53 protein-coding genes, 1 tRNA gene and 9 pseudogenes (2 of these 63 cut by a window edge) are annotated in these 56315 nt (G+C 55.4%); 33 read left to right on the top strand and 30 right to left on the bottom strand.

Going from position 1 to position 56315, the window contains the following annotated elements; translation table 11 throughout:
- From ACRZ94_RS13700 to ACRZ94_RS13685, 4 genes are all read right to left on the bottom strand, one after another.
- Positions 1-1335, bottom strand: the 5' portion of a protein-coding gene (locus tag ACRZ94_RS13700; protein WP_480797567.1) for a sulfatase-like hydrolase/transferase. It extends 351 nt beyond the left edge of the window; only the first 1335 of its 1686 coding nucleotides appear in the window; its start codon is at positions 1333-1335; its stop codon lies off the left edge, out of view.
- Between the two features lie 64 nt (positions 1336-1399).
- Complete coding sequence (nqrM, locus tag ACRZ94_RS13695) at positions 1400-1642, bottom strand: (Na+)-NQR maturation NqrM (protein ID WP_480654228.1); 243 nt, start codon at positions 1640-1642, stop codon at positions 1400-1402.
- Positions 1643-1657: 15 nt separating this feature from the next.
- On the bottom strand, positions 1658-2683 hold the full coding sequence (locus ACRZ94_RS13690) for an FAD:protein FMN transferase (protein WP_480654226.1): 1026 nt from the start codon (positions 2681-2683) through the stop codon (positions 1658-1660).
- A gap of 64 nt (positions 2684-2747) precedes the next feature.
- Positions 2748-2933, bottom strand: coding sequence for a hypothetical protein (locus tag ACRZ94_RS13685; RefSeq protein WP_480654224.1), 186 nt, complete (start codon positions 2931-2933; stop codon positions 2748-2750).
- A gap of 123 nt (positions 2934-3056) precedes the next feature.
- Between ACRZ94_RS13685 and ACRZ94_RS13680 the strand changes: the two genes are divergently transcribed.
- The 3 genes from ACRZ94_RS13680 (at position 3057) to tviB (ending at position 5969) form a co-directional block, all read left to right on the top strand.
- Positions 3057-3581, top strand: coding sequence for a CBS domain-containing protein (locus ACRZ94_RS13680; protein ID WP_480654222.1), 525 nt, complete (start codon positions 3057-3059; stop codon positions 3579-3581).
- 85 nt (positions 3582-3666) lie between these two features.
- A complete protein-coding gene (locus ACRZ94_RS13675; RefSeq protein WP_480654220.1) occupies positions 3667-4680 on the top strand; it encodes an NAD-dependent epimerase/dehydratase family protein in 1014 nt (337 codons plus the stop codon).
- Positions 4681-4685: 5 nt separating this feature from the next.
- A complete protein-coding gene (gene tviB, locus ACRZ94_RS13670) occupies positions 4686-5969 on the top strand; it encodes a Vi polysaccharide biosynthesis UDP-N-acetylglucosamine C-6 dehydrogenase TviB (RefSeq protein ID WP_480654218.1) in 1284 nt (427 codons plus the stop codon).
- Between the two features lie 35 nt (positions 5970-6004).
- Here tviB and nqrF read toward each other — a convergent pair whose 3' ends face one another.
- Genes nqrF through ACRZ94_RS13640 form a run of 6 tightly spaced genes read right to left on the bottom strand, consistent with a single transcriptional unit; the run spans position 6005 to position 11865 of the window.
- Positions 6005-7228 (bottom strand): NADH:ubiquinone reductase (Na(+)-transporting) subunit F, encoded by a 1224-nt coding sequence (gene nqrF / locus ACRZ94_RS13665; protein ID WP_480654216.1) that lies wholly within the window; start codon positions 7226-7228, stop codon positions 6005-6007.
- A gap of 10 nt (positions 7229-7238) precedes the next feature.
- A complete protein-coding gene (gene nqrE / locus ACRZ94_RS13660; RefSeq protein ID WP_050603817.1) occupies positions 7239-7847 on the bottom strand; it encodes an NADH:ubiquinone reductase (Na(+)-transporting) subunit E in 609 nt (202 codons plus the stop codon).
- On the bottom strand, positions 7847-8500 hold the full coding sequence (locus ACRZ94_RS13655; protein ID WP_480576543.1) for an NADH:ubiquinone reductase (Na(+)-transporting) subunit D: 654 nt from the start codon (positions 8498-8500) through the stop codon (positions 7847-7849). Before ACRZ94_RS13655 ends, nqrE begins: the two co-directional genes overlap by 1 nt.
- Positions 8500-9315 (bottom strand): Na(+)-translocating NADH-quinone reductase subunit C, encoded by an 816-nt coding sequence (locus ACRZ94_RS13650; protein ID WP_480654213.1) that lies wholly within the window; start codon positions 9313-9315, stop codon positions 8500-8502. Before ACRZ94_RS13650 ends, ACRZ94_RS13655 begins: the two co-directional genes overlap by 1 nt.
- Positions 9308-10516, bottom strand: coding sequence for an NADH:ubiquinone reductase (Na(+)-transporting) subunit B (locus tag ACRZ94_RS13645; protein ID WP_480654211.1), 1209 nt, complete (start codon positions 10514-10516; stop codon positions 9308-9310). The genes ACRZ94_RS13650 and ACRZ94_RS13645 overlap by 8 nt, the downstream gene beginning before the upstream one ends.
- A 5-nt stretch (positions 10517-10521) precedes the next feature.
- On the bottom strand, positions 10522-11865 hold the full coding sequence (locus ACRZ94_RS13640; RefSeq protein WP_480654209.1) for a Na(+)-translocating NADH-quinone reductase subunit A: 1344 nt from the start codon (positions 11863-11865) through the stop codon (positions 10522-10524).
- 286 nt (positions 11866-12151) lie between these two features.
- Here ACRZ94_RS13640 and ACRZ94_RS13635 point away from each other — a divergent pair, with 286 nt between their 5' ends.
- The gene (locus ACRZ94_RS13635) at positions 12152-13267 is read left to right on the top strand and encodes a THUMP domain-containing class I SAM-dependent RNA methyltransferase (RefSeq protein WP_480654207.1); all 1116 of its coding nucleotides are present in this window, start codon (positions 12152-12154) and stop codon (positions 13265-13267) included.
- 75 nt (positions 13268-13342) lie between these two features.
- Positions 13343-13419, top strand: a tRNA-Pro gene (locus ACRZ94_RS13630).
- Positions 13420-13550: 131 nt separating this feature from the next.
- On the opposite strand, the gene ACRZ94_RS13625 is transcribed toward ACRZ94_RS13630, so the two are convergent.
- The 3 genes and pseudogenes from ACRZ94_RS13625 to ACRZ94_RS13615 form a co-directional block, all read right to left on the bottom strand.
- Positions 13551-14570, bottom strand: coding sequence for a tyrosine-type recombinase/integrase (locus ACRZ94_RS13625; protein WP_170619325.1), 1020 nt, complete (start codon positions 14568-14570; stop codon positions 13551-13553).
- A 14-nt stretch (positions 14571-14584) separates the two neighbouring features.
- Positions 14585-14740, bottom strand: a pseudogene (locus ACRZ94_RS13620) (helix-turn-helix domain-containing protein); the annotation flags it as partial.
- 416 nt (positions 14741-15156) lie between these two features.
- On the bottom strand, positions 15157-15348 hold the full coding sequence (locus ACRZ94_RS13615; protein ID WP_480553203.1) for a DUF3644 domain-containing protein: 192 nt from the start codon (positions 15346-15348) through the stop codon (positions 15157-15159).
- Positions 15349-15570: 222 nt separating this feature from the next.
- On the opposite strand from ACRZ94_RS13615, the gene ACRZ94_RS13610 reads away from it, so the two are divergent.
- Positions 15571-16149: a hypothetical protein gene (locus ACRZ94_RS13610; RefSeq protein WP_170614100.1), complete on the top strand. Its 579-nt coding sequence runs from the start codon at positions 15571-15573 to the stop codon at positions 16147-16149.
- 306 nt (positions 16150-16455) lie between these two features.
- Positions 16456-16989, top strand: coding sequence for an ATP-binding domain-containing protein (locus tag ACRZ94_RS13605; protein WP_480654175.1), 534 nt, complete (start codon positions 16456-16458; stop codon positions 16987-16989).
- Between the two features lie 431 nt (positions 16990-17420).
- Here ACRZ94_RS13605 and ACRZ94_RS13600 read toward each other — a convergent pair whose 3' ends face one another.
- Complete coding sequence (locus ACRZ94_RS13600) at positions 17421-17837, bottom strand: MerR family transcriptional regulator (RefSeq protein WP_170459097.1); 417 nt, start codon at positions 17835-17837, stop codon at positions 17421-17423.
- A 72-nt stretch (positions 17838-17909) separates the two neighbouring features.
- On the opposite strand from ACRZ94_RS13600, the gene ACRZ94_RS13595 reads away from it, so the two are divergent.
- From ACRZ94_RS13595 to ACRZ94_RS13585, 3 genes are all read left to right on the top strand, one after another.
- Entirely contained in the window at positions 17910-18545 is a 636-nt protein-coding gene (locus tag ACRZ94_RS13595) for a cation efflux transmembrane domain-containing protein (RefSeq protein ID WP_170459099.1), read from the top strand.
- A 390-nt stretch (positions 18546-18935) separates the two neighbouring features.
- Complete coding sequence (gene rsgA, locus ACRZ94_RS13590; protein WP_171181864.1) at positions 18936-20018, top strand: ribosome small subunit-dependent GTPase A; 1083 nt, start codon at positions 18936-18938, stop codon at positions 20016-20018.
- The gene (locus ACRZ94_RS13585; RefSeq protein WP_170556607.1) at positions 20005-20793 is read left to right on the top strand and encodes a VOC family protein; all 789 of its coding nucleotides are present in this window, start codon (positions 20005-20007) and stop codon (positions 20791-20793) included. Before rsgA ends, ACRZ94_RS13585 begins: the two co-directional genes overlap by 14 nt.
- Positions 20794-21072: 279 nt before the next feature.
- Here the strand turns inward: ACRZ94_RS13585 and ACRZ94_RS13580 are convergent, their stop codons facing one another.
- From ACRZ94_RS13580 to ACRZ94_RS13565, 4 genes are read right to left on the bottom strand one after another with little or no spacing between them, the layout of a single operon-like run.
- Entirely contained in the window at positions 21073-21537 is a 465-nt protein-coding gene (locus tag ACRZ94_RS13580; protein ID WP_480797566.1) for a phosphate-starvation-inducible PsiE family protein, read from the bottom strand.
- Between the two features lie 49 nt (positions 21538-21586).
- Positions 21587-22375, bottom strand: a complete 789-nt coding sequence (locus tag ACRZ94_RS13575) for a transporter (protein ID WP_480797565.1) — start codon at positions 22373-22375, stop codon at positions 21587-21589.
- Positions 22376-22415: 40 nt separating this feature from the next.
- Positions 22416-23426, bottom strand: a complete 1011-nt coding sequence (locus ACRZ94_RS13570; protein WP_480797564.1) for a DUF1254 domain-containing protein — start codon at positions 23424-23426, stop codon at positions 22416-22418.
- A gap of 17 nt (positions 23427-23443) precedes the next feature.
- Positions 23444-24499: a DUF1214 domain-containing protein gene (locus ACRZ94_RS13565; protein WP_480797563.1), complete on the bottom strand. Its 1056-nt coding sequence runs from the start codon at positions 24497-24499 to the stop codon at positions 23444-23446.
- Positions 24500-25046: 547 nt separating this feature from the next.
- On the opposite strand from ACRZ94_RS13565, the gene ACRZ94_RS13560 reads away from it, so the two are divergent.
- From ACRZ94_RS13560 to ACRZ94_RS13550, 3 genes are read left to right on the top strand one after another with little or no spacing between them, the layout of a single operon-like run.
- Positions 25047-26057, top strand: a complete 1011-nt coding sequence (locus ACRZ94_RS13560; RefSeq protein WP_480797562.1) for an AraC family transcriptional regulator — start codon at positions 25047-25049, stop codon at positions 26055-26057.
- The gene (locus ACRZ94_RS13555; protein ID WP_480785667.1) at positions 26047-26871 is read left to right on the top strand and encodes a porin family protein; all 825 of its coding nucleotides are present in this window, start codon (positions 26047-26049) and stop codon (positions 26869-26871) included. The genes ACRZ94_RS13560 and ACRZ94_RS13555 overlap by 11 nt, the downstream gene beginning before the upstream one ends.
- A gap of 26 nt (positions 26872-26897) precedes the next feature.
- A complete protein-coding gene (locus tag ACRZ94_RS13550; RefSeq protein WP_480797561.1) occupies positions 26898-28301 on the top strand; it encodes an alpha/beta hydrolase in 1404 nt (467 codons plus the stop codon).
- A gap of 416 nt (positions 28302-28717) precedes the next feature.
- On the opposite strand, the gene ACRZ94_RS13545 is transcribed toward ACRZ94_RS13550, so the two are convergent.
- From ACRZ94_RS13545 to ACRZ94_RS13535, 3 genes are all read right to left on the bottom strand, one after another.
- Entirely contained in the window at positions 28718-29092 is a 375-nt protein-coding gene (locus ACRZ94_RS13545; protein ID WP_480797560.1) for a helix-turn-helix transcriptional regulator, read from the bottom strand.
- Between the two features lie 120 nt (positions 29093-29212).
- On the bottom strand, positions 29213-30133 hold the full coding sequence (locus tag ACRZ94_RS13540; RefSeq protein WP_480797559.1) for a DMT family transporter: 921 nt from the start codon (positions 30131-30133) through the stop codon (positions 29213-29215).
- A gap of 231 nt (positions 30134-30364) precedes the next feature.
- Entirely contained in the window at positions 30365-31267 is a 903-nt protein-coding gene (locus ACRZ94_RS13535; protein ID WP_480654152.1) for a LysR family transcriptional regulator, read from the bottom strand.
- Positions 31268-31375: 108 nt separating this feature from the next.
- Here ACRZ94_RS13535 and ACRZ94_RS13530 point away from each other — a divergent pair, with 108 nt between their 5' ends.
- From ACRZ94_RS13530 to ACRZ94_RS13520, 3 genes are read left to right on the top strand one after another with little or no spacing between them, the layout of a single operon-like run.
- Positions 31376-31999, top strand: coding sequence for a glutathione S-transferase family protein (locus ACRZ94_RS13530; RefSeq protein WP_480654150.1), 624 nt, complete (start codon positions 31376-31378; stop codon positions 31997-31999).
- Positions 32000-32011: 12 nt separating this feature from the next.
- Entirely contained in the window at positions 32012-32488 is a 477-nt protein-coding gene (locus ACRZ94_RS13525; RefSeq protein WP_480797558.1) for a nuclear transport factor 2 family protein, read from the top strand.
- Positions 32489-32514: 26 nt separating this feature from the next.
- Positions 32515-34470 (top strand): pyridoxamine 5'-phosphate oxidase family protein, encoded by a 1956-nt coding sequence (locus ACRZ94_RS13520; protein WP_480654146.1) that lies wholly within the window; start codon positions 32515-32517, stop codon positions 34468-34470.
- Between the two features lie 61 nt (positions 34471-34531).
- On the opposite strand, the pseudogene ACRZ94_RS13515 reads toward ACRZ94_RS13520, so the two are convergent.
- Positions 34532-34855 (bottom strand): annotated as a pseudogene (locus ACRZ94_RS13515) (transposase domain-containing protein); the annotation flags it as partial.
- 166 nt (positions 34856-35021) lie between these two features.
- On the opposite strand from ACRZ94_RS13515, the pseudogene ACRZ94_RS13510 reads away from it, so the two are divergent.
- From ACRZ94_RS13510 to ACRZ94_RS13450, 13 genes and pseudogenes are all read left to right on the top strand, one after another.
- A pseudogene (locus ACRZ94_RS13510) lies at positions 35022-35339 on the top strand (integrase core domain-containing protein); the annotation flags it as partial.
- 227 nt (positions 35340-35566) lie between these two features.
- Positions 35567-35755, top strand: a pseudogene (locus tag ACRZ94_RS13505) (hypothetical protein); the annotation flags it as partial.
- 30 nt (positions 35756-35785) lie between these two features.
- Positions 35786-35995: a hypothetical protein gene (locus ACRZ94_RS13500; protein ID WP_480654716.1), complete on the top strand. Its 210-nt coding sequence runs from the start codon at positions 35786-35788 to the stop codon at positions 35993-35995.
- A 125-nt stretch (positions 35996-36120) separates the two neighbouring features.
- Positions 36121-36585, top strand: a complete 465-nt coding sequence (locus tag ACRZ94_RS13495) for a hypothetical protein (protein WP_480797557.1) — start codon at positions 36121-36123, stop codon at positions 36583-36585.
- Positions 36539-37198: a hypothetical protein gene (locus ACRZ94_RS13490; RefSeq protein ID WP_480797556.1), complete on the top strand. Its 660-nt coding sequence runs from the start codon at positions 36539-36541 to the stop codon at positions 37196-37198. The genes ACRZ94_RS13495 and ACRZ94_RS13490 overlap by 47 nt, the downstream gene beginning before the upstream one ends.
- Complete coding sequence (locus ACRZ94_RS13485; RefSeq protein WP_480797555.1) at positions 37126-38724, top strand: ABC transporter transmembrane domain-containing protein; 1599 nt, start codon at positions 37126-37128, stop codon at positions 38722-38724. The genes ACRZ94_RS13490 and ACRZ94_RS13485 overlap by 73 nt, the downstream gene beginning before the upstream one ends.
- A 1-nt stretch (position 38725) precedes the next feature.
- Positions 38726-40309 carry a sensor histidine kinase gene (locus ACRZ94_RS13480; protein WP_480797554.1) on the top strand — a complete coding sequence of 528 codons (1584 nt, stop codon included), beginning with the start codon at positions 38726-38728 and terminating at the stop codon, positions 40307-40309.
- A gap of 69 nt (positions 40310-40378) precedes the next feature.
- Complete coding sequence (locus ACRZ94_RS13475; protein WP_480654139.1) at positions 40379-41050, top strand: response regulator transcription factor; 672 nt, start codon at positions 40379-40381, stop codon at positions 41048-41050.
- Positions 41051-41656: 606 nt separating this feature from the next.
- The gene (locus tag ACRZ94_RS13470; protein WP_480797553.1) at positions 41657-42016 is read left to right on the top strand and encodes a hypothetical protein; all 360 of its coding nucleotides are present in this window, start codon (positions 41657-41659) and stop codon (positions 42014-42016) included.
- A 226-nt stretch (positions 42017-42242) separates the two neighbouring features.
- Entirely contained in the window at positions 42243-42596 is a 354-nt protein-coding gene (locus ACRZ94_RS13465) for a roadblock/LC7 domain-containing protein (RefSeq protein WP_480797552.1), read from the top strand.
- A gap of 109 nt (positions 42597-42705) precedes the next feature.
- On the top strand, positions 42706-43383 hold the full coding sequence (locus tag ACRZ94_RS13460) for a response regulator (protein WP_480797551.1): 678 nt from the start codon (positions 42706-42708) through the stop codon (positions 43381-43383).
- A complete protein-coding gene (locus ACRZ94_RS13455) occupies positions 43370-44770 on the top strand; it encodes a HAMP domain-containing sensor histidine kinase (protein WP_480654132.1) in 1401 nt (466 codons plus the stop codon). Before ACRZ94_RS13460 ends, ACRZ94_RS13455 begins: the two co-directional genes overlap by 14 nt.
- Before the next feature lie 27 nt (positions 44771-44797).
- Entirely contained in the window at positions 44798-45127 is a 330-nt protein-coding gene (locus ACRZ94_RS13450; RefSeq protein ID WP_480654130.1) for a hypothetical protein, read from the top strand.
- Between the two features lie 127 nt (positions 45128-45254).
- Here the strand turns inward: ACRZ94_RS13450 and ACRZ94_RS13445 are convergent.
- From ACRZ94_RS13445 to ACRZ94_RS13435, 3 genes and pseudogenes are all read right to left on the bottom strand, one after another.
- A pseudogene (locus ACRZ94_RS13445) lies at positions 45255-45545 on the bottom strand (transposase); the annotation flags it as partial.
- A gap of 131 nt (positions 45546-45676) precedes the next feature.
- Complete coding sequence (locus ACRZ94_RS13440; RefSeq protein WP_480797550.1) at positions 45677-47479, bottom strand: sensor histidine kinase; 1803 nt, start codon at positions 47477-47479, stop codon at positions 45677-45679.
- Between the two features lie 113 nt (positions 47480-47592).
- Positions 47593-48543, bottom strand: a complete 951-nt coding sequence (locus tag ACRZ94_RS13435; RefSeq protein ID WP_480654124.1) for a response regulator — start codon at positions 48541-48543, stop codon at positions 47593-47595.
- 334 nt (positions 48544-48877) lie between these two features.
- Between ACRZ94_RS13435 and ACRZ94_RS13430 the strand changes: the two genes are divergently transcribed.
- The 3 genes from ACRZ94_RS13430 (at position 48878) to ACRZ94_RS13420 (ending at position 51920) form a co-directional block, all read left to right on the top strand.
- Positions 48878-49858: a Bug family tripartite tricarboxylate transporter substrate binding protein gene (locus ACRZ94_RS13430; RefSeq protein WP_480797549.1), complete on the top strand. Its 981-nt coding sequence runs from the start codon at positions 48878-48880 to the stop codon at positions 49856-49858.
- 66 nt (positions 49859-49924) lie between these two features.
- Complete coding sequence (locus tag ACRZ94_RS13425; protein WP_480797548.1) at positions 49925-50407, top strand: tripartite tricarboxylate transporter TctB family protein; 483 nt, start codon at positions 49925-49927, stop codon at positions 50405-50407.
- Between the two features lies 1 nt (position 50408).
- Complete coding sequence (locus ACRZ94_RS13420) at positions 50409-51920, top strand: tripartite tricarboxylate transporter permease (RefSeq protein WP_480797547.1); 1512 nt, start codon at positions 50409-50411, stop codon at positions 51918-51920.
- A gap of 144 nt (positions 51921-52064) precedes the next feature.
- On the opposite strand, the pseudogene ACRZ94_RS13415 reads toward ACRZ94_RS13420, so the two are convergent.
- The 3 pseudogenes from ACRZ94_RS13415 to ACRZ94_RS13405 all read right to left on the bottom strand — a co-directional run.
- Positions 52065-52217, bottom strand: a pseudogene (locus ACRZ94_RS13415) (IS6 family transposase); the annotation flags it as partial.
- A 5-nt stretch (positions 52218-52222) separates the two neighbouring features.
- Positions 52223-52475 (bottom strand): annotated as a pseudogene (locus tag ACRZ94_RS13410) (ATP-binding protein); the annotation flags it as partial.
- A gap of 15 nt (positions 52476-52490) precedes the next feature.
- Positions 52491-52586, bottom strand: a pseudogene (locus ACRZ94_RS13405) (IS6 family transposase); the annotation flags it as partial.
- Positions 52587-52903: 317 nt separating this feature from the next.
- On the opposite strand from ACRZ94_RS13405, the gene ACRZ94_RS13400 reads away from it, so the two are divergent.
- Entirely contained in the window at positions 52904-55231 is a 2328-nt protein-coding gene (locus ACRZ94_RS13400) for a glycosyltransferase (RefSeq protein ID WP_480797546.1), read from the top strand.
- Positions 55232-55292: 61 nt separating this feature from the next.
- On the opposite strand, the pseudogene ACRZ94_RS13395 reads toward ACRZ94_RS13400, so the two are convergent.
- A pseudogene (locus ACRZ94_RS13395) lies at positions 55293-55616 on the bottom strand (IS3 family transposase); the annotation flags it as partial.
- An 86-nt stretch (positions 55617-55702) separates the two neighbouring features.
- On the bottom strand, positions 55703-56315 hold the 3' portion of the coding sequence (locus tag ACRZ94_RS13390) for an alpha/beta hydrolase (RefSeq protein WP_480654112.1). It continues 47 nt past the right edge of the window; 613 of the gene's 660 nt are visible here — the last part of the coding sequence; its start codon lies off the right edge, out of view; it ends in the stop codon at positions 55703-55705.

Raw genomic sequence — 56315 nt, 5'->3', positions numbered from 1 at the left:
CATAAACATCACCGCATCCCGCACCGACGCGTTCAGAATGTCGGCAATGGGTGAGGCCGAGTAGTCATATTCGCAAATCACCACGTCGCGGGGTGTTTCAGCCCGCTGTCCGTGCAGGATGGGCAGCAGTGAATGCCCCTCAAGAATGTGCGGCGCGGCCTGACCACCAGCAACCTCGACAAAGGTCGGGGCAAGGTCGATGGATTCCACCAGCGCGTCGCTGACCGTGCCACGTGTCGCGTCGGCCTCGGGGGACGGGTCATAGATGATCAGCGGCATTTTGGTCGAGGCGTCGTGGAAGAACGTCTTCTCTCCCATCCAGTGGTCGCCCAGAAAGTCGCCGTGGTCCGAAGTCAGCACGATCATCGTGTCCTCCATCCGGCCGGTTTGGTCCATCCAATCGAACAGACGCCCCATCTGGTCATCTGCCTGCTTGATCAGCCCCATATAGGCCGGGATCACCGCATCGCGCACGTCTTTGCGCGAAAACGTCTGGCCGATCAAAGTATCCATGAAGGCCCGAAGCACCGGATGGGCATTTTCGCGTTCCGCCTCGGACCGCACCACCGGCAGCACATGTTCGGGCCCGTACATTGAGGCATAGGGCTCCGGCACGATATAGGGCCAATGCGGCTTGATAAAACTCAGGTGGCAGCACCACGGACCATCGTGGGTTTCCATGAACTCAATGCCGCGTCCGGTCAGATAAGGCGTTTCACTGTCCTCTTCGGCAATATTGGCCGCCTCGGACGCGTTTTTCAGGAACCAGCCTGACAGCACGTTGCCATCCGCATCCAGACCGGAATTGGCAAAGTCATGCCACGGATTATCGCTGTCGTACCCTTTTTCATTGAGGTATTTGTTGTATTCCTTCGCCCCATCCGGGTCGTAAAACCCATCCGGGCCCTCGGGGCGCATGCCGTCGTCACGCTCGAACACATCAAATCCGCATTCGGCGACACGGGCACCGATCAGGCTGTCAGGTTCCAGCCCAAGCCGCGCCATGCCTTCGGCATCCGCGCGCATATGGGTTTTGCCGACCAGCCAGCAATCCATCCCTGCCCTGCGCAGATGGCCGCCCATGGTGATTTCGCCCACCTTCAGCGGGATGCCGTTCCACGACGCCCCGTGCGAATGCACGTACCGGCCCGTATAAGTGGACATGCGCGAGCTGCCGCAGATGGGGGACTGAATATAGGCGCGATCGAACCGCACACCCCGCGCGGCCAAACGGTCAATATTTGGGGTATGCAAATGCGGATGGCCGTAACAGCTCAGGTAATCCCAGCGCAGCTGGTCGAACATGATGAACAGAATGTTTTTGGCTTTGGCCAAGGCAGCGCCCCCCTTTTAGTCAGGGGGCAAGCTAACCAATTCTCGGTCTGCGGCGAAGCGTAAACTACGCCTGCGCTTCACGCTCCATCTGCTCTAGCATTTTCTCGGCGCGTTTGCATTGAAGCTGATCGCGAAGAGGCGAGTCTGGATCTACATCCTTCTGGCAGACAACACACTTGTCTGCGCCCGAAATCGCATTCAGGCCGCCACAGCTGCCCTTGATGGTCTTACCCATCAGCATCACACCCAACGACATCCCCACCATCACGAGGGCAAGCAGAATGAAAGCCAGAATAAAGGTGCTCATTTTGGGTCCTACCGGTCAGTTGGTGCCAAGCGCGTCTTTGAACGCAGTGCTGTGTACCGTGATATAGGCATCTTCGCCACCTGTCACATCCCGCGAGATGAAATACACGGCAAGTTTATGCTTTTCGGCCAGTTCCAGGCCCTTTTCCTGACCCAATGCCAGCATCGCCGTGGCCCAGGCATCGGCCATCATGGCGTTTTCGGCCAGAACCGTGACCGAGGTGGTCCTATGCGTGATCGGGCGGCCTGTTGTCGGGTCGATGATATGCGAATAGCGCACGCCGTCCTGCTCAAAGAAATTCTTGTAGTCACCCGAACTGGCCATCCCCAGATCACCGACCGAGACGATCAGCTGAGGGGTTTGCGCGCCGGTCTGCGGCTTTTCGATACCGATCCGCCAGGCTTCGCCCTTGTCGTTTTCACCCTTGGTGACCAGATCGCCGCCGATCTCGACCAGATAATCCTCAATCCCGGCGTCGCGCAGGGTCTTGGCCACCGCGTCAATGCCATAGCCCTTGGCAATCGCGGAGAGGTTGATCCCGACCGCAGGGTCGGATTTCACCAGCGTTCCCGCGTCAGTGTCCAGCGACAACAGGCGCGATTGGCCCACACCGCTGAGCGCTGCGGCGATCTCGGCGTCCGAGGGCACCGGGTCTTCCGGTGTGCGCGGCCCAAAGCCCCACAGTTCGATCAGAGGGCCAAGTGTGACGTCAAACGCCCCGTCGGTTTTGGCGTGCACGTCATTTGCGGCCGCCAGGACCAGTGCAAACTCATCCGACACCGCAACAGCATCGGTGCTGGTTGACGCGGAAAATACCGAAACCTCGGAATTGGGATCCCAGTTCGACATCTTGGCGTTCACGTCCGCCAGCGTTTCCTGAACCGCAGTCGCAAGGGCGTTTTCGTCCAGATCCTCACCAATCGCTGTGATGTTGAACGTTGTACCCATGGTTTCGCCCGACAGGCGCACCACTTCGGGCTCGCTGTCAAACAGGCAGCCGGACAAAAATGTAAGGACGGCCAGCACAGGCACAAGACGCATCTGAGGTCTCCTGAATACAAGTGCCCGGCATATGCCAGCCACCTTTGTCAGAGTCAAACCAGCCCTACAATTTCAGCGGCAAAAAGCCCAGGACCAGCAGACCAACCCCCGCAGGCACCCCAAACAGCCAGGCGCGTTTTTTCCAACCCGGAGGCTGTCGTTTCCAGGCCATGCGGAAATTATGGCCGCAGACCACCACCACAAAGAAAATCAACACGGCTACAGGCGGGGTAAGATACAGATCGCTCAAAGGCTTACGTGTCCTTTTTTGGCCAGGGTTTCTGCCGATCAGCAAAAATGCACCCTATACAGGTCGTTTAGCTGCGCTAAGGTGAAAGGGAAAGACTTTGCAAGAACCATAAGGAGATTGCCCATGGCCCCAACCTCTTACCAGTCCCCATCGCGTGGCGACAAGGCTGACAAGTCCACATATAGCCAATCGACAGAGTCAAACCTGTCGACGTCGCAAACCACCGTGGCCAAGCTGCTTGAAGGTAAAGGGGATGCGGTATTCTCGGTCCGGCCCGCCGACACGATCCATTCGGTGGTCAATACGTTGCGGGACAAGCGGATCGGTGCCGTCCTTGTGACGGATCAGAACGGGGCGTTGCAGGGTATTTTGTCCGAACGCGACATTGTGCGGCGGATGGCTGATACGCCGGGTCAGACCCTGCCGCAATCCGTCGAGGATCTGATGACGCAGGACGTTAAGACCTGCACGCCGGATGACCGGCTGAACGATGTTCTGAAAACCATGACCGAAGGCCGTTTCCGCCACATGCCTGTCTTGCGCGACGGCAACCTGTGCGGGGTCATCACCATCGGAGACGTGGTGCATTTCCGCCTGAAAGAGCTGGAATATGAGGCACTTCGGATGAAGCAGATGATCGTCGGCTAACCTGCCGCGCTGATATTTCCCTTGACCTCGGCACGGCAACAGTATCCCTGATGCGTCAATAAAGGATGTTGAGGTCAAGGATTCAATGAAGCGGGTTCTGGTCACGGGTACGGCGGGTTTTATCGGGTTTCACCTGGCGAAATTGTTATTGTCCGAAGGATTTGTCGTACACGGCTTTGACGGCATGACGGATTATTACGACGTCGCCCTCAAACAACGTCGCCACCAGATGCTGCTGCAATCACCCGGCTTTTCCGCGACCGAAGCGATGCTGGAAGATCATGAGCGCCTGATGCAGGTCGCCGACACCTTCCAGCCGGATGTGATTGTGCACCTCGCGGGTCAAGCCGGGGTGCGTTACAGCTTGGAAGACCCTCGCAGCTATATCGACTCGAACATCGTGGGCACCTTCAACGTCATGGAGGTCGCCCGCGTGCATGAGGTCGACCACCTGCTCATGGCCTCAACCTCATCCGTGTATGGCGCAAATGAGGTGATGCCCTTCACCGAAACGGAGAAGGCTGACACGCCGCTGACCATCTACGCCGCCACCAAAAAGGCAAACGAGGCGATGGGCCATTCTTATGCGCATCTGTGGAACCTGCCGACCACGATGTTCCGGTTTTTCACCGTATATGGAACCTGGGGCCGCCCCGATCTGGCGCTGTACAAATTCGTCGACGCAATCCTCGAAGATCGTCCGATCGACATTTACAATCACGGCGACATGCACCGCGATTTTACCTATGTCGATGATCTTGTGCGGGGCATCCGTCTGCTGATTGACGTGCCCCCGGTCCGGCCCGCCAGCGCCGAGGATATTGAGCCCGGAGACAGCCTTTCGCCCGCCGCGCCGTGGCGCGTGGTCAATATCGGCAATGGTGACAAAGTGCGGCTGATGGATTTTGTCGAAGCCATTGAAGAGGCGCTGGGAAAGAAAGCCATTCGCAATTACATGCCCATGCAAATGGGAGACGTTCCGGCCACATGGGCCAATAGTGATCTGTTGCAAAACCTGACGGGCTATCGTCCTCAGACGGATTTCAAGGACGGAATCGCGCGCTTTGTGGCGTGGTTCCGTGACTATCATGGTAAGTGACGCCAATGTTTGAAACAGACGCAAACGCCCGCAAGATCGCCGTGATCGGACTGGGCTATGTTGGCCTGCCGCTGGCGGTTGCTTTTGGCAAGATCGGCCCGGTTGTGGGGTTTGACATCAACGCGGACCGGATCGCCGACCTGCGCGCCGGTCATGACGCCACGCTTGAGGTTGAGCCCGAAGACCTGACCGCCGCCAAGGGCCTGTCCTTTGCCACGGACCCGGCAGAGTTGGAGGGGTGCGACACCTATATCGTGACCGTTCCCACCCCGATCACCAAGGGCAAACAGCCGGACCTGTCGCCCTTGCTGCGCGCGTCGGAAATGGTGGGCGGGTTGCTGAAACCGGGTGATCTGGTGATCTATGAATCCACCGTTTACCCCGGCGCGACCGAAGAGGATTGCGTGCCCGTTCTGGAACGCGCCTCGGGTCTGGTGTTCAACCGCGACTTTTTCGCCGGCTACAGCCCCGAGCGGATCAATCCCGGCGACAAAACGCACCGGATTGCGGATATATGCAAGGTCACCTCGGGCTCGACCCCCGAGGCGGCAGATCTGGTCGATGCGCTTTATGCCCGGATCATCACAGCAGGCACCCATAAGGCCGAAAGCATCCGCGTGGCCGAGGCCGCCAAGGTCATCGAGAACACTCAGCGCGATCTGAACATTGCGCTGGTTAATGAGCTGGCGATGATCTTTGGTCGGATGGATATCGATACCGAAGCGGTGCTGCGCGCGGCGGGGACCAAATGGAATTTTCTGCCCTTCCGCCCCGGTCTGGTCGGCGGGCATTGTATCGGTGTCGACCCCTATTACCTGACCCACAAGGCCGAGGCGGTGGGCCATCACCCGCAGATCATTCTGGCCGGGCGGCGGCTGAATGACAGCATGGGGGGGTATGTCGTTTCGCAACTTGTCAAACGGATGATGCGCGACGGGATCAATGTTGCCGCTGCCCGCGTGCTGGTGATGGGGCTGACATTCAAGGAAAACTGCCCCGATCTGCGCAATACCCGCGTGGTCGATATCATCGACGAGTTGCAGGAATATGGCGTCTCTGTCGACGTGCACGACCCCCATGCTGACGCAGAAGCCGCGCAAGAGGAATATGGGATTTCATTGGTCGCGCAGCCTGAAACCCGGGCCTATGACGGTATCGTTCTGGCGGTTGCACATCAGGAATTCCTGGCGCTCGATCCCGCGCAGGTGCGTGCTTTTGGCAAGGATCAAAGCGTGTTGTTTGACGTCAAATCCTGCCTGCCACCCGAGGCCAGCGACCTGCGGCTGTAAAAAAACCGGCGCGGGATGCGCCGGTTTTTTTTCTCTTACCCGCCGAAATCGTCGAGCATGATGTCTTCGCGGTCCACGCCCAGATCCAGCAGCATGTTGATGACCGACTGGTTCATGATCGGCGGTCCGCACATGTAGAACTCGCAATCCTCGGGCGCGGGGTGGTTCTTGAGGTATTCCTCGAACAGAACGTTGTGGATAAAGCCTGTGTGGCCTTTCCAGTCATCCTCGGGTTGGGCATCTGATAAGGCGACATGCCAGTCGAAATTGTCGAACTCTTCGGCCAGACTGTCGAAATCTTCGACAAAGAACATCTCTTTCTTGGAGCGAGCCCCGTACCAGAAGCTGATCTTGCGGTCGCGGTTTTCCAAGCGCTTGAGCTGATCGAAGATGTGGCTGCGCATGGGCGCCATACCCGCGCCACCGCCGATGAACACCATCTCTTTTTGCGTCTCGCGCGCGAAGAACTCGCCAAACGGACCCGAGATCGTCACCTTGTCGCCCGGCTTCAGGTTGAAGATGTAAGACGACATCTGACCCGGAGGGATACCCTCGGACCCCGGAGGCGGTGAGGCCACACGGACGTTCAGCATGATCATGCCTTTTTCATCCGGGTAGTTGGCCATCGAATACGCACGCTCAATCGGTTCGGCCACTTTGGATTCGTATTGCCAAAGATTGAACCTGTCCCAATCTTCGCGATACTCTTCCTGCACGTCGAAATCGGTGTATTTCAGCTGGTGCGCGGGGGCCTCGATCTGGATATAGCCACCGGCGCGGAAATTCACATCCTCACCTTCCGGCAGATCCAGTGTCAGCGCCTTGATAAAGGTCGCCACGTTGTCGTTTGATCGAACGGTGCATTCCCATTTCTTGACGCCAAAGACCTCTTCGGGGACTTCGACTTCCATGTCCTGCTTGACCGCCACCTGACAGGACAAACGGTCGCCGCAGCCTGCCTCACGCTTGGTGATATGGCTTTCTTCGGTCGGCAGGATCGACCCGCCGCCCGAATGCACCCGCACCCGGCACTGCGCACAGGTGCCGCCGCCACCACAGGCCGAGGGCACAAAGAGCTTCTCGGCTGCCAGCGTTTGCAGCAGCTTGCCACCGGCGGGAACCGAGATGGTTTTCTCACCATTGATGGTGATGTTCACATTTCCGGTCGAGACCAGCTTGGACCGTGCCGCCATGATGATGGCGACCAGACCCAGAACGATAACGGTGAAAAGGGCTACACCTAAGCCAAAGGTTTCCATGTCGCCCTCCTTACAGTTTCACGCCCGAGAAGGACATGAAGGCCATCGCCATCAGACCAGCGGTGATGAAGGTGATGCCCAGACCCTGCAGGCCGTCGGGAATGTCCGAATACTTCAGCTTTTCGCGCACACCCGCCATTGCGGTGATTGCCAGCGCCCAGCCAAAGCCGGAGGACAGGCCATATGTCGCCGCCTCGGCAAAGTTATAGTCGCGTTCGACCATAAACAGCGAACCACCCAGAATGGCACAGTTCACCGTGATCAGCGGCAGGAAAATCCCCAGCGCGTTGTAAAGCGGCGGGAAATACTTATCCAAAACCATCTCGAGGATCTGAACCATCGCCGCGATCACGCCGATATATGAGATCAGGCCAAGGAAGGTCAGGTCTACATCCGGAAAGCCTGCCCAGGCCAGCGCACCCGGTTTCAGCAAGTAGTTCAGCAGCAGGTTGTTGGCCGGCACGGTGATGGCCTGCACCACCATGACCGAGATGCCCAGACCCAGCGCGGTCGAAATCTTCTTGGACACGGCGATGAAGGTACACATGCCAAGGAAGAAGCTGAGCGCAAGGTTTTCGACAAAGATGGCCTTTACGGCCAGTGAGATCAGACCTTCCATCAGTGGGCCTCTACCTGCTGAATTTTGTATTCACGTTCTTCCACCTGGTTCGGCTTCCATGTGCGGAAGGCCCAGATGATCAGACCGATGATGAAGAACGCCGACGGCGGCAGCAGCAGCATGCCGTTGGGCACGTACCAGCCACCGTTGTTGACGGTCTGCAGGATGGTGACGCCAAACAGCGATCCGGCCCCGAACAGCTCGCGGATAAATCCAACCAACAGCAGGATCAGGCCATAGCCCATCCCGTTGCCCATCCCGTCGATAAAGGACGCAACGGGCGGGTTCTTCATCGCAAACGCCTCGGCCCGGCCCATCACGATACAGTTGGTGATGATCAGACCCACAAAAACCGACAGGGTTTTCGAAATCTCAAACGCATAGGCTTTCAGCACCTGATCCACCAGGATCACCAGCGAAGCGATGATCACCATCTGCACGATGATCCGGATCGAACCGGGAATCTGGTTGCGAAGGCACGAGATGAAGAAGGACGAGAACGAGGTCACGAACGTCACCGCCAGCGCCATCACGAAAGACACCTGCAGTGACGAAGTAACCGCCAGCGCCGAACAGATGCCCAGCACCTGCAGGGTGATCGGGTTATTGTCGACAAGCGGGTCGACCAGCATCTCTTTCTTGGTCTGAGACATCAGAATTCTCCTGCTTGCAGTTTGGCCAGGAACGGAGCGTAACCCGCATCCCCCATCCAGAATTTCACCAGGTTATCGACACCGACCGAGGTCAGCGTGGCCCCAGCCAGCGCATCGACATAAAAGTCGGGGCCAGCGGCGGGCTGCGATTTGGCGACGGTGATCTGCAGATCGCCTGCGTCATCGCGCAGACGTTTGCCGTTCCACAGCGCCTTCCAGCGGGGGTTGTCTACCTCGGCCCCAAGGCCCGGAGTTTCGCCATGCTGATAGAATTGCAGACCGTAGATATCGTTGCCGTTGTTTTCCAGTGCGATAAAGCCATAGAGCGTGGACCACAGGCCATAGCCGTGCAACGGCAGGATCACCTTGTCCAAATCGCCAGCATCGTCGCGCAACAGATAGATCACGCGGTATTTAGACTGACGGCCAATCCCCGCCGGGTCATTGTCCAGCGCGACGCTGAGGTCCGGATCACTGGCCGCCGCCAGATCATCGAACGTGGCCGGATCGAATTGATCATCAACAAAGTCGCCGGTGGCCAGCTCCAGCACATGCGGCTCGAACGCGGCGAAGGCTTCGGTCACGTCGACGCCGGGTTCATAGACGCCTGCCACCTGCAGAACGTTGACTTGCTTGTCCTTCAGCGCGTTGGCTTCCTGCACCGGGCGCAGGCTGACAGCGGCCGCGGACACGACCATGGACGCGACCAGACAGACGGCGACGGCAACAAAGATTGTTTTGCCGACCGAATCCGGCGAGGCCGCCAGAAACTTGGCGATCGCGCCTTTGGGCTCTTGGGATTGCGTATCAGACATGGCGACGCGCCCTCCGTTTGATGTTGGCTTGCACAACGAAATAGTCGATCAGCGGAGCGAAAACATTCCCGAACAGGATTGCCAGCATCATGCCTTCGGGGAAAGCCGGGTTGATCACGCGGATCATCACAACCATGACACCGATCAGCGCACCATAGATATAGCGGCCCATATTGGTGTGGCTGGCCGAAACAGGCTCGGTGACCATAAAAGCCAGACCGAAGGCATAACCGCCGATGACCACGTGCCAATACCAAGGCATCGCAAACATAGGATTGGTGTCCGACCCGATCAGATTCAGCAGCAGGGTAAAGCCGATTGTACCGGCCAGACAGCCCACGATCAGACGGTAATTGGCGATCCGCGTGGTGAGCAGGAAGGCCAGACCGATCATACAGGCCAGTGTCGATGTCTCACCAAAGCTGCCCTGAATTTGCCCCAGGAAGGAACTCATCCATGTGATGCCGTCAGCGGCCAGCGCCTGATACCCGTCTGATGCCGAAACCGACAGCGCCGTAGCGCCCGAGAACCCGTCAACCGGGGTCCAGACCGTGTCGCCGGACATGTTCGCAGGATAGGCGAAATACAGGAATGCCCGCCCCACAAGCGCGGGGTTGAGGAAGTTCTTGCCCGTTCCGCCAAATACCTCTTTGCCGATCACGACGCCAAAGATGATCCCCAGCGCGACCTGCCAAAGCGGTGTGCTGGCGGGCAAAATCAACGTGTAAAGCATTGAAGATACAAGGAAGCCTTCGTTCACTTCATGTCCGCGCACGGTGGCGAAGATGACCTCGAAAATACCGCCAGCAACCAGCGTTGTGATGTAGATCGGCAGGAAATACATCAGCCCGTGCATCATGTTGGCAAACACACTGTCGGGGTTCAGCGAAATTCCGAACATCTGCAGGATGGCGATCCGCCAGCCTGTGGCCGAATCCGGCCCCAGCGCGGCAATGGCCGTGTTGGCCTGATAGCCGGTATTGTACATCCCCCAAAGGATACAGGGGATCGTGGCGATCACGACATAGGTCATGATCCGCTTCATATCCACGTAAGACCGCGCATGAGGCGCCACGGTGGTTACGGTTTTCGGAGTGTAGATAAAGCTCTCCACCATCTCGTAGATGGGGAAATACTTTTCGTACTTGCCGCCCTTGGTAAAGTTCGGCTCGATCCGATCGAAGAAGCTGCGCAAACCCATTTGGATCAGCCCTCCTTTTCAATCTTGGTCAGGCAGTCGCGCAGCGCCAGCCCGTATTCATATTTCGCCGGACAGGCAAAGCCGACAAGACCCAGATCCTCTTCGTCCAGCTCCAGCGCACCCAGCGCCTGCGCCGTGTCGGTGTCCATGACCAGCAACGCGCGCAACAGTTGCGTGGGCAGATAATCCTGCGGCATCAGCTCTTCGAACGTACCTGTCGGAACCATCGCACGGCGTCCACCATTCAGGTTGGACGTTAGCGCATATAGTTTCTTTGCAAAGGCTGAACCCAGCACCGGCTGCACAGCGAATTTCGAAGGCATCGGACGAATCCAGCCCATCGGAATCTGGTCGTGATCCTCTCGGATGATGCTGATCTGGCGCGCAAAACGCCCCAGATAGGCCGTCGGACCATCCGCATGCGTCCCCGACAGGATCGAGCCCGAGATCACGCGTGCAGTGCCCTCAACATCAACCTCATCGCGGGTCAGATCTTCGGTCGACGCGCCCATGACGGTGCGGATCAGGCGCGGCTGTCGCGCGCCCGGCCCGGAAATGGCCACAACCACGTTCGGGTCCAAATGGCCGGTTTGCACCAATCTGCCGATGGCGATCACATCCAGGTAGCCAATGGTCCAAACCTGCTTTTCACCCGCCAGGGGTTCAAGGAAATGGATATGTGTGCCGGCAAGACCCGCCGGATGCGGCCCCGAAAACGCAGCAGCTTCGACGTTCGCCACATCCACGCCGGGGATCGTATCCCCGTCTTTGTGGCACAGATAGGTCTTGCCATCGGTCAGCTTGGCGATGGCCGCCAGACCGGTAGCAAAAGCGTCCCCGGCGTCTTCGATGATCACCCGTGCATCCGCCGCCAATGGCTCACTGTCCATGGCCGTCACGAAAATCGCAGCCGGCTTCGTCCCCGGCTCGGGCATTTTGGAGTAGGGACGTGTGCGAAAGCTGGTCCACAGACCCGCAGCGCACAGTTTCTGCGTTACACCTTCGGCACTGTCGGCATCGCCCACGCCCGAGAAATCGACGCCCGTGTCATTTGCATCCGAAACCTCGATCACGACGCTTTGCAGCACACGGCGGGCACCACGATTGATCGCGACGACCTTACCGGTCAACGGCGCGACCATCATCGCATCAGGCACATCCTTGTGGCAAAACAGCGGAGTACCGCGTTGAACCATATCGCCTTCCTGAACCAGCATACGCGGTTTCAGGCCCAGGTAATCGCCCCCCAAAACCCCAACTGAGGTAAATTCCGGTCCCGGGTGAATTGTCTGGTCCGGGGCCCCGGCGACCGGCAGCTCCATCCCCTTTTTCAGTTTGAAAGTTTGCATATCGCTACTGTCTTCCAAGCCTCTTTATCTGCGCCAGCCCTGCCGACACCGCCATGGGGCCGGACAATAACGCGGAAATCTTGTCACGTCGTCGCAAAAGCGCGCAAAGGCGTCCAAAATCCGCAGGCGTAATTCTGATTGGGGCCCCTTTACGCGGGGATGATACCAAAAGCAAACCTGTTACCGCCCAAAATACGCAGCGAATCTCACTTTCCTTTGAAAACTCACATTTTTGCTGCGTAAATTGCGTGTCGCGCACAGTTTGGTTCCGGTGTAAGCACAGCGAATGGAACAAAAGCGCGAACTTGAGATTTTTCTGGTGGCCACCCCGGGGCTTGAGCCCCCCCTGCATGCCGAGGCAGTTGAGAAGGGATTCGCCGGGGCGAAAATCGTGCCGGGCGGCGTCAGTTGCCGCGGCACATGGCCCGAGGTCTGGCGCGCAAATCTGTGCCTGCGCGGGGCCAACAAAGTTCTGGTGCGCCTCGGCGGATTTCCTGCGGTGCATCTTGCCCAGCTCGACAAACGCGCGCGGAAATTCCCTTGGTCCGACGTTCTGCGCCCCGATGTCCCGGTAAAGGTCGAGGCCACCAGCCGCAAATCCCGTATCTACCATGCGGGTGCGGCAAAACAGCGTGTCGAAAACGCGATTTCCGAGACACTCGGGGCGTCAGTATCCTCTGACGCAGAGCTCAGAGTTCTCTTGCGCATCGAAAAGGACTTTTGCACCTTTTCGGTCGATACATCGGGGGAGTTGCTGCACAAGCGCGGTCACAAACCGGCTGTCGCCAAGGCTCCGATGCGCGACACGATGGCTGCGATGTTCCTGCGCCAATGCGGCTATGACGGGTCAGAACCCGTTCTGGACCCGATGTGCGGGTCGGGCACCTTTGTCATCGAAGCCGCCGAAATCGCCTTGGGCCTCAACCCCGGACGATCCCGCAGCTTTGCGTTCGAAGCGTTGAACGGGTTCGATGCGCAAGCATGGGCTGAGATGCGCCAAGGCCAGAACGCGCGCGAAACAGACCTGGTATTTTACGGCTCGGACCGCAACGCCGGAGCGATAGACGCGTCCTGCGCCAACGCAGAGCGCGCCGGGGTCGATACGATCACACGGTTCCAATGCAAATCGGTCAGTGACATCAAACCACCTGCTGGTCCGGCGGGTCTGATTATCGCCAACCCACCGTATGGTGCCAGAATTGGCGACGAAAAGCGCCTGCGGTCTTTGTATGGCAGTCTGGGCAAAACCCTTGCGAACAGGTTCAGCGGCTGGCGCGTCGGCATCGTCACCAGCAATCAATCGCTGGCCCGGGCAACCCGCCTGCCCTTTCTGGCACCCGGCCCCGTGGTAGACCACGGAGGCACCAAAATCCGCCTCTATCAAACGGGCCCTCTATCCTGATCAGGAAATCCTGCCGCTGCCCCGAGAATCCCCCTTGCACATCCCAATCCCCGGGTATAGATCACCCGCCACGGTCGGAGTGTAGCTCAGCCTGGTAGAGCACTGTCTTCGGGAGGCAGGGGTCGGAGGTTCGAATCCTCTCACTCCGACCAATAAAACAAGGCGCCCAAGGGCGCCTTTGTTGTTTTCTGCGGATCGGCCGCAACGATATCCGCAACGTTTCATTCGCTAGATGTGCTCAGTTCGTTCGCAACCGGCATCCACCAATTACCGCAGTTTTTTTTCAGATCTTCCAGTCCATAATCTCCGTTGCGTTCTTCAGCGCATCTGGGCTGTACGACCTATAGACGTTTTCCAGGGTCTCGCGCGAGGTCGCAAAATAGGCCGTGGCGTCCTCCAGCGTCATGCCGCGCATGAACGCCCAGGTAACCGCTGTGTGCTTCAGGGTGTGCGGTGTCACGTCCTTAAGACCGGCTCGCTGGACGGCAGCACGGAATGCCTTGTCGATCCGATCTATCGGCACGCCCTTGAACGACACCACGTGGCTCCCCTCCTGCGTCCAGGTCTTCATCTCTGCGTGGAGCGTGCCAGGCATCTTGATCATTCCCTTGCGCTTCTTGGTCTCGGCCTCGGCCTTGCCAAGGAAATGGATCACCCCACTGTCGAGCTCGACCCAGCCGCTATCAAGGGAGGGCATCCACTTCAGCCGTGTGATCGCGGTCTTCCGACGCCCGGTGTATAGCGCTATCTTGATGAATCGCTGGACGTGAGAAGCAGAGGCCTCCAGCAAGCGCTGGACCTCCTCCTCGGTCAGCCAGCGGTCATTGGCGACTCCCTTCTCAGGCAGGGTAACAATCGGTGCATGGCTGATCCTGCGCGACGCCAAGGCGTATTTGACGGCGGCGTTCAGGGTGTTCATCTCGCGCCGGACGGTCCATGCGGCGCACCGTCTCCAAGCCGTGTAGCCGCGACACCTGTCGATGTCGATCTGGGACACCTTGAGGTCGCTCCAGTAGGGCGACAGTGCCTGTATCGTGTAGAGCAGACGTTCCCTGTCGCGGACCACCTTTACCTTGGCCTCGCCGTAATGCACCAAGATTTCGCCGACGGTGATCTCGTTCGGGTCGCGGACGCGATCATCTTGCCGCTTTTTGCTGGCGATGTAATTGCTCAGGACTTCTTCCGCTGCCTCATGAAATCCATCACCAAAGCCTGTCCGGATCTGCTGTCCTCCGTCGAGGATGACCCATGCGCCATCGTCTTTGCGTTGGAAGAGCCGGGCCGGTTTGCGTTTACGTGGCATGTCGTTGTGAACCTCTTCAATTCCTCGCGGGTCATGTAGTATCGCTTGCCGAGGCGAACCGCATTGATCTCGCCCTGGTGGATCATGGTCCGAACCGTTCTGGGGGTGATCGTGCGATGTAAGGCGGCCGCGAATTCCTCGATTGTAAGGAGCGCTTCGTCACTACTCATTACGTGACCACCCGGAGGGTTGTATCCATAACCCAAATGTCAGGGTGGTGTTCAGCCATCGAAGTTTTGGACTCGGGTGCCGAATTCCTGATCTGCGTGCGCATTGCCGGGAGGCTCCTTTTTCGTGTGATCAAGAAGTCTATAGCAAGCACAACGTCGGATGCGCGTTGTAGATCGGAGAAAAATCATAAGCTATTAATATATTTCGAAAGAAAATTTTGGATGGTGCCGCGCCCCACCATTTTCGATAGTGATTTCGATAACCCAGGGACTAACTACAAGTTCAGGCTGCCGCTCCCTAGCGTGCTTCCCGCTCCGACTTCTGCGCCCAACTAAAACAAGGCTGCGTAACTAAGATGATCCTTTGGCTGAAGTGCCCGTCCACACTGCCTTGACTACGCGGCTACTGATCATCATCAACGATAGCTGTCCTGTTTTCTGCACACTCTTAGAGAACAAGTTCGATCCAGCGGTTGCCGGTAGTCGAAGCTCTCCTTTTTTAACCGAGCGCGGAGTAGATATGTCCACGCGATGTTGGCCGTCACGATTAACAAATCGGCACGGAAGGTCGGGCCGACTGAGTTGAAGAGGTGAACAGTAGCGATCATTACCTCATTATTATCAATTCAAGTAGAAGCGTATTCTTAGAACGCGGCAGAGAACCGTTTTGTAAGACAGATCACCCGCCACCGGATGTTCACTTCGGCATGTCACAAAGTTCAAGGTAAAAAAATTTCGCAAAAAGACGTAAGTCGACAGCCGCAGCGCTATAAGTAAGTCGGGCAATAAATAGATCGCCCGCAAAAATTTCACTGCGAAAGGAATCCTATATGGACGCCTCACCCAACCGCCTTGGCGGAACAAAATATGTTGGCAAACTGACTGCTCCCAACATCGACCTCAAGAAGGATATCTCTGGAGAAAATCACGATTTCATCGACAAGGGCACAGTGTTTTTCTTGCTGAAGACGATGGCCGATGAGCTTAATGGCGACAAGGATGCTCCGGAGCTTGTCAGCTGCCTTCTGGGTATGACCAATGAATTGCTCCAGATGCTTGAACACCAGGAGTTAACTCATATAACGCCCACCAACATCGACGGAACAGGATCGGTTACCGAAACCCCGTTGTTTCCGCCGCAGATTCCGCCTTTGCCCCCGCTTACCGCACTGCGCCAGCTTTCTCGTGAAGATCAGGCTCGCTTTCTCGATAAGCGTGCCAGTGATCTCATGCGCGAAATCGAAGGTCTGCGTTTAGGTTACTATGAGGCACCGGATTACCGGCAGAGCTATCGGATGATCGAGCAGGCTCGTCGCCGATTTCGCAAGTTGCGCGACACCGCCATGAAGCTGGGTCACTGGACTGATGGACGCTGGAACGCAGGTTCAGAAGAAACCTACCTCGTCTGATCTGGCGCTAGCCACCTCCCACCCAACTCAAGCACAAAGACAAGACCGGGATTTCGACCGCAAGGTCGGTCCCGGCCCGAAGGAGATGTGTTAAATGATCAAACCTGCACACGACATCCGGCTGACCAAACTCAACCGCGTTCTGAACCTGATCCCTACGAGGTATCGCGCACGCGAAGCTGAGCTGATGCCGAATAAATGGCCGGAATATCGTTTTCTGACCCCCATGGATGCCACGAAACAGTTCCATCGTGCCTATATCGAAGCATACAAAGATTACTATCGTGAGAATATGGGAACAGCCGTGTGGTGCCGGACGGGAGTCTTGAGATCGATGAGATATTGGATGCGGACCAGCTCCTTGCCGGTAGGAACGTCACTCGTTCCCACTACAACGAAGAAATCCGCAGGGCCTTGGGACGCACCAGCGACCTGCCTGAGATTGGCGACCGCCTTGTGTGTCAGCACAATGACCATGGCCTTGGTATCGTCAATGGAGGCATGTTCACTGTCGTCTCAGAACCGAAGAATTCCCGGTTTTCGGGGACTTTGTCGTTGGAACTGAAATCGTGCGACTTCCCGGACCATGAAAACTACCGCGTACGGGTGCATCCGGAGTATTTTACTGACGACGAAGGGAGATTGGCGGACAAGGAACGAAAAAATTCTCAGCAGTTTAAATATGGCTACGCGTTGACGGTTCATAAAGCCCAAGGCAGCCAGTGGGGCCACGTGATTATAGAGGACGAAAGTCACATCTTCGACAAATATGCGAGGAATTGGCTCTATACCGCTGTTACACGGGCTTCTGAATGCGTGACCTTGGTTACACTCCTCTAGAAGCATTTCCACATTGAAGGCATCATTGGGCAGGCACTTTCTGCCCAATGAAGATGTTCCCTGACGCTATATCAATGGGAGCATTGAACCTCAAAGTCTTGTGGCAGCCAGAATGCATCCTATTCGTGTCCAGAGGCGACTTCTAGGACTTCGCCTTGACCAGACAAGGCTTGCTCAGATGTTTCCTGAAATAACGTTTCAGAAATCTGACGGAAGATTGCCAGAAGCAGAATGACAGCTTACGATCAGGGCAGCATATGGGCCGTTCGATACACGTCAGAGTTTGACAGAAACCGGACTTTCGTTGCGGTGCGAGCGCGTTATCGGCAACACGCGAAAGCAGACATTCGCTGCGCTTAGTGCCAATGACCGCATTGCGGACTTAGCTGCCGTTAACTTTTAGCGGTCAAATGTCCGCTTCCCTCGGTGTTCTAGTGGTCTCTGTCGCACAAGCCGTGGTCGGCCAACGATGCTAATACGTAGCAGTCTTCGGAAACGCCTTTACCATTGCAGCCCTTCGATATCCGGTTGAGTTCCTTTTCAAGTGTTCGGAGGCGTTTGATCTTGGTGCGGACCTCTTCAAGTTGAGATGTTGCGATATCCGTCGCAGCCTCGCACGACCGGTCGGGGTGCTCCTGCAATTCGATCAGCGAAGAAATTGCTTCAATTGAAAACCCAAGATCACGCGCATGGCGGATGAAGCTCAGCCGCTCTAACCCAGCTTGGTCGTATCGTCTTTGGTTGCCTGACGTGCGCTCTGCCTCGGGCAGTAGTCCCATTTCCTCGTAATACCGGATGGTCGGAACTTTGACCTTTGTGCGCTTAGAAAGCTCGCCAATGGAAAACATGAAGAAACCTCTTGAACCTCTAGTCGCTAGAGACATTACATCATGAACAACCAAAGATGAAAGAGGATTCCCATGGCTGGTTGCTGCGGACATGACGCCAAGTTTGACGGTGTTTCAGATGACTACAAAAGACGGCTTTGGATCGTGATCGCGCTCAACGCGACGATGTTCTTTGTCGAGATGACAGCGGGTCATTTGGCCAAATCCCAAGCGCTGCAGGCAGACGCACTCGACTTCGCAGGCGATGCGCTCACCTACGGCATTTCGCTTGCTGTTATCGGGGCCTCTCTCCGCGCAAGAACGAATGCAGCACTGTTCAAAGGCATCAGCCTTCTGATGATGGGCCTTTGGGTGTTCGGATCGACTGTCTATCGCGTCTTCTTTGTGGGCGTTCCAACTGCAGAGATAATGGGGGGCGTCGGCTTTCTCGCGTTGCTTACCAATCTAGCAAGCGTCTTGCTTTTGGTCCGCTACAAAGATGGTGATGCCAATGTTCGGTCGGTTTGGCTGTGTTCGCGCAATGACGCGATTGGGAACGTGGCAGTGATGTTTGCAGCACTTGGTGTCTGGGGCACGTCAACAGGTTGGCCTGATCTTGTCGTGGCAACCGTCATGGCCGGGCTCTTTCTGTCGTCTGCCTTCCAAATTGTGCGCCAAGCCTTGGCTGAGCGCCGGGAAATGACCGACCATAAGCACGCGGAAGCATGATGCTGCCGACCAAGCGCAAAAACAGACCTTCGCCATAGCGCGGCTTCTTGGGGGGTATAGGCTCGAAGTAGTTATTCGTGAAATGACTGCTCAGCGGACAAAGCTGACATAGTCTTTTTCCTGTTGAATTGCTGCTACGGTAACTGAAGAAGAGCTCCAAATCAGCCGTCAACTGTTGTGTTGTGCACGCGTTCATCCTATGTGCAAATAATCTGAAATGGAGATTTCATGTCCCGGTAAGGAAGGGAGGCAGCGCGCCTCCCGGAGCACATTCAACATCTGAAGAAACACCGTCACATTATGGCCGACGGTGAGTCTTGATGTGCAAACTTTTTTCTCACCAACAGCGCCCAGATCAGACTTGGGCCAGAGACATGAAAGTGACACCCTATGATAAGGGATTACTCAGACTTCCTTCCGCTTCGCGCACGCAACGCCGGAAGACACTCCGACTTCAACCCTCTTCAGGCATTGGGATGGCAACCGTTTTTCGCCCAGCAGATCAGCGTAGAAGATTTGTCGGTGACACCGCCCGTTCGAATTGTCGAAGTGCATCGCAATGGCCTGCACGCCCTCGGTGACGGCATCGATACGATACTTCCTCCCAGAGCCGATGTAACTGTAGGGGACTGGCTGATGCTGGATCCTTTGCGCCCGCGATCCAGTCGGGTTCTAGAGCGCACGAGCCTCATCAAACGGCGTGCGCCCGGAACCGACCGGCAGGAACAACTGATCGCGGCGAACATTGATACCGCCTTTATCGTCACGTCCTGCAATCAGGATTTCAAAGTGGCCCGGCTGGAACGCTATGCAGCTCTCACTTTTGAGGCAGGGATCACGCCTGTCATCGTCGTCACAAAGACCGACCTCCTGACGGACTCGCAAAGCTACATCGACACGGCCCGCACGGTGTCGGACATGATCGATGTGGTCGCACTTGACGCCCGCGGAGACGCGCCCCGGACAAAACTGACTTCTTGGTGCAGGCCCGGCAAGACGGTGGCGTTTCTCGGCTCATCTGGCGTTGGGAAATCGACGTTAGCCAATGCATTGCTCCAGAGCCAATCCATCGAGACCCAATCTATTCGCGAGGACGACGCCAAGGGGCGGCATACGACAACGCGGCGCGAGCTCCATGCAATGCCCAATGGATGTCTGATACTGGACACCCCGGGTATGCGGGAATTGCAGCTCACCGATGCAGCTGACGGCATTGATGATCTCTTTGCCGACATTCAGGAGTTGGCCGTGCGGTGTCGATTCAGGGACTGCCAGCACGAATCCGAGCCGGGATGCGCTGTTCTGAAGGCTATCGATGAGGGTGCTCTTGATGGCGGTCGTCTTAGCAGATGGCGCAAGCTCATGGCCGAAGACGCCTTCAATTCCGCGAGTCTTGCGGAACGAAGGTCGCGCGACAAGGCGTTCGGGAAGATGGTCCGCGGTGTCAAAAAGCTCAAAGATGTCAGGAAGTAAGACGATGACACAGTCGAAAGCAGGTCAATTCGTATGGCATGACCTTTTCACATCGGACAGGGCGTGTTCGATGGCATTCTACCAGCACGTCGCCAACTGGACGTATGAAGTCGAGCGGGCATCGGATTTTGCATGGGGTGGCGGCGAGCAGGATTTCGTCCTTGCCCTTTCCGGTGACGAAGCGGGTGCGGGATTGATTGAGACGCCCCTGGAGCAGGAAAATGGCTGGATCTCTTACATCGAAGTTCCCGATGTGGACATAGCGATCAACCGCGTCGGTACACTCGGAGGTAAGATCGTTCGGGAGCCATTCGAGGTGCCGGGTGTCGGTCGCAATGCGCTCGTCCGCGATCCGCTCGGTGCTCTAGTGGGGATTTCTTTGTCTCGGCACACTTTCCCCGTACCGCAAAGGCAGTTCGGCCCTGAAGTGTATGTCAGCAACGGGAATGACTTTCCGCAAGCGTTCTACATCGAACTCTTCGGATGGCAGGTTTCTCCCCAGCGGGGCAAGGATTGCGTCACCCTCCTCGAGCCTCAGGGCCAACTTGTTGCAATCCAGCATGCCGCGACTTGGTCAACTGCCTCAAACGCATCTTGGGTTCCTTGCATCAAGGTTGCTTCAGTCTCCGATGCCTCCCGTGCTGCCGAAACCAAAGGGGCACGTCTGGCTTCTGTGAATGATAATGAAACCGTTCAAGCCGATAGCCCCATCCTGTGTGATCCAAACGGTGCGCCGTTTGCTCTCGGCGTTAAGCAGACAACGAATCTCTATTAGCTTGCCAAATTCTTCACAGGAATTGCAGAGCGGACATTTGCCCGCTCTGCAGCATCCGTGACTCAGGGCTCACTGCGGTCGTCCGCTGCAACTTGCTTGAGCGTCAACTTTGCGGACAAAGCGATCTTTCGCCGAGCAAGTGCCAAGGTCAGCTTCTAGATTTTTAAGATTTTCGAGCGTTTCTTCTTTGGCTGAATAAGGAGGTGATTGCGGCTTCAAAAGCACCAATGTCGGCGATCTCGCTTATGCCAGCATCGATAAAGGCGTCCTGTGAAATGCCTACTTGCCACGCCACAACAACCAATACGTGACACCAAACGCCAGACCGAGTCCAGAATACCCAACGAAATAAAGCGGCTCCAGGTCCGTCGTGTCGAGTGTGATGACCTTTCTGGCAACGGCCATCAGGGCAGTTGCAACTACCAGCTTCACATGTATGACATCGGCAGTCAGGTAGAGCGTGACATTCGTGTAAATCTCGATGGCGATCAGCACGACAAGCGCGGCCGCAAAAACCTCCAACAGATCACTGACGTCAAGAATCAAGACCGGCGGACTTACAAGCTTGATATAGAACGAGTAACCGGCGTCGATGACGGCAAATCCGATCACAACGACCATGAACAAAGACATCACCCGAACGGCCTGCCGAATGAGCCGATTGCAGCTTCTGACAATCAGATCCTCATGGTCTGGGTCAAGCTCGACATGCGCTTGCGCATTGCGTTGCATCTGATCAGCCATCAAGACCTCCCTATTTTCGACGTATCATGAACACTGCTTCAGCCAAACGTCAGCGCCCTTTGGGCAAGACGACCTGAGCCTGCAATCGCAAGCGAACGCCCTCGGCACCCACCTCGGGCGCTTCCAGCCAGTAGCCCGCCCCCGCTTGCAGATTGACCGGCAGCGCCCCCCATTGGACCAGCTTGGAGACCGAAGCGTTTATAGGCACAGCCCAGGCTTCAGTTTCCCAGTCATAGGTGCTTTCGCTTTGCAGCGAATAGGTCCACGCACCTTCGGTGGAATAAGCAAGAAAGGGCTGGATAAAACTCACATTCGTGGGGGTGTCGGGGTTGCTTTCCAAGTCCCACAGATGATTGGCCAGTGCACCATAGGTCCACGGCCCCGTCTGCCGCAGGGCAATCCCGGTGATCCCAGCGGCCCATGTATCACTCGATACGTTGCTAAACGTTGGAAAGCGCACAACGGGACCAACGCCCCACGTTACGTCCCCGGTTCCGATTGGCGAGAACCACGCAGAGAAAAGGATATCTCCGAACCCCTCCTGGCGCGTGCCAGGCACAACGTCTTCCTGCCAGATGTAAGGAATGATGGTTCGGGTGATCAGGTTAAGGTCATCGTTCAGTTGAAAAGGCACCACTGGTTGAAAGTTCAGCGTGGTGCGCGAGCCCTGATCAGAGACGCCCAGATTTTCATCATAGTTCAATTGAAACGGAACCGAGACGATTGCCGCAAGTGGGTTGGCCAGTTCCTGGGCCAGATCGGATGCCTCGTCTGCAACGGTCGTGGTTCCGGCACTGGCTGCAAAAAGCAGCCCCCTAAGAGTATGGGATCGACGCATCGCCGTGTACTCCTTTTAAGATGCGGGTTGGGCGAGTGGCCTAGTTGATCGGCTCTAACTTCGGAAAGGCCCAATTGCCGTTCAGGATTGCATCCTCAGGTTCATAGAGGCGGATCGCGTAGTTCCAGCCAGGAGTAATCGGCAGACAGTTTACGCGGCCATCGTCGCACCCACCGAAATGAAGCGTTACTGAACCGTCCTCTGCTGCTTCGGCTGTGTACCCATTGTAGCTGTTTACGCCCAGATCATTGGCTTCCAGAAAGCCGTCACTGTTATAGACAGTCACCGACCAGAACGCCCGAACCGGCACATCCTTGACCGTTACCGCATGTGGTGTTTCTCCGTCATTCTGATCGACCGCGTCCAACAGATAGATCGCGGCCTCAGGCGGAAGACCGCCCCAACCCGAGAACGCACCGACCAGAAACTGAACCGGATCAATCTCGTCCTTTGTTCTGCCAAAGGCACGGGCTGAATCGGTGCCCAGCAAGGATAAGTCGTTTATCGCCTGACGCGCGGTGGCTAGTTGTTCGGTGTTCCAGTTGGGCGCATCAAACGGGCCCGTTCCACCGCCGCTGACGACAATTCCATCCTGTGCCGCTTGTGCGGCGGCAATATCATCCGGGTCAGTCACATCGACGAATGTGCGAAACGCGATGAAACCAAAGCGCGTACCAAGGTCTTCCTGTGTGATTTGATACGTGCCGGGCTCTGCCTCGGCATACATGAAGTGGTCCTGATTGATGACATGCATCGAGATATAGCGGCCATCCGCTTCGGGCAATGTCACTTCGACGGGTTCGTTCAAATCCAGCAGAATGCCTGAGTAGAGTGTGTCCTGATTCATGCGGATAACCGGCTGGTTGTCCGGTGTGGTGGCTTCGCGCATATGCCCCAACTCGCCAACAGCGAGGCCGAGATTGGCCATGTTGGTCCGAAACATGTGATCTGTCTCGGCGCGCACAAGGGTGTCGACGGTCACATCGACCATGTCTTCGGCCCAAACGCCTGTCGGGAGTGTAAGCGCGACTGTCAGAAGAAGCTTTTTCATCATAAGCATCCTGTTGTTCAGTTTGCGGGTTCTATAGAGGGGAAGACCCAGCTTCCGTCGATGACCTCTGGGCCCGGCTGATATAGGCGCACGGCATAGTTCCAGCCATCCATGATCGGGAGACAGTTCACGCGTCCGTCGTTGCAACCGCCGAAGTGTACGGTCACACTGCCATCGTCATTCTTGATGCCTGAGACCGAATTGACCACATACGAGTCGAGGGAATTGAGTTCAAAAAAACCGTCTGCATTATAGAGGCTCACGGACCAGAACGCGTTCACTGGCACATCCGCTGGAACCTGGATTTTGTATTCTCCAAGCGGCAGACCGGGCTCGATATTGAGGTAAAAGGCCTCGTCTTCGGGCAGTCCACCAAAACCGACTGCTGTGCCAAGGAAATGGCGTAATGGGTCTACATGATCTGCCGTACCAAAAGTCCGGACGCTGTCTGTGGCGAACCTGCCCAGCTCAACTGCGGCTTGGCGCAGGGCCTCAAAGCTATCCGCGTCGTAATTGGGCATCTCGAAGGGCGTCGCGGAGGCGGCATCAATGGTGAAACCGTCCTGAATTGCATTGACCGCCGCAACATCCTCAGGGCTCTCGGCATCCACCAGTATTCTCATGAAAACAAGTACGTAAGGGGTATGGAATGTGTCCATGTCAAGCTGGAACACACCGCCACCGTCGAACACTTCATTGATGAAATGATCCTGATTGACCACCATCGTCGTCATGTATCGGTCGCCCACATCGGGCAGAGTCAAGGTTGCGCCTTTGCTGATATCAATTACCGCAACGCTGTAGAGCGTGTCGCGGTTCATCCGAATGGTGGGCTGATTGTCTATGGGGGTGGGTTCTTTGAAGTGAAAGAACTGATTGACGCCTCCGGCCAGGCCATTGTACGCCTTCAGTTCGTTGTCTGTAGCAGCCCGAACAAAGTTGTTTATGGTAATGGGCACTTCGTATGTCTCGGCAAGTGCATCGACCGTGGTATCAAAGCTCTGAGCGGTCGCTGTGCTTCCAATCAGGACAGCTAAAGCAGCAAGTTTCCAGCGTTTGTGCGTGAGATTCATAGTTTGCCAACTCCACTAGCCAATTGCAGAAATGCATTGCTTGATGGTCCCGGCACCTGATCAAAAGCGCACTCTCGCGCCTCTCATTGTGTTGTTTTTTGAAATGCTACAATTGGAGCCTTGGCCATCTCTCTCCAACAAACCACAAAGTTCGAATGTATGCCCTGACAGATTGGAGCGACCGCCTCCGAAAACTGGTCAAAAATGACAGGTAGCGATAGCGCTTCGGCCAACAACTAGAAACTCTTTTTGCATATTGACCCGGCGGCGGACCTATTATTTTATTCATGTAGTGATGTCAGTTTGTTAGAGCGCACTCTCTGCGGGTAGTGTGGTTCCATTCGATTGAGCCTCTAGCAGCGGGCACCTGACTTTTTTATCTCAAAAAGTGACTTCAGCTTTGACGCAGGTCAGGGACACTGAGCCGCGCTGGTCTATGCTTGACGTGCCCGGCCTTTCAATTGCGGTGCCTTAGGGAGTTACGATGACAGGGCAGGACGCACATGCTCAACACAGAACACCGCCGCTTACACGCGGGCGGGTTATCATGCCGCTTTTGCTTGCGTTTCAAGAATCCGGTCAATCTGTAGAAAACCTCCTTGCGGAATTCGATCTATCCTTCTCGGAGTTGAGCGCTCCGAGTTGTTTCATTCCGCACGACACTGTTTATGCCGTGTTTGAAGCCGTCGCACAAAGGACATCCCCAGACTTTCCAGCACTTGTTGGTCAAACTTCAGATCCGACCGTTGCATCCCCATTCGGACAGGCCTTTCGCGTAGCAAAGTCGCTGGCCGATTTCATTGCCAGGTTCTGCGTTCATGCGGGAAACAACACAAATGCGGTCACCATGACACTCGATGTCTCTGGAGAATTCGCCGTGCTGTCCGCCAAACGCAGGTTCACGCCATGCTGTTCGCCCGCCTATATGGATGCATTTCAGATCAGCCGATGGGCTACGTTGCTACATGAAACCGCAGGTCAGCGTTGGGAAGCAAATAAGGTTCTTGTGCGTGTGAACCGTCCTGATCTGCTCCCGTCTTACTTCTACGGCATCCGGGCGGTAGGTGCGGGCTCAGACGGGTATTCCATCCGCTTCCCAAGTGCCTGGCTTTTATTTGAACTGGTTAACCGAACCTCGACCGAGTACGTGTCGACCACTCAGGACGAAAAAAACCCAGTACCTACAGACCTGTTGAGTTCGATCCAAAGCGTTGCCAATTCAATGGTCGGGCGCACGGACTTGTCGGTTACGACGCTCGCCAAGGCATGCGGCTTTAGAGGCGCGGCTCTAAATCGACGGCTTGCTGCCTATGGGACATCACTGTCTCGCATCGTTATCGAAGCTAAATGTGACCGGGCGAAGCGCCTGCTTTCAAAGTCTGAAATCTCAATGGGCGATATCGCGGCTCAGTTGGGGTATTCTGACGCGACGGCCATGACACGGGCCTTCAAGAAATGGACGGGTCAGACACCCTCAGAGTTTCGCACCCGTGAAATGAATGGCGTTGAGGCATCTGTTCCGATACTCGACCCGGTCGAATGCGATTGTGAAACGTAACAGGAATACGACGCGGCTCACGTTTTTGCCGCGCTTCAATCTTGGGATCAAAAAAGGGGAGCAGATCGTGGACTTCACACAAGTAAGGAGTATCGTGTGTAGCTTTCTAGTTGCGCCGACTACGCTGCTCTACGGATCTCCAGCAGTGGCTCAGGACTCTGGCTGGAGCTTTTACGGCAGCTTCTACATCTATGGCGCAGATACCGAGACAACCATTGGCCCCTTAGAGTCGGAACTGAGCTTCAGCGACGCACTTGATAATCTAGACCTCGCCTTTATGGGCACGGTTGAGGCGCGACACGGTCGATGGTCACTGATCGCAGACTACATGCGCACAGATCTGACATTTAAAGGCGACACCCCTGGCCCGGTGTTCAGCGGCGCAGAAACCAGCCTGAAGACACAGTTCTTCAGCGGGTATGCGGCGTACACGGTCTATCAGGACCAAGCTCTGGACGTCGATCTCGGGGGTGGGTTTCGTTGGTTTGATACCAGCAGCACAATCACTCTGGTCGGTGGCCCCAGCCCGGCACCAAGTGCAAGAACAAGTGACGATTGGGTAGATCCCCTAATTGCAGCCCGTATCCGGTATCAGATCAATGACCGCTGGTCAGCAATTGCCTTGGCTGACTACGGCGGATTTCGCTCAAATCGCGAAACGGCGCAATTTGTAGCTACAGTGGGGTATGCCATCACTCCAAAGTGGAATTTGCGCGCAGGTTATCGCTACATCATGGTCGACAAAGGTGAAGGTGATAGCAAGTTCAAGCTCTCACAATCCGGACCCGTGTTGGGTGTGACATACAGCTTCTGAGCAAGGGCATTATGCGAAAGGCGGCCATGCCGAACACAAACAGGTCTGAAGTGTCGAAATTGCACCAAGGCGCGAGCAGCGGTGCCGACATGCTTGGGACAGACAATTGCAGTTGGATGCGAACAGTCGGACAAAGGCAATTGAGGAAAGGAACGACGAGGCGACTGATTACCAGAGCTTTGCCTACGGCAACCGTGTGTTCGTTCTGTATCCTGGCTGCCTGCGGGCCAAATATCTATGACGAAATTGAACTGATGCCTTCACCAACGGTCTATGCCGAGGCTGCTTTTGACCCTTACAAGGACATCACGGCAGACAACTTCGTGCAGCGTTCGCAGCTATTCTACGCCACAGATCGGCTGCCCGCGGTTCCCGGCGACCCACAAGCCTATTACAACAATGAGCGCGGTCACATTCTGCGTACCGGCATTGCCGAAGTGCAAAGCAACCCCCCATTGGCGACGTTGGAAAAACTTCGCCACGTTACTATGACGCGCGACCGCGCTAAGGACTACACGCTCAGCTTGTCTGACGTACAAGAGATTGGTGTCATGCCATTCAGCGTCACGCGCTACATGAACGATCCACCTTCGCAACAGGAGATGAAGGCAGCTGGACTTCGGTTTGCCCAACGGATTGACGATCACCTTGCAGCCTCTCGCAACAAAGACATTTTCATCTATGTCCATGGCTACAATGTCGATTTTGATTACTCGACCCTTGTTTCCAAAGAGTTGCAGCACTTTCTGGGCTATCAGGGCGCCTTCATCAGCTACAACTGGCCCGCTACACCCAATCGCCTGGCGTATTTTCGGGATCAGGAATCTGCATTGGCGACGCGCCGCAATTTGCGGTCTCTTGTCGAATACCTGTCGGCAAACACCAACGCCCGGCGCATTCACCTTATAGGATACAGCGCTGGGTCGAGGCTCGCATTTGAAGCCGCCTATCAGATTGCTTTGCGGCCTGAGCCAAAGCCACGGCTGGGACGGCTGATCCTGATCAGCAGCGATCTTGATCGAAGCTACTTTTTACAATCAATTGAAGACGGTCTTCTGGATGCCGTTACAGATGTGACACTCTATCAATCGCAGACCGATTCAGCGCTGGCGATGTCACGGTTGGTCTTCGGTCGCGACCGTCTGGGTCAGGTTTCCGATGAAGCAATAAATGGGTCTCTGTTCCAGCGTCGACTGTCTGAGATGAAAACTCTACATATCATCGACGTGACCGAGGCCGAAGCGGCCGATACAGGAAACGGGCATTGGTATTTCCGATCTTCGCCATGGGCCAGCAGTGACCTGTTCATTTCTCTGCTTACAGACCGAGATCCTCACGCGCGCGGGCTTGTTCGTGCCCCGGGCGAAGCTGTCTGGAGTTTTCCGCCGAACTATCCGCAGACACTACAACGCTATCGAAATGACAGCTAATACTGGTACTCGAACGGGCGACAACCATCAGAACCAGTTTCTGATCATATTTTATGAGCCTGACAACGCACCGAGAATTCTTCAGCTCAAAGTCGACGTTCGAGCAACGCGCAGCATCGGTTGAAGTGGGCTCGATGCAGACGTTCAACCAAGTCGTCAGAAGGTCGGTTCTGCGGGACTTTGCAGACATCCGCACTTTTTCTCCGAAGGACCGCAGTCAGCCCGAAGCGGACCTTCGCAACCAAGCTTTGCTAACTCCGAAATACACAACGAAACGGCCAGTTGCAGAGGTTGTATCGGCGGTGGCAACCAACCATTCATGTCGTCGACTAACCTGTTCAACGTCGCACTACAACTTCTCCGAACTGATCCCACGAGGACCTAATCTTCGAAGCGTTCATTTGGCTCGACCACATTTACTTGCTTCGGAACTTGGTCGGTGTCATTCCGGTCTGACCTCGGAAAAAGCGAGTGAAATGGGACTTGTCAGAATAGCCGAGCATCAGTCCGATCTCTGCAATTGTCATCTGGTTTTGTTTGAGGTGCTCCTTGGCGACATCGATACGCAGCCGTTTGATTTCGCGCGGTAGCGTTGTGCCTTGTTTTTGAAGCGCTTTCAGAAACCGTTCCGGTTGTATTCCCAGCATTCCAGCCACCATCTCTGGTCCCAAATCGGTTTCATCCAGTTTGTCGCGTAAACCCAGACAAACAAAAAAAATTTGACGTAGCGCGTTTATGGGAGGATCCAACCACCGCGACGCGGCGGCGCCAGAACCCTTCCCCTTATTCATGCGTGGAGAAACCTAGGACTTCGACTATTCTAGGGATCAGTCGAACGGGCTTGAGCGAGGCGCTGAGCCATTCCTCGCCCACTTGCGTGATTGGGCCCATTGTTTGTGACTCAACACCCATCAGACAGATCCAGCTGTTGCTGATCTCCATTTTTTCAAACCCGAATTGTCCCTTCGATTCACGCTCTGGCCGACCACAACAGAGCCGATAACTATGGCTGCTCCGATAGACTGGGTGAGGCTAAGCGTTTGTCCCAAGTATACCCAGCCGAGCACGACAGCTGTTACAGGACTCATCATCCCAAGCATCGAGACTGCACTGGGCTCCAGACGCGCTACACCCCGGAACCAAAGAGCATAAGTAGCTGCGGCACCAATCAACCCAAGCCAAATCAGCCCGGTGACACTTGTTGCGCTGAGCGCAGGTAGAACGAACGGTTTCCAAGCTACGCCAAAGACGCCGTTCTCAACGGTTGGCTTTGCTCCATGGGCAAGGACGTCGTATGCCGCCAACAAGTCGGCATCCTCTGTCTTGTCCAGCGTTTCGGAATTCTCGAAGTTGACCGTGAAGACACGGGACTGGACGCCGGACTTGGCATCCGCACCTTCTGCATCCAACCGTGTAAGCAGACCGCGTTCTGTGCTGATACCCATTGCCCCATTCCAGCTATTAAGCTCCTGCAGCCCTCCCGTGGTTGTGCCGCGCCCGCGTCCCATCTGGTTGGCATATTGGTAGATTTGCCGTTGTTCATCATCGGCTGAACGTTTGGACGCCCCCGAGTCGTCCGGCACCATGGCAGCGCCACTGGCCTTCACGGCCATGGCTTCGAAGGCGGTTTCCGTAGCGTTCGCTGAGAACATGAGCCCATGAACAGACGCAATAGCGATCATAGAAACGCCCGCCATGAGTGATGTCGTCTTCGCGGCTTTGGGTTCCTTCGCCACCGGTGCTGTCAGTTCCAGATCAGCCACATCCGCCCGATAGACCGACCCGCCACGCCCCTTGGGTTCGATCCCATGACATTCCATTATAGTTTCCAAAATAGTGTCCCCTATCTCCTCAGAAATTTCGGAAGTTCCATGATAGGCTTGCACATCTGATATTCACTCTATGCCGTCAGTTAAGGCATCTCATTGGCCGGATCGTTGCCATTGGTAAAAGTTCGGTCGCCGGTCGTTTGGCGGAGTACAACGCGCAAGTGCAGCTAATGTCCGCTATGCGGCCTGCGACTGCAGCATCAAGACAATGTACTGGATGTCGGCTTCGGGCCGTTAGCGCTTGTCATCAGGACATAGTTCTGGATCGTTTACCAGATGTTCAATTAAGGCGCGTACTCGGGTTGTGAGGCGCCGGTTTTGTGGGAACAGCGCAGCAACGACATATGGCGAAACTCGGTGCTCCGAGAAAAGCTCGACCAGCTCTCCGGATTTCAGGGCTTCTGCGACGGTATAAGCCGGACACCGCGCGATGGCTGCGCCCTGAGCTGCGAGGCGTTCTGACGCGGCGGGTGCGTTCATCCGGAAGCGCCCGTTGACGTGGACGGTTTCTTCCCGGCCACCGATATCAAACCTCCACACTGTGGGCTCGGCCATATTGCCATCCAGTATGCACTCATGCGTTGTCAGCGCCTCCGGGTCGTTTGGGCGTCCTGCGCGCTCCAGATAGGCTGGCGAGGCGCAGACAACCAAAGGCATGCGGCCCAGTTGTCGGATTTTCAAAGAGCTGTCCCGCATAGGGCCAATCCGGATCGCAAGGTCGAGGCCCTCCTCAACAATCGATGCCCGCCGATCCGAGAACCTCAGATCAAGCTCCACATGCGGGTGTGCCTCTGCGAATTTTGCAAGTGACGGGACCAACCGCACCGCGCCAAAGCCCGTGGGTGCTGAGATATGAATCGCACCGCGCAACGAAGCTTGCTCGTTCCTGACCCGGTCTTCGAGCTCGTCAAACCCGTCCAAAAGCGGCTCGCACAGCGTCAGGTATGTCGCGCCTGCATCCGTCAAAGAGACGCTTCGTGTTGTTCGATTGAGCAACTGCACCCCGAGCGCGTTTTCCAGATCAGCCACGTATTTGCTGACCAGGCGCGCGGACCGCCCCATGTGCTGCGCCGCGGTGGTGAAGGATGCGTTCCTTGCAACAAGGGCAAAGGCGCGCATGCGGTCGATCTTGTCCATCTTATTGCGCCTTCTGAGGGCTTAAACTTAGTAAGGATTAGGTGATTATCGCTAGCCTATGCAAGGTGTATTGCTGGGCCAACATCCAAATCCAAACCGGAGAGACACATGTCCAACGCTGTTCGCATTCACCACTTTGCCAAATCGGGCCATGCGCATCGCGCCTTGGTCTTTGCTAAGCTTGCTGGCATTCCGCATGAAGCTGTTCCCGTCGATTTGGCCGCAGGTGAGCACAAATCGCCTGAATTTCTGGCGATGAACCCAAATGGCCAAGTGCCAGTTCTTGAGGATGGTGAAGTGGTTGTGTCCGACTCGAACGCGATCCTTGTCTATCTGGCGCGGACCTATGCGCCGGATTGGATGCCAAGCGACGCGGTCGGGGAGGCCAATGTGCAACGCTGGCTTACTCTGGCGGCTGGAGAGATTGCTTTTGGCGCCTGCGCTGCACGGTTGATCACCGTCTTCGGTGCGCCGCTGGACCCGGATTTTGCCGCCGCGACAGCTGCAAAAGCGATGCAGAAGCTAGAACACCGGCTCGCGCGTCATGATTGGCTTGTCGGTGACAGGCCCACAATCGCAGATGTGGCCAGCTATTCATACACGGCGCACGCGCCTGAGGGGAACGTTTCGCTTGAGCCGTACCCGCATGTTCGCGCCTGGCTTGCCCGGTTTGAAGCGTTGCCCGGTTTCGAGGCCATGCCGTCAACAGCCGTTGGCCTGGTTGCCGAGTGAAAGGGCATACGCATGACACCCGAAGCCTTGCGGCATCCCTTGCCTCCATTCACAAAAGAAACTGCTATCCAAAAAGTGCGTCTTGCAGAGGACGGTTGGAACAGCCGCAACCCGGCGCAGGTCGCGCTGGCCTACACGCCGGATAGCAAGTGGCGCAACCGGGCCGAGTTTCCCGAAGGGCGCGATCAGATTGAATCATTCCTGGCCCGTAAATGGGCCAAGGAGTTTGACTACCGTCTGGTCAAAGAGCTCTGGGCCCATGACGGCAACCGTATCGCGGTGCGCTATGCCTACGAATATCACGACAACAGCGGGAATTGGTTCCGCGCGTATGGCAATGAGAATTGGGAGTTCGACCCGGATGACTACATGGAGCATCGCTTTACCAGCATCAATGAGCACCCAATCGAGGAAGCAGACCGCAAGTTCTGCTGGCCGATCGGGCACCGTCCGGACGACCACCCCAGTCTGAGCGATCTTGGGCTCTGACTGAGGACACGCGGTAGGGTCACGTAATGGAAAAGACACATAAATCTCACAAGGGGGAGTTGGCGCTGCAAGCGCGGCGTCACACGCCGCGGGAGCTGAGCGATGCGATCCCGCACTATATCTACAGCGAAATGCCGCAGCAGCACGCCGACTTCTTTGCAGGACTAACCTATTTGCCGCTGGCAACGCTTGATGGGCAGGGGCGCCCCTGGGTGAGCCTTTTGGTCACACGATCTGGCAGCGACCCATCGCTTGGTATTAAGATCGTGGGCGAGAACGCGATACAGGTGGTGGCAGAAACAAATCCCTTTGACCCGTTTGTGCGCGCGTTCAGTCAAGATCACACTGCCGTCCGCGAAGCGCAGCTCTTCGCGGGGGTGGGCGTCGATTTCAGCAACCGCCGGCGGAACAAGATGGCAGGTTCGATCAAAGGTGCGTCGGTCGAAGGTTCGGGAAAGATCAGACTGAACCTGATCTCAGATCAACACCTCGGGAATTGTCCGAAATACATCACGATCCGCTCATTGGAGCATATGCCGCGCAATGCCGAAGTTGTTCATGACAACTTTGATGCACAGTTTTCGTCGCTGCCCGATGAGGCAAAGTCCGTCGTAGCACGGGCCAGCACCGTACTTCTGGCGACCAAGCACACGAGCGATGGCAGCGCTCAGACCGACATGGGCGTAAATCACCGCGGCGGCGCGCCAGGGTTTGTCCGGCTTTACGAGGTGCGTGATGGCGGCACGTATTTGGTCTTGCCGGATCATTCCGGCAACCGATTTTATCAATCGCTTGGAAATATCGAGACCGACCCACAGGTCGGGCTGGTCTTTCCTGACTTTGCAACGGGTGAGGTTCTCTACATAACCGGGGACGCTGAAAACCTCCTTGAGGATGACGCGGATGCGTTGATGCCGCGCACAAGTTTGCTGACGCGCATCAAGGTGACGGGGGCAGTCTTTGTGCGCGGAGGGCTGAACCTAAAGCTCACGTCCCGAGAAGAGCTGTCGCCCTATAACCCGCCGATTAAATACTTACGCACCGAGTTGGAGCGGAATGGCCATGCGATCGAACCGCATGTCAGCGCAGAGGCGCTGACGGCCACGCTTGTCTCGACAGAACCTCTGTCCAGTACGATCACGACTTTCAATTTCGAGCTTTCCGAAGCGATCCAAACCCCACTCCCTGGCGGGTTTGGTGTCTTTGATTTCTCCGGCCTTGTAAATGGGGGCTATGCCCACTTGAACGACGCGCACCCGCAGCTTGTAAATGAAGACTACGTCCGCACTTGGACGCTATCCAGCACGCCGGATTTTGATGCAAAGAGAAATGGTTTTGAGCGGACCAATCAGGTGCGTGTCACTGTGAAACGCAAACCGGGCGGTTTGATGTCGAACGTTTTGCACAACAACGGAGACCAATTGATAGCGCAGGCGCTTCCCGTTCAGTTCAAAGGAACTGGCGCTGGTTTTACGTGTTTCTCAACCGGTGCTGAGGGGGGGCATCCGACCATCCCCGGCAAGATGCTTTGGATCGCAGGGGGTGTTGGCATCACACCGTTTATGGCGATGTGGGACGGGATCCAACAGGTGGCAATGGCCCACCCCCCGAACCAACCAATCGATATCGTGCTGCTATATTCTGGACGGGACGATGATATCGCGATTTTACAGCACTTTCTGCCGCGAAATTGCTCTGTATTGGATCAGGTGCGACTGCAAATCGTCGCGTTTCAGAGCGCTGGTGGAAACCAACGGGCTGGGCAGTCCGCATGGAATGAACTTCGCGAGGCGTTCGCCGGTCAACCGCTGGAACGAAAGCCGCGACGCATGCAGCGCGAAGACTTTCGGGCGGTTGAGCAAATTGGAATGCGAGATGTGTATATGTGCGGTCCGGACACCTTGATGACGAGCGCGGAAGCGGCGCTTAACGAACTGAGCGTTGAGGAAACACGGCGGCACCGCGAGACGTTTGTCTTTTAAAACATCGCCGGTTTGGACGTCACCAGTATTTGCATGGTGTCCGTCCGGTGAACTTGACCAGTTATTGTTGGGCGGATAGCTCTGCGTAACGCCATGGCATGAGTTCATCGAGGCGTTTGATTTTGTGATCCGCGATGTGCTCCAGAACCCAGCTCAACTAGGCTTGCGGGTCGACGCCATTGAGCTTGGCGGTCTCGATCAGGGTGAAGGCGATGGCCATTGCTTTGCCGCCGCCCTCTGATCCGGCAAACATCCAGTTCTTGCGTCCGATGGCGACGGGTTTGACGGCGCGTTCGGCTGCGTTGTTGTCCAACTCCAGACAGCCGTGATCCAGATATGCTCTGGCTTTTGGCAAACGGCCCAATGCATAGCGGACACGTCCGGCGCAAAGCGCGGGTCTTTCAGCCATTTGAAAATCAGATTGGCATTCACTGCGTAACGCCGCGCAACCTGAGCTACAGAAACCCCAGCCATCGAGGCCTGATGGCAAATCTCGCGCTTCTCTTCATCCGACCAAAACCGCTTCTTCCGCTTACTCATAGAGTGTCGAATGGCTGGCAGATCAGAGAATGGATCATGTCCGAGGCGCACCATATCACCCACAGACCCAAGGCAAGATCGAGCGCTGGCATCAAACCCTCAAGAACCGCATCCTATTGGAAAACTACTATCTGCCTGACGATCTCACGCAGCAGATCGACGCCTTCGTCGAGCGCTACAATCACCGTCGCTACCACGAAAGCCTGCAAAACCTTACCCCCGCTGACGTCTACTTCGGACGCGGGCAGTCCATTCTAAAACAACGAGAAATGATCAAACGAAAGACCATCGAAACCCGGCGCTTGCTTCACCGCAAATCCGCCACATAATCAATCCAACCAGATGCGCCAGATCCTCTCTTAGCTCACGCCGCCGACGCCAGACTAACAAGTTTTCCAACAGACATTGCATCAATGTGTATTGTTGAATTCCTCTCGCACGTTCATTTTCTGTTCATTTTTTGAATATGCGCACTTCACTTGCACGCGCCATGTTGTCCTACTGGACCAAATAAAACACCGGTTTCGGCTTAGGGTCGTTGGGTAAAGGAACACTTGTGTCGGGGAATGGATGTAGGGCAGCCAAACGTTGGTTGCGGGCAATCTGTCGTGGGGTCTGCATTATATGCGTTACGTGTATTTTATGCGCCGGGCTGGGTCACGTCGGAACGGCTGAGGCACAAACTGCGAGCTTTCGCTCGGTCGATACGAACGGGGATGGCGTTCTGAGTTTTGATGAGCTTGTCGCCGCCTTTGGCAGCGCCGGGGCAAGGAAATTGCTTCAGGATATAGATCGCAACGCAGACAATCGCATCACCATCATTGAACTGCGCGGCGGACGAGACAACGGGCGGGACGAACGGAACGACCGCGGTGCACGTGAGCCCGAGAGGGGCGAGCGGGACGACGATGACCGTGATTCCGGCGATCGGGGCGAAAATGATGGTGGCGACGACGGAGGAGATGATGGGGGAGATGACGATTGACCGTCACCCAGCGCGTTCATTTGTCGTTCATCTGATCACGCGCTGCCGCTTCATCCGGTTTTGCGATTTTTCTCACATGGGGCTGGCAAAACAAATGCATCGAACAGCCAGTCATGGAGTTAAGAATGACACAGTTTCCAAAAACCTCTCTTGTCGCCTGCAATACTGCAAAATGGGCCTTCACAACCCGCAGGGTCGATCGGTCCGACGTGCGCGGACTTTCTACGCGGATGGACGCCGCAAAGGCGGGCGATCTCATCCTGTGCGAGATTGCCGAAATCGGGCACCACAAGAAAATCCAGTTGGCCGAGCGCCGCGCCTCAGCTAGTTATCCGGGCGATTTCGTAGTCCTATGCCTAGGGGATCGCTATGCGCCGGATCAGTTTCTGGCCAGCGCTATCGTTGATGACGATTTGATTGATCTGGTCGCAGGCGGCGGTGTCGCGGGGCGGGTGGACGCTGCCCATGGACGCTGCCCATGTCCGCATGGAAGACCCCACCCGATTAAAGCCGCTCGGCTTGCTGACGAATGCGGAGGAGCGGGTGATCAACGTGGCAGACTATGCCCTGCCCAGCCTGCCATGCAATGATCAGGTTACAGTCATTGGTGTTTTCGGTGCCTCCATGAATTCGGGCAAGACAACCGCCGCGTCGAGCCTGGGGCACGGCCTGATGCGGGCGGGCTTTGCCGTCGCGGGCATCAAGGCCACCGGAACTGGCGCCTTTGGCGATTTCAACAGTTTCGAGGATGGTGGTGCTCCGGCGCTCGATTTCACGGATGTCGGGATGGCCACCACTTACCGGATGCCGTTAGCGCAGATCGAAGCGGGGTTTGACACGCTGGTTGCAACGGCCGCCACGCGCGGGGCCGAGGTTGTGGTGGTTGAGATAGCCGATGGCGTGTTCCAGCAAGAAACCCGGGCCATCCTGCAATCATCGCGCATTCGCGACCGTCTCGATGGTATCCTGTTCGCAGCACCGGATGCGCTGAGCGCGCTTGGAGGTGTGACGGTTCTGGAACGGGCGGGTCTCAGCCCCTTTGCGATTTCGGGGATGGTCAGTTGCTCACCTCTGGCTGCCGCCGAAGCTACCGAGGCCGCAGGCCGCCCGATCCTGTCGCGCGAAGACCTGTGGTCTCCCGAAGTCATCAACCGGCATGTCGTGCCGCTGATGCGCCGCGCACCGGAAGATGTGGCCGCATGAAACTCCTCCCCGGATTGGCCACAAGGGACCGCATCGTCGATGCGGTCCTGGTGGTATCCAGCAGTATCTTGCAGGCCGGCGCATTGGCTGTTGCCGCCTTCGCAACCCGCGATGCGTTCGCGGCGCTGCACGCAGGCAATACCCTTACCGTACAGACCATGGCGCAACTGGCCTTGTCCGGCATTGTCGCAGCGCTGTGTCTGCTGGTATCGCGATATCGAGCCGAGGCACTGGGGCAGAGCTATGCGATATCGCTGCGCCAGCTATTGTATCGGAAGATCGCGCGCCTTCCGAAATCCCGCCACGAAGAACGTCGGCTGGGGTCCCTCTCTCTGCGTTTCGTGGGAGATCTTTCGGCGGCACGCCTCTGGTTTGGCCGTGGCCTGCCTGATGTCTGGTCTGCTGCTGTAGTGATCCCGGGCGCCGCAGCCATTCTTTATGTGCTGAACCCGGAGCTTGCGATCATCGGCGTATCTGCTTTGGGGCTTTCTCTTGCTGTGATGGCGGCCTTAGCCTGGCATCTTGAGCGGCGACATCGGACCCTGCGCCGCCGCCGGGCAAGTATCGCGATTTCCATGATCGAGCGCATTGCGATTGCACCGGAACTGGACCTGATGGGCCGCACGGACCGAGAGTTGCGTAGGTTGAACACTCAGGGCGCATCGTTGCGCAATGATGCGATGGCACGCCGGGGCCGAACCGCCGGTCTTCTGGCAACGCTGCAACTGGGGGTGGCCTTTGCGGGTCTTGTGGTGCTCTGGCAAGCCGGCCAAACCGGCATAGCACCCGCCACGGTTGCCGCTTGCCTTTCGGTCATTGCGCTGGTCGCCTACCCCCTGCAGAGACTTTCCAGTGCCTGGGATCAATACTGCGCGTGGCGTGTGGCGCGCGAGAAGGCTGAGAGGTTGTTGTCAGAACCCGAGGTCTTGCGGCTGGCAGCGCCATGCATCGGACTCAAAACAATCGAAGTCACCGGAGAAGTTGATCAGACGCCCATCGCGTTCATTGCGGACCACGGCACCGTCTCGGCCTTGACAGGCCAGCACGCATTGACAATCGCGCGCTGTATCGCGGGGCTCGACAGATGCGCTGACGTCTATGTAAGTTTCGGCGGGCAGGATATCCCCCCGAAAGTTGCTTTCATCGGGGACGATCATATCGGCCTTCAAGGCAGTTTGCGCCGATCTGCAAGTTTGATGTGTCGGAAACGACCTGGCGACAGACGGATATCCAAAGTCATACGGTGCTTTGGTTTGTCTGATCTTCTGTCTGAGCCTCGCGGCCTTGACCAACGCCTGGCAGAAAACGGCAGTGGGTTGTTGCCGCATCAGACATTGCGGCTGGACTTGGCTCGCGCTGTTCTTGGCAAGGCGGATGTCATTGTCATCGCCTCAGTGCGGTGGGCATTGTGCCAATCCTATCAATCTGAATTGCTTGCAACATTGCGGACTCTGTCCAGTGCCACGATCATAGTGGTCGCGGAAGCCGCGCCCGGTCATCGGGAAGAGAACTCAAAGGTCGTCTGACATGCGCTCATCTACTCTGTTTGGTATCTATGCAATTGTTCTCGTCGGTTTTCTCGGGGGGCTCGCGGGCCTGACCTTATACAGCCTCGAGAAAACCCGATGGTGGGATGCGCGGATACAGCTGGCGCAGGACTCGTACGGGCTGCACCTGCGGTTGGAAGCGGACCTCTACCGCCTGTTCAAGCAGCACGGTGACGCACTGCTCATCGGAGATCGGGACGATGGCGTAAGTGAACTCGAACTGCGGGCAAAGATCGCCCAGACGCTGGAAGCGATCCGTATGACCATCGCGCGTGAAATCCAGATGGTGGGCGACGAAGAGATCGAAGAGTTGGAGTTGCTTGATGAGATTGAGGACGACATCGAATCCGTAAACGCAGCCATCGCCAGCCTGTCGGCCGAAGGCAACCCGGTTGAGACCTTGGTCCAGATCGAACGTCTGGCGGCTTTGCTTGATGGAGATATCGATGACCAGCTTGATCGGAAAATTCAGGCCGCGCTGGATGAAGAGGTTGAAGAGGTCGAAGAGGTTCTGGCCGAAGCAATCGCGTTTCGGCAATGGAACGAACGGCTGGTCTATGTGATTGTATTGGCTGCAATCGTGGTCTTGCTGATCGGGCTCGTGTCGTTCAACCGCCAGATCAGAAAGCCGCTGACACGGTTGGCGGAAGGCGTCGGTCGGCTGCGCAGGGCAGACTATTCCGAACCGGTCCGTCTTGGGGGCAGCCGCGAGTTTCGCGAGCTTGGTATCGTGCTGAATGGAATGGCCGAGGGTCTCGCCGCACGTGAGGCAAACCGCGCCGAACAGAAGAAGCGGCTTGAAGATACCGTTGCAGCCAGAACCGCCGAACTGCAGCAGCTTATCGACAAGCTTGAAGCTGGCGAGGAAAACCGCAAGCGGTTGATGGCGGATATAAGCCATGAACTGCGCACACCGCTGGCTATCATTCTGGGCGAAGCTGACGTGACCTTGCGGACATCGAATTCCCTGCCTGACGAGGCCTCGGATTCGCTTGCGCGCATTCGGGATTCAGCTAAGCATACCAACCAGATCGTAGACGACATGTTGACCGTCGCGCGGTTTGAAGCCGGTCAGCTAAGGCTGGATCGTACACAAACTGACTTGCGCAAGATCATCCACGACGCGGTGGCGATGTTCCCCGATCCGGTTCAGGTCGATAGCCCGGACAGCAAAGTGATGGCGTCAGTCGACGAGGTGCGCCTCCGTCAATCTGTTCTGGCCCTGCTGCAGAATGCGCGGCGCTATGGCGGGCCGACGATTGTGGCCAGGCTAAATGAGGGGCTTGCCTCGTGCACGATCGCCATAGAGGACGATGGGCCCGGTTTGAGCGCGACCGAGAAATCCCAAGCCTTTGATCGGTTCTTTCGGGGCTCGAACGCGTCGGGTCAAGGTATCGAGGGCAGCGGCCTTGGGCTGCCGGTCGTAAAATCCATCGTCGAGGCGCATGGTGGGACAGTTGACCTTCAGGATCGACCCGAGGGTGGCCTGCGGATCGTCATAACCCTGCCCAAGGCAGCCCAGACAAGAGTTGTACAAACCAGCACAATGCAAATGATTGGTTGACGTGCATGTACCAGAACAACGCTGATTTATTCGGCGCAGTTTCGAATAGGGAAAGAGTTGAGGCACATCATGAATATCTTGCTTGTCGAAGATGAGGCCCGCGTTGCCGATTTCATCCGTCGCGGTTTGTCCGCCGAGGGCTGGGCAGTGGATCACGCCCCGGATGGTGAAGATGCCTTGGAACTTGCCGCGACAAATACCTATGACGTCATTCTTCTGGATCTGATGCTGCCCGGCATTCAGGGTCAGGATGTGTGTCGCAAGATGCGTGCCCGTAAATCGAAGACGCCAATCCTGATGTTGACCGCGTTGGACAGCCCCGAAGAAAGGGTCGAGGGGCTGAAGATCGGCGCGGACGATTACTTGCCGAAGCCGTTCGATTTCGACGAGCTGATTGCGCGTGTCGAGGCTTTGCATCGCCGCGCCAATGGCTATGCACGCCATCTCAGCGATACCGAGATTACCTGTGGAGATCTGAAGTTCGACCGGGCGTCTCTTCAGGTTTCGGTGGCCGGGCAAGAAGTGAAACTGTCAAAGAAAGAGCGCGACCTGCTGCTTCTCTTTTTGACCAACACCGGCCGGGTGCTGTCGCGCGAACGTATCTTGAATTCGGTCTGGGGTTTGAACGAGGACCCGTTGACCAATGTAGTGGACGTCTATGTTGGCCGACTGCGCCGCAAGATCGGGGCGACTGGCCAGCGGATCGTGACACTTCGAAATGTCGGATACCGGATGGGCTGAACCTAGTACCGGTGTGGTGCAGAAAGTGACCCGCGAGCACAGAATCTGGAAAATTGTCACGATTTTGAATTTGATGAAAAGTGTCTGTAAGAAAGTGCGCGCATTTTACTGGAAGAGTTGATTTGCAGAACTTCGAGGACTGGTGAACACACAGCCCGTTCGAACCGGGCCACACTGGCATCTACGGATGCCGCTCACTCTACGAACCCGCCACTCCTCACGGCGGCCCTCCCTGCACGCTTCGTCGTATTGGGAGGGCCGCCTTTTTGCGATCTGGTAGGCTGCCGCAAGCTTGTGAATTAGCATTCAAGTTACCAATGTTTAAATTTCACAAAACCAAAGTTATTTTAGAGAGACGCGCTGACGTCCACGCTGAACAGTTCAGGATATCATGACGTAACGTTAAGAATTCGCATCAAAAGGAACTGTGGATAGCACGTTACTTTTTGATTCATATACGTAATTTTTGAGTCTGAAAGAATACTCAAACCTATTCCTCTGCCCGTAAGCGTAATTCTTACATATTTTTAAAGTAACTGAATAATTCAGTTAAACTGAATGTCGCCTCTACCCTCATCTGTTAATTTGTATGAGTCGAAGGCAAGCATGCTGAGCATCATCATTTGTGGGGCAGCTTATGTCAGCTTTGAATACGCCTCCCTGTGGTACGTCCTTGCAGGTGAAAAAGGCGATACGATCTCATTGCTGCTTGGCGGTCAGATGCAGCTTGGGTATCGACCGGCGCTGATTGCTGCCCAGATGCTGTGGAAGGCTACCGCTGTCGCACCGACACGTCCTGCACCACCGTTCCAGTTACAAGCCACCATGCTTTCCCATCCACGAGGGCCTGCTGCGCCAAGGGAGCTTCCGCAAATCGACGAGCAACTCATAGACACGCTGTTGCACCATACGAACCGGGTAATGGCGCCAGGCGCGAAAGCTCGAACTCCTGCGGGGGTGATTTGAGCGATGCGGGTTTCCCCCACACCAGAACCGAAGAGTGACGAAGATGGCTAAAAACAAACAGACCTCTCTCTCGGCTGCCACGCGATTATGCGAACGTTTTGGGCTGGTCCGGACATACACAATTAGGATCCCGGGCACCGTCCCTGCGAATGAAGAATCTGAGCCGCAACATGGCAGTTCTGACACCAAAAGAGCTGCTGGAATTAACCTAACGAAGGAGAAGATCATGTCTTTGGACATATCAAAACTTAGTGAAATCAAGGGTGTGATCGGCGCCTGCCTGGTTGACAGTGACACTGGCCTGACCCTTGCCACTGAAGGCGGAGCCAAGTTCGACCTTGAAACCGCAGGCGCGGCGAATGTGGAAGTCGTGCGCGCAAAAATACAGGCGATCGACGCGCTGAAACTGAGCGACGTGATTGAGGATATTCTCATCACTTTGGGCAAGCAGTTCCATTTGATCAGGCCCCTGGAAAAAAGTCCGAATATCTTCGTCTATGTCGCTCTGGACAAGAAGACAGCCAATCTGGGGCTGGCCCGTCTTCAGGTAAAAGCCGTCGAAGAGACGTTGAGTTTATAAATACCCCCCCTCGCGCCAACGGTTCAGGCGCAGTAATGTGCCTGAACCACCCGAACGAGGGTTTGTTGCGTCAACGTTGCTTTCCGCAACGTGATGGAAAGCCAGTACAATGAAAATTCTAGTCGCCGAAGACGATGTCAAAACTGCAGAGTTCGTGATCTCAGGGCTCCGTTCCAGTGGGTTTACGGTTGAGTGGTTCGAGGATGGGCGCGATGCGCTGTCTTATTGCCTCTACAACCAATGCGACGCGGTGATCCTTGACCGGGTGCTGCCTGGTATGGACGGTATGTCGATATTGAAAGCTCTGCGTGCAGCGCAAAATCAGACGCCGGTGTTGTTTCTCACCTCAATTGGCGACGTGAGCGATCGCGTCGAAGGTCTGACCGAAGGAGCAGATGATTATCTGGTCAAGCCCTTCCACTTCTCAGAGCTTCTGGCTCGTTTGCAAACCGTTCTGAAACGGCGCACTGAAAGGGTGGCAGCGACAGAATTGCATGTGCTGGATCTTTCGATGGACCTCTTAAAACGTCTGGTTCGCAGACAAGATCAGACCATTGAGTTAAAGCCCCGTGAATTTGCACTGTTGGAATTGCTGATGCGCAACTCAGGCAGGATCGTGACCAGAAACATGATCCTCGAGCAAGTTTGGGATTACAATTTCGATCCGAACTCAACTGTGATCGAGACATATGTCAGCCGTCTGAGAGCTAAAATCGATAAACCGTTTGATCCCCCCCTTTTGCATACGGTGCGAAACATAGGGTACAGTCTCCATGGACCGCGCTAGTATTTTCTCGGGGGCCCCGTTCCGAACCGCGTGTTACGCCGCGCTTGTTGTTTGGATCATTACGGCAGTGTTTGGATACGCTGCTTATGTTGCATTGAAAGACACATTGCGGGCCAATCTCGAACAGCAAATTCTGGAAGAGGAACTGCTGCTGCACGAAATCCTGCTGGATGGCGGCACCGATGCGGTTCAGCGCGCAGTCGAACATCTAAATAGCCCAAACCGTACCGGGCTGCACATGATCGCGCTTTTTGACAAACACAACTCCGCCCTTGCCGGCGCGGTGGCCAAGATACCCCAAACAAATGGCTGGCACGAGGTTGACCCCGATTTTGTCGAGATTGGGGGCGGTAGCCCTGTCTATCTTCTGAAAGCGTCCGACTATCTTGGTTACCGCACCGTCGTGGCGCGCAGCATGACGTCCATGAACCAAGCATTGACCACACTCTGGGAAGGGTTGTTGCTACTGACGGTTGCAACCACCGTGGTTGTTCTAGGGCTTGGCTATTGGGTGAGTTCTTACAGCTACAGCAAACTCAGGCGTATTGAGAAAACGCTCGATATGGTGTCCAAAGGGAACACTGAAGTCCGCCTTCCGGTTTCCAGGACGAACGACCAGATTGACAGAGTATCTCGACTGATAAATCGACACTTGGACCGGTTGTCCAGCCTGATGATCAGTACGCAGACAACCGCAGTCACGATTGCGCACGACCTGAAAACGCCCCTGTCTCATGGATTTCTGGCCTTGCAGCAGGTTTATAGTGAGCTTGACTACGGTGGCGATCCCCGACCCAGACTTCACGAGCTCGAGACAGAGCTTAAACGGCTCAGCGCTGTGTTCGACACTATTCTCAGAATATCACGAATAGAGGCCGGAACATATAAGCAACCATTCTCTACTGTTAATCTGAGCGCATTGGTTGCGGATGTTGTCGAAACGTTTTCGCCCGTCGCAGAAGATGCACAAATGAGCGTAACGGCTGAGTTCAACGCCGATACCATATTGGTCAGGGGTGATGAACAGATGTTGAAACAACTCCTGGTCAACCTCATAAACAATTCGATCAAGTATTGCCCACCCGAGGCGTGGATACAGGTCTCACTTGTAGCTAGCAAAGACTCGGTTGTGCTGGATGTTTCGGACAATGGTTTTGGCGTGCCCGGTCCGCTTCTTGATAAGATATTCGACGCTTTCTATCGCGTTGAAGGATTTCGCAGAGAAAGCGGAAATGGTCTGGGCCTGGCCCTGGTCAAAGCCGTTGCCTTACGACATGGCGCCAAGATTTCAGCGAGTAACAACGATCCCGGCCTTAAAATTAGCGTCAGCTTCGGCAAAGCAAAATCGAACATCCTCGAAGAGGAAAACGCACGATGGTCGTCGTAGACACAACACGTAGAACAAGGTGAAAAAATGCTGGCAAGATTGGTTTTTATTGGTGGTGTAGCCTGTGCTTCAAATGCACTTGCGGGCGTTACCGAGTTTCGTTGCTCGTCAGATGTGACGGGAGATGAGATCAGAATCTCACAACCAGAAGAAGGTACAGATGCGCAAGTTGATTTTCATGGTATCGAAGGGGCTGCGACGGTTGCACATGGCCTTGATGGCGTAACTTTCATCCATATCAAAGAAAACGAAGTTTGGACGCTTGCGCTGCATTTTCCCACAATGAAGTATGAATTGTCCGCGCATGGGGCTGAAAATCTCGAAGATCATGGCCAATGTGTACAAAGAATTGATTGAGTAGAGATAAATAAACGGTGATCCTCGCTCTTAGCAATCCAAGCCAATCAAAAGGTAGTGGGCCCACTGAAGTGGTCCCAGCTTTTCGGACAGTTTTGCAGCTTCGCTAGGCTCCAGCCTCATTGATTTACAGCCGGAACAAGATGGTAGCCGCGAGTGCAATTGCTGATAGGAAGGCCTTTGGGCATCTGTCATATCGGGTGGCAAATCGCCGCCAATCCTTCAGGCGCCCGAACATGATCTCGATGCGGTTACGGCGTTTATAGCGTCGCTTGTCGTACTGGCCGTGCTTGTCGCGCGATTTTCGACCAGGGATGCAAGGCCTTATTCCCTTGTCTATCAGAGCTTCGCGGAACCAGTCGGCATCATAACCGCGATCACCCAGTAACCAATCAGCCGATGGCAGACTGTTCATCAGTAAACCAGAATAGATTGCTTACGATACACCCCTGAAACTCAGAGACTTGAATCGTGCAGCCGAGATGGCGGCAACCGAATTAATAGGACCAGAACCTAGTGAAACCCAAACATAAAAGGGAGATAGGCAAACTATCCATCTGCAAGAGGAACTGAAAAACTAAATGTTGCTCCTTCTCCAGACACTGAGTCTACGTGAATCTTGCCACCATGGTTTTCTACGATGGCTTTCGATATTGCCAACCCAAGGCCGCTTCCCCCAACCTTGCGCGTGTCGCTACTATTCTCTTGGGTGAACTTGTCGAATATGACGGTTTTGAATTCTTCAGAGATTCCTGACCCTGTGTCTTTTACATAGAATACTCCGAACGTGTCTTCTTGCTCTGCGGCTACTTCAATTGACTGCCCAGCTTTTGAAAACTTGGCGGCATTCGAAATCAGATTCGCAAACACTTGCTGAATTCTCTCAGGGTCCGCCATCACCTCAAACCGGTGGTTTCCGGGGACAACTTTGATGTCAACGTCCATGCGGCTGGCGTATGATTGGTTAGCTGCGACCGCGTCGAGCAGGATTTGTTCGGCAGACATCGGAACGGGATGAAGCGCCAACCCATTGGCACCATCTCTCTGAATGCTGATAACATCGTCGACCAATAGCTTCAGGCGGCGGGTGTTCCTGTTTGCCAGGGTAAGCAAGTGTTTGACCTGGTCGTCCAATTCTCCGGCGGCACCTGACAACGCCAGATCAATCGCCCCGGCGATAGAGGTCAGAGGTGTGCGAAACTCATGGCTTACGGTCGAGATGAACTCATCTTTCATAAGCTCGGAATTCTTCTGATGATCAATATCTAGAATAACACCAACCCATCTTGGAGTACCCGAATAACTCACCATTTTGCCGATGGAGCAGACCCAGAAAATGGACCCGTTCGGTCGGACGATACGGCATTCAAACTTGTAATCCTCACGCGCTTGTCTGGCTTTTTGAACAAGCTCCTGAACCCGGTTTTGGTCTTCTGGATGCACCACTGTCAAAAATGACTTCAGAGTGGGTTCGTGGGTTTGGGCATTCAGACCAAGTAGTTTGTAACAACTGTCGGACCAGGCCGATGCTTCCGTGTCTATCGCCGCCTCCCAAACACCGATTCCGGCTTCCTGGGTTGCAATTTCGAACCTGTATTGGCTTAGCTTGAGTTCGTGAATGTCATACAAAACCTGCATGGTGCTGCCATCTGGCAGCTTGTTGAACGACAGCAAATACCACCGGCCACCGCAATTGATCTCAACCGGTACTGCACCTGCCTGATAGGCGCTCAACCGGGCCTTTTTTCGCGCTTCATCCTGCTTTTTACCTTCTGGCGTCATATTCGCTGCATCGTTGCTGCACAGCCAGTTTTCGAATTCGACGCCGGGCGTCGTAGTACGCCCCCTTGATCGTGAAATCTCTTTGAAAAGTGAGTTGCAAACGACCAACCGATCGTTCTGGTCCCAAAGCGCGAAACCTTCTTTCAACTGATCGATCGCCTGTAAAAAGCTGTGGTTGAACTTGTTAATCTGTGCGGTTTCCCGTTGAGAAAACAACAGCATCACCAGAAACACGAGCAGAAAGACAGTTATCGCAACCGCAATATCGTCAAGTTCATATTGCTCATGCGATCGTGTAAAGTCGTAAAAGGTTTCAAAGGCGTCATTGCCTATTAAGAAGATGGCGAGAATGATCGAAACAATGATCAGAGCCGCCAAGCGGAATTTGGTGAAAACGCCGGGTACCCTCAAAGGTGTTATGAGCGGCCGAGTGTCCTTCGGCTGCGATTGGAAAAAATACCTGATGGGATTACGTTTTCTCACAACGCAGCCTTTCAATTCCGCTAAACGTGGTGTGATCCTCGGCGAAGATACTTGCGCCAGACAGCCAATGGAAGCTGACAGTGTCATTCAGACCGCTGGTTGTGATGATTTTGCTGTCTACCCTGACTGGTCTGTTCGAAAGCAGCTAAAATCGGAACCGCATGCAAGGCATCGATGTTTTGTGCGACGTATTTAGACTGTTAGGCCAGAACAGCGATTTTTTCGGCTGATGTCCGCAGGCTGGCAAACAGGTGGTCGACAAATTCATCTGTCCCAACCTTTGAAAAGATCGCAGGTTTCAGAATCTCGATAGCGTCAAAACTGACTTCAACACTCTCGCCGTTTTGATAGACGGGTCCTAGCGCGTGCAGTGCCTCATCAATACGGTACAACAATTCCTGCGTGCTCTCGACCGATGCATGATCTGTTGCGACGCCATACACACCGCCGCCAAAGTACGAGATGAGTGTGGTGTCCCAGCCGTGGAAACTGTCCGAAATTGCCTCGGCTATATCGGTTATCTGATCACAAAACTCATGATCGGAGCACCTGTCGTAAATCCAGAAGATGTTGGAAACTGACACCGCAAAAAAGCGGGTACGAGACAGGCTGATCTTGGTCAACTGCTTGAGATAGCTTTCAAGTGCATGCATGCGGATAACACGCGGCACGTCATCTATGGGTAAAGGGTCCGAAATCTTGTGGAGTTTTCTGAGCTGTATGGAATCCCGCGCCATACGAACGCTTTGAACACTTCTGGCCAACTCGGCCGTCTGGAAAGCATATTTTTCGGCGACGGCGATGCGGTGTTTCAGTTCCAGAAAATCAAATGGTTTGGTGAGGTAGTCCGTTGCTCCGGCCGCGAATGCACCATCAATATAGTGCTTCTCCGTCATGGCTGTCGTCATGATAATTGGCACATGGGCATAGGCAGAAATCGCACGGACTTCCCGACACAAGTCTATCCCACTCATGCTGGGCATTTGAATATCCAGTAGAAGAACGTCAAATGGCACAGAGGCCTGTTCTATGCGGATCAGCGCCTGACCACCTGATGTGGCGGTCGTGACCTCGTGGTTCCCTAACTGGCGCAAGGCAATGACACTCAGTTCCAGAATGTCCGGTTCATCTTCGACAAGAAGTATTCTCAAGACAGGCCCCTCCCGACGTATGCTGCCGACAATGCAACAAGAGCCGTTTGAACTGCGACAAACTTTGTCCCGTTGAGATCAAGGCTCAGGTATTGCGCTCAAAGGCTCGATACGTGTTGTTGCCAGTGGACACCAGTCAACCGGGACGTGCAAGAATTTCTTGGGGTGTCTAATAACAAAAGACTGAGAGTAGCAGCGGTCGCCGATCTCATCAGAGCATTTTCCGATCAACCCCACGCGATTGACAGGTTGGTGACAGGTTTTCCTTTTAAGGTCTTCTGATTAACGAATGAACAGCCAGCTACGTTGATAGCTCTGGTTTTGGGAGGACACTATGACAACACTCAAACTGGGCCGTCGCGCCCTGATCGCAGCTGTGGCTGCCCTTGGTCTGACTGGACCTGCACTTTCCGAGGAACAGGTGGTGGACAGCATCCACTTTCTTATCCCTGGTGGCGCCGGCGGCGGTTGGGACGGAACTGCACGTGGCACCGGAGAGGCGTTGACGAATGCGGGTCTCGTTGGAACCGCATCCTACGAAAACATGTCAGGTGGCGGCGGCGGTAAGGCCATCGGCTTTCTGATTGAAAACGCCGAGAGCAACCACGGTACACTGATGGTTAATTCGACGCCAATCGTGATCCGTTCGCTGACGGGCGTCTTTCCGCATAACTTCCGCGACCTGACATTGGTGTCGGGGACAATCGGGGACTATGCGGCGATCGTGGTTGGCAAGGACAGCCCGATCAACTCGATGGACGATCTGCTGGCCGCATTTGACGCCGATCCCGGTGGCACCGCGATCGGTGGCGGTTCGGTTCCGGGCGGTATGGACCATCTGGTTGCAGCCATGGTGATGGAAGCAGCTGGCAAAGACGCGCTGAGCGTCAAATACATCCCCTACGATGCCGGTGGCAAAGCTATGGCAGCCCTGCTGTCTGGCGAGATTGCCGCATTGTCGACCGGTTTTTCGGAAGCCGTCGATTTGGCCAATCAGGGTGAGGTAAAGATCATTGGTGTGACCGCAGAGGAACGCGTGGACGCCGCCCCTGATGCGCAGACAATGAAAGAACAGGGTATCGACACCACTTTCGTCAACTGGCGTGGGTTCTTTGGGGCACCCGGCCTGCCCGAAGACAAACTGGTGGCCTACCAGGAAGCCATAACAAAGATGTATGACACCCCCGAATGGGAAGAGGTACGGGCCCGTAATGGCTGGGTGAACATTCACAACTCGGGCGCTGATTTCGAGTCTTTCCTTGAAGATCAGGAAAAACAGATCAGTGACCTGATGAAGAAACTCGGCTTCCTCTAACGGCACCATCGGCAGAGCGGGTCTCCGCTCTGCCCCAAAACACAAACTGAAATGGGAAGGGACACGATGGCACTGGATCGCTGGATCGCGCTCGTTATGCTGGGGATTTGTCTGACCTACGGTTATGCGGCCTGGTTTACGATGGACGGCAGCCTGCCCCCTTTCATGCAAAGGAATCCCATCTGGCCAAGTACCTTCCCCAAGGTTCTGTCCATATTAGGCATCATCGCTTCGACAATCATCCTGTTGGGATTTGAAAAAAGCGAACTGAAAGAGGCGGATATCGATTACCGCCGTCTGGGCGAATACCATCTGGGTCAGGCGATTGCGCTGCTGGTGTTGATGGTCGTTTACGCACTGTGCCTGCGCCCGGTCGGCTTTCTGATTGCCACCTCGGCCTTTCTGATCATCGGGTCTTACATTCTGGGCGAGCGCAAGTGGCACATCATGATCCCCATCGCCCTGATCGCCGCCGGGTTCGTCTGGTATCTGGTTCAGGAAGTTCTTGGAATTTACATGCGCCCGCTGCCGGGCATTTTCGGAGGCTGACATGCTCGAAGGACTGCTGATTGGCCTGCAAACGGCATTCTCTCTCCAAAATCTTCTGATGGTTGTGGCCGGGTGCCTGATCGGGACGTTTATCGGCATGCTGCCGGGGCTGGGCCCGATGTCGATCATTGCGATCATGATCCCGGTTGCGATTTCGATGGGCGACCCCTCGGCTGCGCTGATCCTGCTGGCAGGTGTCTATTATGGCGCGATCTTCGGGGGATCGACCTCGTCCATCCTGCTAAATGCGCCGGGGGTCGCAGGCACCGTGGCCTCAAGCTTTGATGGCTACCCGATGGCCCGGCAGGGTAAGGCTGGCAAGGCGCTGACCATCGCCGCCATTGCCAGTTTCGCTGGCGGAACCGTGGGTGCGATCCTGCTTATGGTCTTTGCACCGGCCCTGTCTTCGGTTGCTTTGCTGTTCCATTCGGCTGAGTACTTTGCGCTGATGGTTGTCGGCCTTTCGGCCATTGCGGCCTTTGCAGGCTCAGGACAGGTGGCCAAAGCGTTGATCATGACCATTCTTGGCCTGATCATGGCGACCGTCGGCGAAGGCGCTTTGTTCAACCTGCCGCGTTTCACCATGGGTATCATGGACCTGCAATCAGGCTTTGGTTTCATCACACTGGCGATGGCGATGTTTGCGTTGCCAGAGGCTTTGTTCCTTGTTCTGAAACCCAAGGATCTGAAAGGGGATGACGGTGATATCAAGGACCTGCGCATCACACGGGATGAGGCGAAAGCCATCGCGCCGGTTGTTGGGCGCCAGTCCGCGCAAGGTTTCTTTATCGGCGTGCTACCGGGTGCGGGTGCGACCATTGCCAGCTTTCTTGGCTATGCGGTCGAACGCAATATCGCCCCGAAGGAAGAACAGGAAGAGTTTGGCAAAGGCTCAATCAAAGGTCTTGCCGCGCCAGAAGCCGCCAATAACGCTGCTTGCACCGGGTCCTTTGTTCCGTTGCTGACTTTGGGCATTCCGGGATCAGGCACCACGGCCATCCTGCTGGGTGCACTGATCGCCTTGAATGTAACACCGGGTCCGCGCCTTATGCTGGATGAGCCTCAGATTTTCTGGGCGGTGATTATGTCGATGTTCATCGGCAACCTCGTTCTGCTGATCCTGAACCTGCCGCTGATCCCCTACATCGCCAAGGTGCTTGCCGTTCCGCGCAACTTCCTGATCCCGTTCATCCTGTTCTTCACCCTTATGGGCGCTTATATCGGCCAGAATAACGCGACCGAGCTACTTTTACTGGTCGGTTTCGGGGTCTGTGCAACCGCGTTGAAGTTTGCGGATTATCCCCTTGCACCGCTGCTGATCGGTTTCATTCTCGGCGGGATGATGGAGGACAATTTCGCGCGCTCCATGCAACTCTATGATGGTATCGGCTTCATCTGGGAGCGCCCGATGACTTTGGGTCTGCTTGTGATTGCTGCCCTTCTGGTGCTGCTGCCCAGTTACCGCGCACGCCGGGCCAAAGCCCGTGCAGCCGGGATTGCAGACGGGGATTGAGAAAGGAACCTTTAAAAGAACATTGCGGCTTGGGATGGCGGTTGTAGTCTGTGCCCTCTCAATAAACTTGGTCGATGACGCGCATCCAAGCTGCTCTGTCGCAAACTTTTGGATGGCGGAACATCAGTGGAGTTGATTGGCAGTTTACATTGCCAATTGGGAGAACCGCTGAAACGGACGGAATCCGGTCGTGAATTGACCTTTGCGGATCATGTTAACCAATTCGATACCTGCCAGGACAGATGCGGCTGAAGTGAAAGACTTGAATCCCAGTAACGGTCTGATTCTTCATTTGATACATGTCAACGGCGGAGCAAAATTCGTCCACTGTTTTGGTGACCGGCGCCTTGGTCCGCGAGGACCAATCTCTTCTGTGTCTTAGGAGTTCTGCCGGGCCTTGCTCTTTGCCAGGCGATAGCTTTCTCCGTTCATCTCCAAGATACTGACATGGTGGGTCAGCCGGTCGAGCAAGGCGCCGATGAGGCGCTCCGATCCAAAGGTTTCCGTCCATTCGTCGAATGGCAGGTTGCTGGTGATCAGGATCGACCCGTGTTCCGCCATGATTTCTTATAGATCCCGGTTGGAAACACCGTAACGCAGGTAGAAGAAGACCGCGTACAAGACCACGTCTTTTGGAAAATGCGCGCCCTTGAATGAAATCGTCATAGCCCGCTCCTGTCATTTTCCGGCGCGCGTTACCAGAAATGGACTCGACCGACAGGTAGGGGCGAAGTTTGCGACAGAACCCAGATGAGGCTGCTCAGCGGCATGTGAACGAGACTGCGCCGACCATGAGACCGCACTGAAGCTGCTACGCAGGAAACCGGTCTCTCCACACAACCTCCACACAGCCTCAACAAGAATCCGACGCCAACGCTGCACCTTGCACTCATGGGACTAGAGCCAAAGTGCAGATCACAAATATCTGAAGCAGCTAAAAACCCAGGTAACAGTGCCATCTTTACCTGTTGGGGAGATTTTCATTGAAAAACAGCCACTTCGACCCAATGTGGTTCCGCGACAAGAAGCTTTGCGAAACTCTCCGCATCGAAGCAATGAGAATTCGCAAAGACTCTTTGCCACGGATAACAGTTGTAACCCCTGCTTATCGTTCAGGGATCTACATCCGTGACACAGTGGAGTCGGTGCTTCATCAGTATTATCCAAACCTGGAGTACCTAGTTTACGATAGCTGTTCTGATGACGGAACAGCCGAAATACTTTCGAATTACTCCTTTCTAGACGCTACAATTGAGAAGGATAACGGGCAAGCTGACGCTCTTAACAAGGCGTTCAATCGAGCAACGGGAGACATTCTAACGTGGCTTAATGCAGATGACGTATTCGCACCTTGGGCTTTGTGGCGGATGGCGCTCGCTTTCGAAAAGTCTGACGCAGATTTGGTGGCCGGTCAGGTTGTTGTCTTCTCCGATGAAACGTCGATTTCGCGCCACACTTACAGCCTGGCGGACGGACCACTGGTCGAGCGCGAACTTCTGGACCTCGACGGAATGTGGAACACAGGCCAGTATTTTTATCAGCCGGAAGTCTTCTTTACACGAGAAATCTACGAGAAAGCCGGAGGATACGTATCGGAGGGCCTTCACTATAGCATGGACTACGAACTCTGGTTGCGGTTGGCCGGCGCTGGTGGAAAAGTATCTGGTATTGGCGCGCCTATTTCCTTCTTTCGAAAGCATGACGAGCAAAAGACCCATCTGGAAAAAGCATTCAAAGCCGAGCTCAAGGAAGTGGTACGCGGCTATACGCCGAGACAAATTGGACCGTCGGCAAACCCGGGGTTTAAGTGGTCCAACAAGCGCCCTCGAATTGTGTTGATTAATGATGTGGGATTTCAGCATGGTGCCGGAATCGGACATCGGCGGGTTGCTGAAGCGTTGCGTCTGCAAAACTGCGAAGTCTTCTGCTTCTCGTTAACCGAAGGCCCAGAAAACTCAAACTTGACCAAAGTACGTGACTACGAAGGTCTGGTTTTGTCGATGGAAGCTCTTGATCCGGACGCGGTCATCATCGGCAACCTGCACGGCGCCGAGCGCAAACACATTTGGCTTTCAGCGGTACTGGACAGGTGGAAGACCTTTTTCTTCCTGCATGATTTCTACATTCTGACGGGACGGTGTGCTTTCCCAGGTGATTGTTCAAAGGCCAGAGACTCATCCTGCGACGCAGCCTGTCCAACGGCTCAGGAGTACCCTAGTCTAAATCCGGCACATATTTCCGAAGCTTTGTCGCGCAAACGACGCCTTGTGGAGCATTCAAACGCGCGGTTTCTAGCAAATTCTAACTATACTGCAGACGTCGCCAAAGGCATCTTGCTCGGACGGGGCTTCAGCCAGGCCGAAGTAGATGAAAAAGTCATTGTAGCAAGACTTGGCGTTAACACTCAGCGTTTTTTCCCAGCGAATACGGACAGTGTTTCGCAGTTGCGGGATAGGCTGAGTATCCCCTCTACAAAAAGAATTATTTTGATGCCGAGCGATAACTATGACGATCCACGTAAAGGCGGTCCTGAGGCATGGGCGTTATTAGAGAGACTTCCACCTGAAAAGTTTCACGCAATAGTAATTGGAAAGGGAACTACATCGGAGTACGCCGCGCGTGGAATGGTCTCACAAGTCCCTTACGTGAAAGATCTCAACAAGCTAGCTGACTATTTCAGATTGGCAGATTTTGTTTTAACAGCTTCTCACGACGAGACCTTCGGTCAAACAATTGTTGAAGGAGCTATGTGTGGCGCAATACCCGTCAGTCTGAGAGGCGGCGGCGCCTTGCCGGAAATATGCGGTGCTATACAGGGTTCCTTCCATATACCGCGTCAAGAACCAAGAGACTTGGCCATTGAAAAGATGTCGGATTTCTTGATCCGAATGGCGGATGATCCGGATGCTCTCGGACAAAGAAAACTGACGGCGCATCTAACCGCCGGAAACGAGTTTAGTCTGGAGGCCCTCTCTCGCAGCCTGCACCTCGCGTTGAAACAGTCAGGAGTTATTTCCGAGAGATTTCTCTTTCCAAAAATTGATCTGAGGTTGGAGACTGACACCCCATCTATCACAGTTGTTTCAGGAGAAAGCTCTATTGAGCGGGGTTACATGGAAACTCGCGTTCTCGGAGATCGGTTTGATCTTGTTGCCCCTAGATGGCTAAAGAAACCGGGTCAGCTTGAGGCTATTGTTGCCGACCAAGGCAGTCTGGCGCGTTTTGCCCTAAGGCATCCGCTGAAGGTGCATCGTGTTTTCCTGATAAACCGGATCCGCCGGCGTAAGGTTAGATTTAGGATTCAGAATTGACCCCTCCAACTGAACTGGTCCACCGCTATGTTTTGGACGGGAGGACCAATAACGGCGGACGGAGCCGTCCTTGCTTCGGTTGTTTTATTGACACTTTCAGCCCCTCTCGTCGCCAAAGCCGTTCAATTCGCCCATCGCTGACAGACCATCCAGCCTCTCTCAGCAGTGCAGCGATCCTGCGATAGCCATACCGGCCGTATTGACGGGCCAGCTCGATCATGTCGGCCACCAATCGGGCCTCGTCTGCGCGACGTTGTGGGACACGCCGTTGCGTGAACCGGTGTTATCCAAGCACGCGACAGGCGCGCCTCTCGGAAACGTTCAGCTGGTTGCACACATGGCTGATGCAGGCGCGACGACGAACGGGACTAAGTAGTTTCCCTTGCAACAAACCGGTCCCGAAACAGTTTCGCAATGCCCGCAAATTTCAGTTGCCTAATCGCATCATCGGCTATTGAAGTGTCAAGCCAGTCACACCCACCGGGCGTTGCAGCGTTCGGCGCGGGCTTGCGGTATCTCGGACGTGGATTCGTCCAGCCGGGTGGTGCTGAGGCCAAAGCGGTTGATCTCGGCCGGGGTCATCCAGTGGATGTCGTCGGGCGATGCGGCCTCAAGCGTGAACCAGTAGAAATCCTCGGGCACATCGACGGTTTTGTAGAAATCCAGATACAGATCGTGGATCTCGTCAGACCGGGGCCTGTCGGACCCTGCGTCAAATCCAAACAGATTACCGATGGCCCAGCTGTGGACGCCAATGCAGGCCCCGTTTTCGATCACGCGTTTCTTGCTCATCAACGCCATATCCGTCCCGCCCGAGGCGACCATGCCATTGGCAGGCACAACGATGGCCAGATCGTGTTTCTTAACCAGCCCCGCAAGCGCGGTCAGCGAAGCCTGATCGTCAACCGACCCGGGCACTTTCACCAGCCGCAACGTGGTGATGTCGGACGAACGGCGCACCGCCTCTTGAATGGTGGAAAACGTACCCGCGTCAATCACGCCGTTCACGTCCAGATGGGTGCCGCGCTGCGTGACGCTTACTTCGTCGTAAAATCCGCCACAGGCGGACAGCCCCAGCGCCGTC

The organism is Ruegeria sp. CH10 (assembly GCF_056537125.1).
This window is presented reverse-complemented; position numbering and strand designations above follow the sequence as displayed.

Excerpts from the sequence above, each read along its gene's own strand:
- ACRZ94_RS13550 (WP_480797561.1), top strand. The coding sequence starts at position 26,898 with ATGCCGAACACAAACAGGTCTGAAGTGTCGAAATTGCACCAAGGCGCG.
- ACRZ94_RS13465 (WP_480797552.1), top strand. The coding sequence starts at position 42,243 with ATGTCTTTGGACATATCAAAACTTAGTGAAATCAAGGGTGTGATCGGC.
- ACRZ94_RS13545 (WP_480797560.1), bottom strand. The coding sequence starts at position 29,092 with ATGAATAAGGGGAAGGGTTCTGGCGCCGCCGCGTCGCGGTGGTTGGAT.
- ACRZ94_RS13585 (WP_170556607.1), top strand. The coding sequence starts at position 20,005 with ATGTCAGGAAGTAAGACGATGACACAGTCGAAAGCAGGTCAATTCGTA.
- ACRZ94_RS13475 (WP_480654139.1), top strand. The coding sequence starts at position 40,379 with ATGAATATCTTGCTTGTCGAAGATGAGGCCCGCGTTGCCGATTTCATC.
- ACRZ94_RS13570 (WP_480797564.1), bottom strand. The coding sequence starts at position 23,426 with ATGAAAAAGCTTCTTCTGACAGTCGCGCTTACACTCCCGACAGGCGTT.
- ACRZ94_RS13600 (WP_170459097.1), bottom strand. The coding sequence starts at position 17,837 with ATGTTTTCCATTGGCGAGCTTTCTAAGCGCACAAAGGTCAAAGTTCCG.
- ACRZ94_RS13520 (WP_480654146.1), top strand. The coding sequence starts at position 32,515 with ATGGAAAAGACACATAAATCTCACAAGGGGGAGTTGGCGCTGCAAGCG.
- ACRZ94_RS13420 (WP_480797547.1), top strand. The coding sequence starts at position 50,409 with ATGCTCGAAGGACTGCTGATTGGCCTGCAAACGGCATTCTCTCTCCAA.
- ACRZ94_RS13480 (WP_480797554.1), top strand. The coding sequence starts at position 38,726 with ATGCGCTCATCTACTCTGTTTGGTATCTATGCAATTGTTCTCGTCGGT.
- ACRZ94_RS13575 (WP_480797565.1), bottom strand. The coding sequence starts at position 22,375 with ATGCGTCGATCCCATACTCTTAGGGGGCTGCTTTTTGCAGCCAGTGCC.
- ACRZ94_RS13680 (WP_480654222.1), top strand. The coding sequence starts at position 3,057 with ATGGCCCCAACCTCTTACCAGTCCCCATCGCGTGGCGACAAGGCTGAC.
- ACRZ94_RS13650 (WP_480654213.1), bottom strand. The coding sequence starts at position 9,315 with ATGTCTGATACGCAATCCCAAGAGCCCAAAGGCGCGATCGCCAAGTTT.
- rsgA (WP_171181864.1), top strand. The coding sequence starts at position 18,936 with ATGATAAGGGATTACTCAGACTTCCTTCCGCTTCGCGCACGCAACGCC.
- ACRZ94_RS13675 (WP_480654220.1), top strand. The coding sequence starts at position 3,667 with ATGAAGCGGGTTCTGGTCACGGGTACGGCGGGTTTTATCGGGTTTCAC.
- ACRZ94_RS13580 (WP_480797566.1), bottom strand. The coding sequence starts at position 21,537 with ATGGCTGATCAGATGCAACGCAATGCGCAAGCGCATGTCGAGCTTGAC.
- nqrE (WP_050603817.1), bottom strand. The coding sequence starts at position 7,847 with ATGGAAGGTCTGATCTCACTGGCCGTAAAGGCCATCTTTGTCGAAAAC.
- ACRZ94_RS13535 (WP_480654152.1), bottom strand. The coding sequence starts at position 31,267 with ATGGACAAGATCGACCGCATGCGCGCCTTTGCCCTTGTTGCAAGGAAC.
- ACRZ94_RS13450 (WP_480654130.1), top strand. The coding sequence starts at position 44,798 with ATGCTGGCAAGATTGGTTTTTATTGGTGGTGTAGCCTGTGCTTCAAAT.
- ACRZ94_RS13530 (WP_480654150.1), top strand. The coding sequence starts at position 31,376 with ATGTCCAACGCTGTTCGCATTCACCACTTTGCCAAATCGGGCCATGCG.
- ACRZ94_RS13690 (WP_480654226.1), bottom strand. The coding sequence starts at position 2,683 with ATGCGTCTTGTGCCTGTGCTGGCCGTCCTTACATTTTTGTCCGGCTGC.
- ACRZ94_RS13610 (WP_170614100.1), top strand. The coding sequence starts at position 15,571 with ATGGACGCCTCACCCAACCGCCTTGGCGGAACAAAATATGTTGGCAAA.
- ACRZ94_RS13595 (WP_170459099.1), top strand. The coding sequence starts at position 17,910 with ATGGCTGGTTGCTGCGGACATGACGCCAAGTTTGACGGTGTTTCAGAT.
- ACRZ94_RS13655 (WP_480576543.1), bottom strand. The coding sequence starts at position 8,500 with ATGTCTCAGACCAAGAAAGAGATGCTGGTCGACCCGCTTGTCGACAAT.
- ACRZ94_RS13460 (WP_480797551.1), top strand. The coding sequence starts at position 42,706 with ATGAAAATTCTAGTCGCCGAAGACGATGTCAAAACTGCAGAGTTCGTG.
- ACRZ94_RS13615 (WP_480553203.1), bottom strand. The coding sequence starts at position 15,348 with ATGATCGCTACTGTTCACCTCTTCAACTCAGTCGGCCCGACCTTCCGT.
- ACRZ94_RS13455 (WP_480654132.1), top strand. The coding sequence starts at position 43,370 with ATGGACCGCGCTAGTATTTTCTCGGGGGCCCCGTTCCGAACCGCGTGT.
- ACRZ94_RS13625 (WP_170619325.1), bottom strand. The coding sequence starts at position 14,570 with ATGCCACGTAAACGCAAACCGGCCCGGCTCTTCCAACGCAAAGACGAT.
- ACRZ94_RS13430 (WP_480797549.1), top strand. The coding sequence starts at position 48,878 with ATGACAACACTCAAACTGGGCCGTCGCGCCCTGATCGCAGCTGTGGCT.
- ACRZ94_RS13635 (WP_480654207.1), top strand. The coding sequence starts at position 12,152 with ATGGAACAAAAGCGCGAACTTGAGATTTTTCTGGTGGCCACCCCGGGG.
- ACRZ94_RS13470 (WP_480797553.1), top strand. The coding sequence starts at position 41,657 with ATGCTGAGCATCATCATTTGTGGGGCAGCTTATGTCAGCTTTGAATAC.
- tviB (WP_480654218.1), top strand. The coding sequence starts at position 4,686 with ATGTTTGAAACAGACGCAAACGCCCGCAAGATCGCCGTGATCGGACTG.
- nqrM (WP_480654228.1), bottom strand. The coding sequence starts at position 1,642 with ATGAGCACCTTTATTCTGGCTTTCATTCTGCTTGCCCTCGTGATGGTG.
- ACRZ94_RS13425 (WP_480797548.1), top strand. The coding sequence starts at position 49,925 with ATGGCACTGGATCGCTGGATCGCGCTCGTTATGCTGGGGATTTGTCTG.
- nqrF (WP_480654216.1), bottom strand. The coding sequence starts at position 7,228 with ATGGAAACCTTTGGCTTAGGTGTAGCCCTTTTCACCGTTATCGTTCTG.
- ACRZ94_RS13560 (WP_480797562.1), top strand. The coding sequence starts at position 25,047 with ATGCCGCTTTTGCTTGCGTTTCAAGAATCCGGTCAATCTGTAGAAAAC.
- ACRZ94_RS13495 (WP_480797557.1), top strand. The coding sequence starts at position 36,121 with ATGACACAGTTTCCAAAAACCTCTCTTGTCGCCTGCAATACTGCAAAA.
- ACRZ94_RS13565 (WP_480797563.1), bottom strand. The coding sequence starts at position 24,499 with ATGAATCTCACGCACAAACGCTGGAAACTTGCTGCTTTAGCTGTCCTG.
- ACRZ94_RS13645 (WP_480654211.1), bottom strand. The coding sequence starts at position 10,516 with ATGGGTTTGCGCAGCTTCTTCGATCGGATCGAGCCGAACTTTACCAAG.
- ACRZ94_RS13525 (WP_480797558.1), top strand. The coding sequence starts at position 32,012 with ATGACACCCGAAGCCTTGCGGCATCCCTTGCCTCCATTCACAAAAGAA.
- ACRZ94_RS13640 (WP_480654209.1), bottom strand. The coding sequence starts at position 11,865 with ATGCAAACTTTCAAACTGAAAAAGGGGATGGAGCTGCCGGTCGCCGGG.
- ACRZ94_RS13440 (WP_480797550.1), bottom strand. The coding sequence starts at position 47,479 with ATGACACTGTCAGCTTCCATTGGCTGTCTGGCGCAAGTATCTTCGCCG.